This is a genomic window from Niallia sp. 01092, from assembly GCF_052318935.1.
Classification (GTDB): Bacteria; Bacillota; Bacilli; order Bacillales; family Cytobacillaceae; genus Niallia.
In genome coordinates this window covers 1-57671 of record NZ_JBQRKO010000017.1, presented here as the reverse complement: position 1 = coordinate 57671, position 57671 = coordinate 1, and the positions used below count along the sequence as shown (strand labels likewise).

The 57671-nt window shown below is 35.2% G+C and carries 53 protein-coding genes and 2 pseudogenes (1 of these 55 running past the window's edge); 44 read left to right on the top strand and 11 right to left on the bottom strand.

The window, feature by feature from the left end; genetic code table 11:
* The 4 genes from ACTXGU_RS15885 to cudC form a co-directional block, all read left to right on the top strand.
* Positions 1 to 158, top strand: partial view of an iron-sulfur cluster biosynthesis family protein gene (locus ACTXGU_RS15885; RefSeq protein WP_443482507.1) — the 3' portion only. Its footprint begins 148 nt before the window's first position; only the last 158 of its 306 coding nucleotides appear in the window; its start codon lies off the left edge, out of view; it ends in the stop codon at positions 156 to 158.
* Between the two features lie 414 nt (positions 159 to 572).
* Positions 573 to 1592, top strand: coding sequence for an NAD(P)/FAD-dependent oxidoreductase (locus ACTXGU_RS15880; RefSeq protein WP_443482506.1), 1020 nt, complete (start codon positions 573 to 575; stop codon positions 1590 to 1592).
* 45 nt (positions 1593 to 1637) lie between these two features.
* Positions 1638 to 2069 carry a hypothetical protein gene (locus ACTXGU_RS15875; protein WP_443482555.1) on the top strand — a complete coding sequence of 144 codons (432 nt, stop codon included), beginning with the start codon at positions 1638 to 1640 and terminating at the stop codon, positions 2067 to 2069.
* A 225-nt stretch (positions 2070 to 2294) separates the two neighbouring features.
* A complete protein-coding gene (cudC, locus tag ACTXGU_RS15870) occupies positions 2295 to 2855 on the top strand; it encodes a choline uptake/conversion transcriptional regulator CudC (protein WP_443482505.1) in 561 nt (186 codons plus the stop codon).
* A gap of 158 nt (positions 2856 to 3013) precedes the next feature.
* Here the strand turns inward: cudC and ACTXGU_RS15865 are convergent, their stop codons facing one another.
* Together ACTXGU_RS15865 and betB are read right to left on the bottom strand one after the other, a co-directional pair.
* On the bottom strand, positions 3014 to 4216 hold the full coding sequence (locus ACTXGU_RS15865) for an iron-containing alcohol dehydrogenase (RefSeq protein ID WP_443482504.1): 1203 nt from the start codon (positions 4214 to 4216) through the stop codon (positions 3014 to 3016).
* Between the two features lie 32 nt (positions 4217 to 4248).
* Positions 4249 to 5739, bottom strand: a complete 1491-nt coding sequence (betB, locus tag ACTXGU_RS15860; RefSeq protein WP_443482503.1) for a betaine-aldehyde dehydrogenase — start codon at positions 5737 to 5739, stop codon at positions 4249 to 4251.
* 418 nt (positions 5740 to 6157) lie between these two features.
* On the opposite strand from betB, the gene ACTXGU_RS15855 reads away from it, so the two are divergent.
* The 9 genes and pseudogenes from ACTXGU_RS15855 (at position 6158) to ACTXGU_RS15815 (ending at position 12844) form a co-directional block, all read left to right on the top strand.
* Complete coding sequence (locus tag ACTXGU_RS15855; RefSeq protein WP_443482502.1) at positions 6158 to 7045, top strand: glycine betaine ABC transporter substrate-binding protein; 888 nt, start codon at positions 6158 to 6160, stop codon at positions 7043 to 7045.
* Positions 7046 to 7261: 216 nt separating this feature from the next.
* Complete coding sequence (locus tag ACTXGU_RS15850; protein ID WP_443482501.1) at positions 7262 to 7630, top strand: winged helix-turn-helix transcriptional regulator; 369 nt, start codon at positions 7262 to 7264, stop codon at positions 7628 to 7630.
* Positions 7631 to 7749: 119 nt separating this feature from the next.
* A pseudogene (locus ACTXGU_RS15845) lies at positions 7750 to 8167 on the top strand (orotidine 5'-phosphate decarboxylase / HUMPS family protein); the annotation flags it as partial.
* Positions 8144 to 8275 (top strand): hypothetical protein, encoded by a 132-nt coding sequence (locus ACTXGU_RS15840; protein ID WP_443482559.1) that lies wholly within the window; start codon positions 8144 to 8146, stop codon positions 8273 to 8275. The pseudogene ACTXGU_RS15845 and the gene ACTXGU_RS15840, both read left to right, overlap by 24 nt.
* Positions 8276 to 8508: 233 nt before the next feature.
* Positions 8509 to 8703 carry a hypothetical protein gene (locus tag ACTXGU_RS15835; RefSeq protein ID WP_443482500.1) on the top strand — a complete coding sequence of 65 codons (195 nt, stop codon included), beginning with the start codon at positions 8509 to 8511 and terminating at the stop codon, positions 8701 to 8703.
* A 107-nt stretch (positions 8704 to 8810) separates the two neighbouring features.
* Positions 8811 to 9404, top strand: coding sequence for a TetR/AcrR family transcriptional regulator (locus ACTXGU_RS15830; RefSeq protein WP_443482499.1), 594 nt, complete (start codon positions 8811 to 8813; stop codon positions 9402 to 9404).
* 63 nt (positions 9405 to 9467) lie between these two features.
* Entirely contained in the window at positions 9468 to 11717 is a 2250-nt protein-coding gene (locus ACTXGU_RS15825; protein WP_443482498.1) for an MMPL family transporter, read from the top strand.
* A gap of 188 nt (positions 11718 to 11905) precedes the next feature.
* The gene (locus tag ACTXGU_RS15820; protein ID WP_443482497.1) at positions 11906 to 12109 is read left to right on the top strand and encodes a hypothetical protein; all 204 of its coding nucleotides are present in this window, start codon (positions 11906 to 11908) and stop codon (positions 12107 to 12109) included.
* Complete coding sequence (locus ACTXGU_RS15815; protein WP_443482496.1) at positions 12110 to 12844, top strand: hypothetical protein; 735 nt, start codon at positions 12110 to 12112, stop codon at positions 12842 to 12844.
* 151 nt (positions 12845 to 12995) lie between these two features.
* Here the strand turns inward: ACTXGU_RS15815 and ACTXGU_RS15810 are convergent, their stop codons facing one another.
* Together ACTXGU_RS15810 and ACTXGU_RS15805 are read right to left on the bottom strand one after the other, a co-directional pair.
* Entirely contained in the window at positions 12996 to 13208 is a 213-nt protein-coding gene (locus ACTXGU_RS15810; RefSeq protein ID WP_443482495.1) for a hypothetical protein, read from the bottom strand.
* 53 nt (positions 13209 to 13261) lie between these two features.
* The gene (locus ACTXGU_RS15805; RefSeq protein WP_443482494.1) at positions 13262 to 13912 is read right to left on the bottom strand and encodes a Pr6Pr family membrane protein; all 651 of its coding nucleotides are present in this window, start codon (positions 13910 to 13912) and stop codon (positions 13262 to 13264) included.
* Between the two features lie 279 nt (positions 13913 to 14191).
* Between ACTXGU_RS15805 and ACTXGU_RS15800 the strand changes: the two genes are divergently transcribed.
* Complete coding sequence (locus ACTXGU_RS15800; RefSeq protein WP_443482493.1) at positions 14192 to 14614, top strand: DUF1801 domain-containing protein; 423 nt, start codon at positions 14192 to 14194, stop codon at positions 14612 to 14614.
* 190 nt (positions 14615 to 14804) lie between these two features.
* On the opposite strand, the gene ACTXGU_RS15795 is transcribed toward ACTXGU_RS15800, so the two are convergent.
* From ACTXGU_RS15795 to ACTXGU_RS15785, 3 genes are all read right to left on the bottom strand, one after another.
* Positions 14805 to 15428 (bottom strand): GyrI-like domain-containing protein, encoded by a 624-nt coding sequence (locus ACTXGU_RS15795; RefSeq protein WP_443482492.1) that lies wholly within the window; start codon positions 15426 to 15428, stop codon positions 14805 to 14807.
* The gene (locus ACTXGU_RS15790; protein ID WP_443482491.1) at positions 15421 to 15900 is read right to left on the bottom strand and encodes a GyrI-like domain-containing protein; all 480 of its coding nucleotides are present in this window, start codon (positions 15898 to 15900) and stop codon (positions 15421 to 15423) included. The genes ACTXGU_RS15795 and ACTXGU_RS15790 overlap by 8 nt, the downstream gene beginning before the upstream one ends.
* Positions 15901 to 15964: 64 nt before the next feature.
* Positions 15965 to 16867, bottom strand: coding sequence for a helix-turn-helix transcriptional regulator (locus tag ACTXGU_RS15785; protein WP_443482490.1), 903 nt, complete (start codon positions 16865 to 16867; stop codon positions 15965 to 15967).
* A gap of 148 nt (positions 16868 to 17015) precedes the next feature.
* Between ACTXGU_RS15785 and ACTXGU_RS15780 the strand changes: the two genes are divergently transcribed.
* From ACTXGU_RS15780 to ACTXGU_RS15730, 11 genes and pseudogenes are all read left to right on the top strand, one after another.
* Positions 17016 to 17354: a PadR family transcriptional regulator gene (locus ACTXGU_RS15780; protein ID WP_443482489.1), complete on the top strand. Its 339-nt coding sequence runs from the start codon at positions 17016 to 17018 to the stop codon at positions 17352 to 17354.
* Positions 17351 to 18358: pseudogene (locus ACTXGU_RS15775) on the top strand (HAAS signaling domain-containing protein). The gene ACTXGU_RS15780 and the pseudogene ACTXGU_RS15775 overlap by 4 nt, the downstream one beginning before the upstream one ends.
* Before the next feature lie 262 nt (positions 18359 to 18620).
* Complete coding sequence (locus ACTXGU_RS15770) at positions 18621 to 19163, top strand: sigma-70 family RNA polymerase sigma factor (RefSeq protein WP_443482488.1); 543 nt, start codon at positions 18621 to 18623, stop codon at positions 19161 to 19163.
* A 14-nt stretch (positions 19164 to 19177) separates the two neighbouring features.
* Positions 19178 to 20566, top strand: coding sequence for a DUF4179 domain-containing protein (locus ACTXGU_RS15765; RefSeq protein ID WP_443482487.1), 1389 nt, complete (start codon positions 19178 to 19180; stop codon positions 20564 to 20566).
* A gap of 41 nt (positions 20567 to 20607) precedes the next feature.
* A complete protein-coding gene (locus ACTXGU_RS15760) occupies positions 20608 to 21528 on the top strand; it encodes an LCP family glycopolymer transferase (protein WP_443482554.1) in 921 nt (306 codons plus the stop codon).
* Positions 21529 to 22460: 932 nt separating this feature from the next.
* Positions 22461 to 22937: a MarR family winged helix-turn-helix transcriptional regulator gene (locus ACTXGU_RS15755; protein WP_443482486.1), complete on the top strand. Its 477-nt coding sequence runs from the start codon at positions 22461 to 22463 to the stop codon at positions 22935 to 22937.
* A 222-nt stretch (positions 22938 to 23159) separates the two neighbouring features.
* Entirely contained in the window at positions 23160 to 23651 is a 492-nt protein-coding gene (locus ACTXGU_RS15750) for a DoxX family protein (RefSeq protein ID WP_443482485.1), read from the top strand.
* A gap of 426 nt (positions 23652 to 24077) precedes the next feature.
* Positions 24078 to 25385 carry a DPP IV N-terminal domain-containing protein gene (locus ACTXGU_RS15745; protein ID WP_443482484.1) on the top strand — a complete coding sequence of 436 codons (1308 nt, stop codon included), beginning with the start codon at positions 24078 to 24080 and terminating at the stop codon, positions 25383 to 25385.
* A gap of 89 nt (positions 25386 to 25474) precedes the next feature.
* Complete coding sequence (locus ACTXGU_RS15740) at positions 25475 to 25777, top strand: DUF3219 family protein (RefSeq protein WP_443482483.1); 303 nt, start codon at positions 25475 to 25477, stop codon at positions 25775 to 25777.
* Positions 25777 to 26787, top strand: a complete 1011-nt coding sequence (locus tag ACTXGU_RS15735; RefSeq protein ID WP_443482553.1) for an LLM class flavin-dependent oxidoreductase — start codon at positions 25777 to 25779, stop codon at positions 26785 to 26787. The genes ACTXGU_RS15740 and ACTXGU_RS15735 overlap by 1 nt, the downstream gene beginning before the upstream one ends.
* 406 nt (positions 26788 to 27193) lie before the next feature.
* The gene (locus tag ACTXGU_RS15730; protein ID WP_443482482.1) at positions 27194 to 27829 is read left to right on the top strand and encodes an HAD hydrolase-like protein; all 636 of its coding nucleotides are present in this window, start codon (positions 27194 to 27196) and stop codon (positions 27827 to 27829) included.
* An 88-nt stretch (positions 27830 to 27917) separates the two neighbouring features.
* On the opposite strand, the gene ACTXGU_RS15725 is transcribed toward ACTXGU_RS15730, so the two are convergent.
* A complete protein-coding gene (locus ACTXGU_RS15725) occupies positions 27918 to 28637 on the bottom strand; it encodes a metallophosphoesterase family protein (protein ID WP_443482481.1) in 720 nt (239 codons plus the stop codon).
* A gap of 371 nt (positions 28638 to 29008) precedes the next feature.
* On the opposite strand from ACTXGU_RS15725, the gene ACTXGU_RS15720 reads away from it, so the two are divergent.
* The 4 genes from ACTXGU_RS15720 (at position 29009) to ACTXGU_RS15705 (ending at position 33303) form a co-directional block, all read left to right on the top strand.
* The gene (locus tag ACTXGU_RS15720) at positions 29009 to 29962 is read left to right on the top strand and encodes an aldolase catalytic domain-containing protein (RefSeq protein ID WP_443482480.1); all 954 of its coding nucleotides are present in this window, start codon (positions 29009 to 29011) and stop codon (positions 29960 to 29962) included.
* Positions 29963 to 30687: 725 nt separating this feature from the next.
* Positions 30688 to 31458 (top strand): metal ABC transporter ATP-binding protein, encoded by a 771-nt coding sequence (locus tag ACTXGU_RS15715; protein WP_443482479.1) that lies wholly within the window; start codon positions 30688 to 30690, stop codon positions 31456 to 31458.
* A 15-nt stretch (positions 31459 to 31473) separates the two neighbouring features.
* Entirely contained in the window at positions 31474 to 32337 is an 864-nt protein-coding gene (locus tag ACTXGU_RS15710) for an iron chelate uptake ABC transporter family permease subunit (RefSeq protein ID WP_443482478.1), read from the top strand.
* A gap of 30 nt (positions 32338 to 32367) precedes the next feature.
* The gene (locus ACTXGU_RS15705; RefSeq protein ID WP_443482477.1) at positions 32368 to 33303 is read left to right on the top strand and encodes a metal ABC transporter substrate-binding protein; all 936 of its coding nucleotides are present in this window, start codon (positions 32368 to 32370) and stop codon (positions 33301 to 33303) included.
* 517 nt (positions 33304 to 33820) lie between these two features.
* On the opposite strand, the gene ACTXGU_RS15700 is transcribed toward ACTXGU_RS15705, so the two are convergent.
* A complete protein-coding gene (locus tag ACTXGU_RS15700) occupies positions 33821 to 34267 on the bottom strand; it encodes an aminoacyl-tRNA deacylase (protein WP_443482476.1) in 447 nt (148 codons plus the stop codon).
* Between the two features lie 165 nt (positions 34268 to 34432).
* On the opposite strand from ACTXGU_RS15700, the gene ACTXGU_RS15695 reads away from it, so the two are divergent.
* Positions 34433 to 35335 (top strand): lysostaphin resistance A-like protein, encoded by a 903-nt coding sequence (locus ACTXGU_RS15695; protein ID WP_443482475.1) that lies wholly within the window; start codon positions 34433 to 34435, stop codon positions 35333 to 35335.
* Between the two features lie 287 nt (positions 35336 to 35622).
* Here the strand turns inward: ACTXGU_RS15695 and ACTXGU_RS15690 are convergent, their stop codons facing one another.
* A complete protein-coding gene (locus ACTXGU_RS15690) occupies positions 35623 to 36165 on the bottom strand; it encodes a biotin transporter BioY (RefSeq protein ID WP_443482474.1) in 543 nt (180 codons plus the stop codon).
* Positions 36166 to 36400: 235 nt separating this feature from the next.
* Between ACTXGU_RS15690 and ACTXGU_RS15685 the strand changes: the two genes are divergently transcribed.
* The 4 genes from ACTXGU_RS15685 to ACTXGU_RS15670 all read left to right on the top strand — a co-directional run bounded on the left by ACTXGU_RS15685 (position 36401) and on the right by ACTXGU_RS15670 (position 43930).
* Positions 36401 to 37351: a TRM11 family SAM-dependent methyltransferase gene (locus tag ACTXGU_RS15685; RefSeq protein WP_443482473.1), complete on the top strand. Its 951-nt coding sequence runs from the start codon at positions 36401 to 36403 to the stop codon at positions 37349 to 37351.
* Between the two features lie 548 nt (positions 37352 to 37899).
* Complete coding sequence (locus ACTXGU_RS15680; RefSeq protein ID WP_443482472.1) at positions 37900 to 41088, top strand: SNF2 helicase associated domain-containing protein; 3189 nt, start codon at positions 37900 to 37902, stop codon at positions 41086 to 41088.
* 190 nt (positions 41089 to 41278) lie between these two features.
* On the top strand, positions 41279 to 42481 hold the full coding sequence (locus ACTXGU_RS15675) for a beta-ketoacyl-[acyl-carrier-protein] synthase family protein (protein WP_443482471.1): 1203 nt from the start codon (positions 41279 to 41281) through the stop codon (positions 42479 to 42481).
* 12 nt (positions 42482 to 42493) lie between these two features.
* Complete coding sequence (locus ACTXGU_RS15670) at positions 42494 to 43930, top strand: sensor histidine kinase (protein WP_443482470.1); 1437 nt, start codon at positions 42494 to 42496, stop codon at positions 43928 to 43930.
* 591 nt (positions 43931 to 44521) lie between these two features.
* Here the strand turns inward: ACTXGU_RS15670 and ACTXGU_RS15665 are convergent.
* Positions 44522 to 46510: a methyl-accepting chemotaxis protein gene (locus ACTXGU_RS15665; protein ID WP_443482469.1), complete on the bottom strand. Its 1989-nt coding sequence runs from the start codon at positions 46508 to 46510 to the stop codon at positions 44522 to 44524.
* Positions 46511 to 46902: 392 nt separating this feature from the next.
* Between ACTXGU_RS15665 and ACTXGU_RS15660 the strand changes: the two genes are divergently transcribed.
* The 10 genes from ACTXGU_RS15660 to ACTXGU_RS15615 form a co-directional block, all read left to right on the top strand.
* Positions 46903 to 47598, top strand: coding sequence for an NAD(P)H-dependent oxidoreductase (locus tag ACTXGU_RS15660; RefSeq protein ID WP_443482468.1), 696 nt, complete (start codon positions 46903 to 46905; stop codon positions 47596 to 47598).
* Between the two features lie 118 nt (positions 47599 to 47716).
* Positions 47717 to 48115, top strand: a complete 399-nt coding sequence (locus ACTXGU_RS15655) for a winged helix-turn-helix transcriptional regulator (protein WP_443482552.1) — start codon at positions 47717 to 47719, stop codon at positions 48113 to 48115.
* Between the two features lie 316 nt (positions 48116 to 48431).
* The gene (locus tag ACTXGU_RS15650) at positions 48432 to 49880 is read left to right on the top strand and encodes an MDR family MFS transporter (RefSeq protein ID WP_443482467.1); all 1449 of its coding nucleotides are present in this window, start codon (positions 48432 to 48434) and stop codon (positions 49878 to 49880) included.
* A 543-nt stretch (positions 49881 to 50423) separates the two neighbouring features.
* Positions 50424 to 52019 (top strand): amidohydrolase, encoded by a 1596-nt coding sequence (locus tag ACTXGU_RS15645; protein ID WP_443482466.1) that lies wholly within the window; start codon positions 50424 to 50426, stop codon positions 52017 to 52019.
* 1 nt (position 52020) lies between these two features.
* Positions 52021 to 53337: an aminotransferase family protein gene (locus ACTXGU_RS15640; RefSeq protein WP_443482465.1), complete on the top strand. Its 1317-nt coding sequence runs from the start codon at positions 52021 to 52023 to the stop codon at positions 53335 to 53337.
* Positions 53338 to 53530: 193 nt separating this feature from the next.
* Positions 53531 to 55177, top strand: a complete 1647-nt coding sequence (locus ACTXGU_RS15635; RefSeq protein WP_443482464.1) for an ATP-binding protein — start codon at positions 53531 to 53533, stop codon at positions 55175 to 55177.
* A 133-nt stretch (positions 55178 to 55310) separates the two neighbouring features.
* Complete coding sequence (locus tag ACTXGU_RS15630; protein WP_443482463.1) at positions 55311 to 55757, top strand: Lrp/AsnC family transcriptional regulator; 447 nt, start codon at positions 55311 to 55313, stop codon at positions 55755 to 55757.
* Positions 55758 to 55999: 242 nt separating this feature from the next.
* A complete protein-coding gene (locus ACTXGU_RS15625) occupies positions 56000 to 56623 on the top strand; it encodes a YitT family protein (protein ID WP_443482462.1) in 624 nt (207 codons plus the stop codon).
* Positions 56624 to 57142: 519 nt separating this feature from the next.
* Entirely contained in the window at positions 57143 to 57391 is a 249-nt protein-coding gene (locus tag ACTXGU_RS15620; protein ID WP_443482461.1) for a ferredoxin, read from the top strand.
* Between the two features lie 73 nt (positions 57392 to 57464).
* On the top strand, positions 57465 to 57671 hold a 207-nt coding region (locus ACTXGU_RS15615; protein ID WP_443482460.1), incomplete at its 3' end, for a BMP family ABC transporter substrate-binding protein.

Sequence of the window (57671 nt, the reverse complement as noted above, 5' to 3'; positions counted from 1 at the left end):
ACGATACGGTAATTGAGTATGACAGTATTCAGATTCAAATAGATCATTTTACAAAACGTTATTTGGATGGAGAGACGCAAATTGATTATAAAGATGATGTTGGTTTTTTGATTGGAGAAAGCTATGCATCAAGTGCATGTTCAATTGAATTCGATTAAAACCTCGAAGCGTTAATTTTATGCATAATAGTTAGGTTATTTGGGCGGTGATGTTATTGACAGGAGATGAGCTTGTAATAGTTATCTCAAAAATTGGCTTAAGCATTCTTTGGATATTAATTTTCATTCAAAAAAAGAGAAATGGTACTTTAAATTTTGTTCATGTCTTTTTCTTCATATGTGCATTTGTTTTATTACCTTTTTCACTATATCAAGTATTTAATAGTTGAAAACATTTGATTAATTAATACTATTTCAGGTCGAGGAAAAAGCTCAAAGTAACGATAAAGGCAGAACTCGTCTTAACTTCATTCTAGGAAGTGAAATAAATGAAGAATACCACTCTTTTCTTATTGAATCACTAAAATGCCACTTTTAATGATAAGATTGAGCAACTTACAAGGAGGGAATCATATGTTCGAAAATGATCAAGTTTACGATATTACGATTATTGGAGGTGGTCCTATAGGGTTATTTACCGCTTTTTATGGGGGGATGCGACAATGTCGTGTGAAATTAATAGAGAGTCTTCCACAGCTAGGAGGGCAGCTTTCAGCTTTATATCCTGAAAAGTATATATACGATGTGGCTGGATTTCCCAAAATTCCAGCTCAGGAATTAGTTAACAATTTAAAGGAACAAATGTCAAAATTTGAACAAACAATTGTACTTGAACAGGCTGTAGAAGAAGTTGAAAAGCTAGTAGACGGTACATTTAAGTTAACAACAAATAATGGGGTTCATTATTCGAAAACAATTGTCATAACAGCCGGGAACGGAGCTTTCCAGCCTCGTAAACTAGAGTTAGAAGATGCTGTTAAATATGAGAATACTAATTTACATTACTTTGTAGATGATTTAAATAAATTTGCGGGTAAGCGGGTTGCTTTGCTTGGAGGAGGTGATTCAGCTGTCGATTGGGCCTTAATGCTTGAGCCTATTGCAGAAAAAGTAACACTTATTCATCGCCGCGATAAGTTCCGCGCACATGAACATAGTATTGAACTTTTAAAGAATTCAAGAGTTGAGATTTTGACTCCTTTTGTCCCTAGCAAGTTAGTTGGCAAAGAAAAAATTAATCAAATTGTATTAGAGGAAGTAAAGGGTGATCGTAAAGAAATTCTAGATATTGATGATTTAATTGTCAATTTCGGCTTTGTTTCTTCTCTTGGACCAATTAAGAACTGGGGCCTTGAAATAGAGAAAAACTCAATTGCTGTGAATTCGAAAATGGAAACAAATATTGAAGGTATTTATGCTGCTGGAGATATTTGTACATACGATGGCAAGGTAAAGCTTATTGCGAGTGGATTTGGTGAAGCACCGACTGCTGTCAATAATGCAAAAGCTTACATTGATCCTAAAGCTAAATTACAGCCAGGCCACAGTTCGTCAATGGATTTGGAGAAGAAGAGTTTAACTGCTACTAGATAAATAGATTAGGCTTTTTTCCATAAAAGGAAAAAGAGAACAAATAAAATAATTAGAGGTGCAAAAATGAGTGAAAAAACGATAACACAAAACGAATTAAAATTTTTAGATGAAAAGCCAGGTATTCAGTTAATAAAAGCGGGGTTATATCAATTAAATGAGCTGAGCGTGTTGAGAGGGACACCTGAACTAAAGGGACAAATTGTTGATGTACCTATCACTGAAAAAAAAGAAGTATTAACAATGGGATATTTTGCATTGCAACCGTCAGTTGACTATTCAGCAGAATTTAATTTTATCGAGATAAAAGTGGTTACAAAAGGGAAAATGATTGTGCGTGATATTCAAGGGAATAAATATGTTGCAGAAGTTGGTGATGTTTTAATCTTCTCTCCTAAGACAACTGTCATTTTCGATGGTGAGAGTGATGGAGAAGCTGTTTATTTTAAGAATACAGAAGCTAATCCTTCATATTTATAATATATTATAAACATACAAGCAATAGAACAGATTTTCCGAAAGAGCTGTAAAAATAAAAGATCCATGATTTAATATTAGAGGAAGCCAAGTACTTTTTTTCAATAAAAGACTTGGCTTCTTTTATTTTCTTATTGATTTTACAATATGATTGACATTGACTGATGCATTGGTATTATTAAATATATTAAGAAAAAATTTAATGTATTTAATAAAAGGGGAAGCGAAATGAGTGACATCAACCAAAATTATGAGGATTTACTTAAAGAAGCGGAAGAATTAGTGATTAGTGCAATTGCATCTACGATGGACTTATACGGGGTTACCCCTTCTATAGGAAGACTTTACGGTTATTTATATTTTATGAATGAACCCGTTACACTTGATCAAATGAGCCAAGAATTAGGAATGAGCAAACCGAGTATGAGCACGTCTATTCGGTCTCTGCAGCAAATAGATATGGTTCAAAAAGTTTGGAAAACAGGGGTTCGAAAGGATTTATATAATGCCGAAAAAGATTTCTTTAAATCATTCTTCTCATTTTTTTGTAAGAAATGGGAAAGAGAAATTTCAGTAAATTTAGAGGCGATTAAACTTGCTGAAGAAAAATTAACATTACTTGTAAATGATGAAAATGTTCCTGTCGGGATTTATGAAAAAACAAAAATGAATCTAAAACAGTTAGAAGAGTCTAAAAATTATTATTATTTTTTGAAAAAACTTGTAAAAGTATTTGAAAATAAGGAAATACTTAAAATGATTAATGATGAAATTCATAACGAGGACTAAAAAAGTACAAACGTCTTAATCTAATTAAATAGAAATAAAAAATAAGTACTTTAATAAGATATTCCGTAAAAAAGGGTGTTCTAAAGTTAAATACATTAGAACACCCTATAAACATGGTTGCTATAGTGTTTATTGATCAGAAAGGGATTTTCATTATTTTATACTGTACAAGGCTCTAAATCATAGCAGCGGCGGTAAATCCATTCATATGCTGCAACATTAAGATCACGAGGATTTCCGACTGTTTGTGGATCACCGAATGCTTCTAGCGCTAATTTAGGAATTTCTTCAGCTGGCACTCCTTGTTCTGCTAATGTTGGAATTTTCACATCCTGAACTAATTGGTATACTTCACGAACTGCTGCTTTAGCAGCTTCCTCTAAGCTTAAACCGTGAACATTTACGCCTAAAGCTTGCGCGATACGAGCAAATTTCTCAGGCTCACCCATCCAGTTATATTCCATAACAGGTCCCATCATAGCTGCCACACAAGGACCATGTGCAACTGGGTAAATTCCTCCTAATGTTTGTGCCATTGCGTGTGCTGCCCCTGCAGACTCGCTTCCATAAGAAAGTCCAGCCAGCATTGCAGCTTTAGCCATCCCATAGCGCGCTTCAATATCTTGGCCATTTGCTACTGCACGGCGTAAATATTTTCCTACATATTCAATAGCTAAAAGTGCGACAGCATCTGTCATTGGTTGAGCAAAGTGGCAAGTATAGCATTCGATTGCATGGGAGAGTGCGTCAATTCCAGTTCCAGCTGTTATATGAGCTGGCATCGATACATGCAAAGTTGGATCAATAATAGTTAAATGAGCAGCAATTAAAGGACCTCCAGTATTAAACTTAAATTGACGGACCGGATCTGTTATAACAGCCCATTGAGTTACTTCACTTCCAGTACCTGCTGTTGTAGGTATAGTCGTTAATGGAGGGATTCGCTTCGTTAAAGGTTTTTTTCCTTCAGCTGCTTCATATTCTAATACAGGCTCCCCGTGAACTACCTCCACTCCAATCGCTTTTGCTGTATCCATAGAACTTCCGCCGCCAACAGCTACTAATCCATTACAGTCATTTTCAAGGTAAAGAGATGTTCCTTGTGCGACAACATGAATAGATGGGTTCGGTTCAACTTTGTTAAATACAACTACTTCTATGTCTGCTTCTTTTAAACTAGCTATAACAGGGTCTGCTAAGCCAGCATTTTGAATTCCAGGATCTGTTACTAGAAGTACTTTTGAAACTCCTAAATTTTTTACTTCTTCTCCTGTATATTTCACTACACCAATTCCATGTTTTAATACAGTAGGCATTTCAAAGCTTTTTAATCTTTCCATTCTTTCAAAACGCATAAACATATTGTATTTCCTCCTCACAAATTATTATAATTTTATTTAAACCAACCCATAGGCTGTGGGTTTGTATTCATATAAATGTGTTTGATTTCTGTATATTCTTCTAATCCTACCTGGCTTAATTCTCTTCCAATTCCAGATTGCTTATAGCCTCCCCATGGAGCTTGAGGAAAGTAGGGATGGTAGTCATTAATCCAAGTTGTGCCCATGCGAAGCTTTTGTACGACACGCTCTGCACGATTCATATCCTGAGTCCAAACAGCTCCAGCTAAGCCATACACTGTATCATTAGCGAGACGAATAGCTTCCTCTTCGGTGTTAAAGGATTCTATCGTCATCACAGGACCAAAAGATTCTTCCTTAACAATCTTCATGCCTGAATGACAATTCGTAAAGATGGTTGGTTCAATAAAGAAACCTTTTTGCAATTCGGGATGATCGGGACGCTTTCCTCCTAAGGCTAACGTCGCTCCTTCTTCTAATCCCATTTTGATATATTTCTCGATTTTTGAAAGATGCTGAGCAGAAATAACCGGCCCCATTTGTGTTTCTTCCATCATGCCATTTCCCATGCGTATTTTTTTTGCTTGTTCAGCAACAGCTTTGACGAATTCATCATGAACCTCTTCTTGAACTAATAACCTGGCTCCTGCTGAACAAACTTGTCCTGCGTGAAAAAATACTGCATTTAAGGCATAATCAACAGCAGTTTCAAAATCCGCGTCTGCAAATACGATGTTTGGATTTTTTCCACCTAATTCAAGAGAGATTTTTTTAAAGTTTCCTGCTGCAGCCTGCATAACTTTTCGTCCGGATACACCTCCGCCAGTAAAGGAGACGAGATCAACAAGGTGGCTTTCTGACATCGTTTGCCCAACAGTTGCGCCAGTGCCAAGGACAACATTAACAACACCTGCAGGGAAGCCAACTTCTTCAAAAATTTTGGCCATTCGAATCGTTGTTAATGGAGTAATCTCACTAGGTTTGATTACGACAGTATTCCCAGCAGCTAAAGCAGGGGCTAGTTTCCATGATGCTTGCAGCAAAGGATAGTTCCAAGGTGTAATTTGAGCACATACACCGACAGGTTCACGAACGAGACGGCTGACAGAGTCTGGGTTGGGGGATTCAATCATTTGTCCACCATCTTTATCAGCCAACCCTGCATAATATTGGAACACGTCAGCGATTCCATCCATATCGGCTAAGCTTTCTACAAGGGTTTTTCCTGTATTTAAGGTTTCAAGCTCAGCGAGCACTTCTTTATGCTCACGAATTTTTTCGGCTGTTTTAAACAATAAGGTCCCTCTTTCAAAGGCGGTTAACTTGTTCCAATCCCCTTGGTCAAAGGCATGTCGAGCTGCTTTTATAGCTTTAATCGTATCTGAACGATCTCCCTCTGCTACAACAGCAATCACTTCTTGATTAAAAGGATTAATTATTTCTCTTTTTTGTCCAGAATGAGATTCTACCCATTCACCATTGATATACATTTTTTCTAAAAGCATTACCTTTTCCAAGAGCATCCTCCTCCAAATGTATTTTTTGTTAAGTTTGTTAAGAATATTTTTAACAATTTGAATTATAGCACTGCAAATAAAAAAAGGTCAACTAAAATTTCTGATTTTTTTAAATATTTAGAACGGTATTCATCTCAATATATACACGGATTTAAACAAGTTTATGGCAAAAAAATTAAGAATAGAGATAGAAAATAATTAGATTGCTATTTTCTTTAAAATAAAAAAGTTTGTTAAAAATTCTTATAATATATTGAACATTCAAAATATTTATGGATATAATAAGTTCACACTGTTGGATTTTCACTGTCTGGATAGTGAAAAGTTAAATAAAGATATAAATTGGAAGGAGGGAAACAGTCTTTCTGTAATATTACATAATACATTTTGCAGCAGAAAAAATTTATATAAGGAGATGAATAGATTGAAACGAACGAAATGTTTTTTATTTATTGTTATCGCATTAACCTTAGGATTAACGGCATGTGGAAGTAACAGCTCAACAAGTGGAAACCTTAGTGAAAAATCAAATGATAAAGAAATAACGATTGGATATATCCCATGGGATGAAGATGTTGCTGTAACGAATTTGTGGAAAAAAATGCTAGAAGATAAGGGGTATAAAGTAAAAATTGTTCAAGCAGATGTAGCACCTATTTTTTCAGGTGTTGCTCAAGGAAATATTGATCTATTTTTAGATGTATGGATGCCAACTACCCATAAATCGTATATGAAAAGGTTTGGGGATAAATTAGAAGTGCTTAGTACTTGGTATAATCAAGCAGATAGTGGACTTGCTGTTCCAGACTATGTAGATGCTAAAACAATTGAAGATTTAAAGAACTACAAAAAAGATTATGGTGGAAAAATTATTAGCATCGAGCCTGGATCTGGCATTAATGATCTTACAAAACAAGGAGCAATGCCTGGCTATGGTTTAAAAGATTGGCAGCTAGTAGAAAGCAGTACTCCTGCTATGTTATCAGAGTTAGGGAAAGCTGTTTCAAATAAGCAGCCGATCGTTGTGACATTATGGCGGCCTCATTGGGCATTTGAAAAGTACAATCTTCGCTATTTAGAAGATCCAAAAAGTTTCATGAATCCAACTGGTCCAGAAAAAATTCAAATTATCAGCAGCAAAAAATTTAAAGCAGATTACCCTGAAGTGGCAAGCTGGCTTCAAGATTTTAAAATGACGGAAGAACAATTAGCGAAGTTGGAATCGTACATTAATGAACTGAAAGATGAAACAAAAGCTGTGGAGAAATGGATGTCTGAGAATAAAAGCGTCGTAGAAGCTTGGACAAAATAATCATGTCTGTGTTTTAATCATGTGAACCCCCATATTCCTGTTAGTTTCAGCTTTTTTATGGTATAGTAGTATCTAAAAGATACTACTATTCTAAAAATTAAGAAAAGTATACTTCAACGTACAGGATCTAAGAGTGCCGATGCAACTGAAGGACCTATGCCCTTTAGCGGATAGTGCCAAGCCGCTTACGCATTTCTTAATATGGAGGGGAACATAATGGGACATGTTTGCAACAAGCTGTATAACTGCGAAAAAGAATTAACACTTGCTATCATAGGCGGTAAATGGAAAATGCTTATTTTATGGCATTTAGGCAAAGAAGGAACTAAACGTTTTAATGAATTAAGGTCTCTTATGCCGGGAATTACTCAAAAAACGCTTGTGAATCAATTGAGAGAATTAGAGCAAGATCATATTATTCACCGTGAAGTGTATCCCATTGTTCCACCTAAAGTGGAATACTCATTGACAGAACAAGGAACAAGCTTGATGCCGATTCTTGAGTCTATGTACGAATGGGGAAAAAATTACATGAACACGGTGATGAAGGATCAAGTCATTATCAATGATTCGACGATATCATAACATTTCTCTTTGTTGGATAAAAACGATAGCAATCTATTAAAAACCATGTGTTAAACTTTGAAAAAGTTATGAGCATTTTTTAGATAGGAAGGTTTGTACAGTCGTAACCCTTTTTTACGAAAGCATCAGAAGATGGTGCTGATATTATTACCGTATTAGGAGTAACAGATGATGCTACGATTAAGGGTGCAGTCGAAGAAGCTAAAAAACAAGTAACAAAAATTCTTGTTGATATGATCAATGTAAAGGATCTAGAGCAGCGTGTGAAGGAAGTGGATGCACTTGGTGCAGACTATATTTGCGTACATACAGGCTATGACCTGCAAGCAGAAGGGGAAACACCTTTTGAACAGCTTCAAACGATTAAGCGTGTCGTAAAAAATGCGAAGACAGCCGTAGCAGGAGGCATAAAATTAGACACTCTGCCAGATGTTGTTCAGTCCCAGCCTGATCTTGTTATTCTTTGGCGGTGGAATTACTGGTCAAGAAGATAAAAAATCAGTCGCAGCGCAAATGGAAAAATTAATTAAACAAGGAACGTATTTCATAAGAAAAGGAACAGCAGCCATGCAAACAACTCAATATGTAACAGAAATTATTAAAGAGTTAAGCCGTACCGCCGATTTATTGGCAAATGAAGAATAAGACTCTTGGAGAAAAATTAGACTCAGAAACGATGTTTATGAGACATGCTAATCCTGAGTGAAGCGAGCATCCAACCAAGATTACAATAAAATAATAGAAAATATTAAGATCGAGGGAAGCGTAGTTGAGACTTTTCCTCGGTTCTTTTTGTTTTCACTATCCTATTTAATAAAGCACATTTTCCGCCATTATGTATTTGATTCATTCAATCCTCAATTAATACATAAAAAAAGATGGGATTTTTCACTCGAAATCTACTTTATACAGAACTAGGCGACATAATTAAAGGAATGAAAGCTGGCCGTGAAAATGATCAAGAATTAACAATATTTATATCAGTGGGAATAGCAGCGATGGATGTTATAGTTGCAAAGAAGATTTACAATAGAGCCATTGAGCTTGGAGTGGGACAAAAGGTTTCTATTTAAATGAGTAAAAATAAAAAATATGAAAATGATAAAATAGGTTGGAGTTGTATATCCCATTTTATCATGATACAATTTGTTTGAACGTTCATTCAAGATTGGAGGCCTTCATGACGGAAAAGGATAAAAAGGAAAAAATAATTCAAGCAGCTTATGAGGTCTTAGCTGAAAAAGGGTATGATAAAGCATCTACAAAAGAAATTGCTCGTGTTGCCGGTGTTGCGCAAGGGTTAATTAATTATTATTTTTCCAGCAAGGATTTATTATTTGCCGAAGTATTTCAAAATGAATCTGAAAAATATTGCAAGTCGTTGTCTTATATTAAAAGCTATGGCGAAAAAGAGTTATCCATTCAGTCGTTAAAAGAAGTACTGGACGTACCGAAAAAAAGAGTGCTAAACGATCCTGCATGGATCAAACTAAGATATGAGCTATATGCAATTGGGCTTCGAAACCCAACCGTTTCAGAAAGTATGAAAAAAACGCTTGCAGGGAAAAGAGAACATCTTTTTAAACTTATTGAAGAAGTTACTCATTTGCCAGAGGAGCAAGCGAGGCCATTAGGTTCTATTCTCCTTGCCGTTTTTGATGGGCTCGGTTTACAGAGGCTGTCTGATCCAGAGTTCGACTACGATGCTGCTTATGATACATTAGCGATGCTGCTATGTTCTTATTTAAAAAATGTTTCAAAAAAAACAGAGTAATGAATCTGTTTTTTTTTTTGAAAAGTATTGAATGAACGTTCAAACAAAAAATGGAGGGTTGTCATGAATAAAATCATTCGTACACAAAAAAATCAAAAAATAAAAGATTCAAAAATAAGTAAAGACACTAAAATGAGTCGTCTCGGACACTTTGTAGTAAATAAAAGAAGAATGCTCCTAATTTTAAGTATATTTGCAACGTTAGTATTTGGAGTCATTGGGTCAGGAACCTTAAACGCTTTGTCCCTTTCTCGGTTTGATGCGCCTGGATCAGAGTCAGATCTTACAGCTAAATACTTACAAGAACAATTTAATACGGCAACTCCTAGCTTAATTTTGCTCGTTACGGCAAAGCAAGGGGATGTCGATAGTCAAGAAGTCACCATGGCAGCTAAAGCATTAGAGAAAGAGCTAGCTGCTAAAGAAGGGATAAGCGAGGTTCAATCGTATTGGACTCATGGAAACAGCCCGGCACTTCGCAGCAACGACCATCAGCAGGCGATTATTTTTGCCAGCATGAAAGGAAGTGTGACAGAAATCCGTAATAAGCTGGCTGACTGGTCGCCTCAATTTTTCCGTGAAAATGAAACAATAAAGATGGAAGCAGGGGGACCTGATGAATTGTTTAGACAAGTTGGAGAGCAGGCTCGTCAAGATTTCCTTAGAGCAGAGATAGTGATCCTGCCAGCCGTTCTTTTACTGTTGATTTTCGTTTATCGTCGAATACTGCCAGCATTATTAACGATAGGCATCGGTTTATTTTCCATACTTGGCACATTTGCTGTTCTTCGAGGTCTAACCGAATTTATTATGGTATCTACATTTGCAACGAATCTTACCTTGGTGATGGGATTGGCTCTCGGCATTGACTATAGTCTCTTTATGATTATTCGATATAGGGAGGAGCGTCAGCGCGGCAAATCGGTTCACGAAGCTGTTGTGAAGTCGGTTGCGACAGCTGGGCGAACGATTTGGTTTAGCGGTATTACCGTTGCAGTATCTTTGTCAGCATTACTGATGTTTTCGTTTCCTTTTCTCCGTTCCTTTGCTTATGCTGGTCTATTAGTGGTCATAACTGCAGCAATTGGAGCTACCGTAATTTTACCAGCGGCGCTCGCCGTTTTTGGCAAATGGATTGATCGGAAGCACAAATCTGGAAATGCAGTTAAAGAGTTGCAAGAGTATAGATTTTGGTATCGATTAACGATGAGGGTAATGAAAAGACCTGTTTTCTCCATATTGGGCATCTTAGTCATTCTTATGATTATCGGATCACCGTTTCTTGATATTCGTTTCGGTCTTCCTGATGAACGCGTGCTCCCAGATACGGCATCCAGTCGGATTGTGGAGGAGAAGATTCGCAGCAATTTCCCAGCTGAAGAGGACGATGCCGTTCGAATTGTTGCTCCTTCCATTGAAAATACTAGCGATCGATTCGAAGATATTGAACAATACAGCGTTGCTCTTTCAAAAATACCTGGCATTTTTCAAGTAGATTCTTTAGCAGGATCGTTTGCTGACGGCCAGAAAATAATGGAGCCAGGTTATTATTCGAAAAGATATGGCAGCGAAACGGGAACATGGTTAAGTGTAATCCCGGATGAATCTAGCTTAAATGGTGAGGTGGCGCATCTTGTTGGTGAAATAAAAGCGGAGCAAGCTCCTTTTGATGTCGTCTATGGAGGAAGTCCAGTAGAAATTACCGATTTTAGAGACTCGCTTCTTAATAGGCTGCCGTTAGTGATAGCATTTATTATTGTTGTTACGTTTGTGATCTTATTTTTGATGAATGGAAGCTTGCTTATTCCTTTAAAGGCAACCATTCTAAATATTCTTAGTTTGTCCGTCATGTTTGGAGCACTTGTATGGATTTTTCAGGAAGGGAATTTGTCCAATATACTCGGATTTACACCATTAGACAGTATTGAACCAAGCATTCCGATTCTTATGTTCTGTATCGCATATGGGTTATCGATGGATTATGAAGTATTTATCATGTCTAGGATCAAGGAAGAATATGATCGAACAGGCGACAATACAAAGGCAGTAGCAGCCGGCATTCAACGCAGCGCCCCGCTTGCATCAGCAGCAGCAGCCATCATGGCATTGTCCTTTGCTGCATACGCAACCGGCGAGGTCGTCTTTTTAAAAATGCTTGGAATCGGAATGGCACTTGCCGTTATTGTCGATGCAACATTGATAAGAGCAATATTAGCACCTGCATTAATGAAGTTGGCCGGAAATGCAAACTGGTGGGTTCCAAAACCATTAAAACGATTGTATGAAATTTTTAATTTAAGTGAGACGGAGTAGGAGATTGCAGAATTCTTTTTGAAAAGTATAGCCTACTTTTGTTTTTTACAAACAGAAGTAGGCATACTTGTTTATCGGTTGAGTACCGTGAAGATATTGTTTTTTTTAAAATAAAAAGGGTTCTTTTTTGAATAGTTGGAAATAATGATAGAAAATACGCCTGTTTTATGGGAAAAGGTAGTTGGATTATGGACAATATTGGTAGTAATAGATATAATAATCTTAAAAGTATAAGAGGAGTGATTAGATTGGTACCAGTTGCGAAACCTTTAAAGCATGAGGTAAAACAAAGTCACTCAACACGTAAAACAGCAATGGAAATTCGGAAAAATTATGGAGTTCGTACATCTTCAGGAAAACGTTTAGTTGAACTGTGTAAGGAAGGTAAGTAAATGTCTGACTACATAATTGACTATACTGAAGTACAGTACGTTAACTTTAATCAAGCATCGATTGCTGTGGATGCTTGTTTTCTTTTGGCTTATTTAGATGTTGATGATCAAAGAGGAGACAAAGTTTCTGAACTGCTAGCTAAATGGGCAGAAGAAGAAATTTCTGAGTTAGTGATTACTAATAAAGTTGCAGCTGAAGTAGTACATAATTTATTTAAAAATATTATAAGGGAAATATTATTTTTAGTTCATAAGATGAACAAAAATAGGTATAAACCTTCAGATGAAGAGCTGGAATTATTAGGAGACTTGAAAACAGCCAGAAACCTTGCAGGATACGTACCAGAACAGAAATTGGACAAGTTAGTTAGAAGTGGGGAACTTTATCATAGTATTGAGAGTATTCTTAAAGATTTTAAAACAAATAATTCTCGTAATAGAGAAGGATTACATACCTATTATAATCATGCAGTGTCTACATTCCAGGGTTCCATAAGGGACTTATCAAATGAGTTAGGGCTCAAAATAAGCACGCCATCATTTGAAGAACACGATATTCAAGAATTAGCCTTAAATATTATGAGAATACAGCAGCTAGATGTATACGATGCATTTCATATTGCTTATTCTAGTTCTCATGGATGTCATTACTTTGCAACTCTTGATAGCGATTTTATACATACATACTACACAGAAGATACAATTGGTTTACTCAAGATATTAAAAATTGCATAATACTTTTTAAAAAAGGTAGTGCTACACAATCCTCAGGCTGTCGAAAAAACCTTCGACAGCCTTTATAACCGGTTAATTCTTCATTTATTCACTTTATTATTTAATATAAAAACTATAGAATTAATCGTTTATGATTCGGTATTTTTAAAATTCACTTATTTTCCGAACCGAAAATATTGAAGATAAACAATATAAACGCTGCAGCAATTAAACTTATTATCACATCAGGTAAATCAAGATGAAAGTCATATAAGCTTTTTACACCTGCAATAAAAAATGACCATATCACATAAATAGTAATCGCACTTAAAGTGAAAATTCTGAACCATCTTGGAATAGAGAGCCAATATTTTATTATTTTCATCGAAAATTTCCCCATCTTGTTTCACCTCAAGTATTACTAAATCACCTATAATATTAAAAATTTGTACTCCTAGTTTCATTTGCTTTTCGCATTCTCCGATTTGTGTTGCCAAGTATTCTTACAAAGGTGCAAATTAATCCGATAGCTACTGCAATACCTAGACTATATACGGCAACTTTTCCGTAGCCGCCAACTCTTGGGTCGAGGAAAGGGTATGGATACCAATCAACAAATGGTCCGCGCACTAAACTGTACAAAACATATACTAGTGGGAAAAGAAGCCAGCTTAAAGTATTTGCCCATGTTATACGCTTTATTGGCGGGTTCATTATCCAATCCAAAAGTGCTCCAATAGGCATGATGTAATGCAGCACAACATTAACCCACGGTATAGGTGTTTGCAGTGATTCTTCAAGCCCCCTTAACAATAAAAAATAGATGAAGCCAGTTGTCACAATATAGACGGTTGCTGCTCCGCGAAGAACCCCTAGCTGCTCAAATCGACCGTATTTTGTATGAAAGAAACAGCTTAAGCCGAGGATCGTGGCAACTAAGATGTTGCTTTCAATCGTAAAATAGCTAAAAAAGTTAACGGGGTTAAAAGGCTTTGTTTGCGCCCGTGTAATAAATTGCGTAATGACAGCACTGAATGTCAACGCACATAAAATAAGTCTGTAAATAACAATTGCAGTTCGTTTATTCATAAACTCTCCTTTCGTTATCATCAGTTTACTAACCGTTTAATCAAAATTATATAGTACTATTCTTTTCATCGTAAACTTTTTTAGCGATTCTATGTATATATATTTTGATAGCTAGTAAACTAGCGGCACCGATTAACTAGATAAAAAGTCTTGGTATAAAAAGAATCCATACAACTGCATTTAAATAACCGAAATAATAGAAGGAAAATAATTTGCAGCGTAGAAGTTGTAATAGAGGTATGATAGCCTATAACTTCAATTATTTAAAGGAGTGAAGATGTGTACGAGCTGAAAACTAAAGAAAACGATAACAGTGTCATTGAATTTATTGAAAATGTCGACAGTCCTAAAAAGCGGGAGGATGCCTATCGATTATTAGATATTTTTACAGAAACATCCGGGTATCCAGCAAAGTTGTGGGGCCCAAGCATTATTGGCTTTGGTTCTTATCATTATAAATATAAAACTGGTCATGAAGGCGATGCACCGCTCGTTGGTTTTTCCCCTCGCAAAGCAAAAATCAGTTTGTATTTTGCGACAGGTGATACAGCACGGGAGGAATTGTTGAAGGACTTTGGAAAACATACGACAGGCAAAGCCTGCGTGTATATTAATAAGGTTGCAGACATTGATGTCGATGTGTTAAAAGCGCTTATTAAGCAGTCGATACGTTTTTTGCAGGAAACCTATCCAGATCAATAAAATCGAAGAGGCAGTCAGGAACATGGAAATTAAGTTTTAGACTGCCTTAATCATTTTTTTACAAAACGGAGAACCAATCCCGCGAAATTATTGATATTTTCGCGAAAAAAAATGGAATCCCGCGAAATTATTGATATTTCCGCGAAAAAAATGGAATTCCACGAAACTGGTGACTCCTTCCAACTTCTTTTCATGCATTCGCTTTCACTTGAAACCGTAAAACGGTTTTAAGCTTATGAGGCTCTGTTTTGCGAGGGTCTGAAAGGTATATTTCCCTATGTGTATAAGAAGTTCTCTTATATCCGTTCTCCTCACAAAAAGTATGCATCATTGCAAAGCTTTCAGGCTCGTTATCGTAGCTTCCGATGTGAAGCATTTGACAACATAGTCCCTCTGTTATTAATCCAAATTCCACTTTTTCTAAAAAAGGATTTGGCTTCTTCTTTTTCGTTTTAAATAAAAACTGCTCGAATAAATCATCCGTTAAAAAATCAGGCTGCCGAATCATTAATTTGTATTTAAAATTACTTTTAATGGTAGGGGGCAATGTTTTATCGATGAGATCCCAGACACCCTCAAGCGGGAAAACGGTGTAGGGATAATAATTATCAGGAACGTGATTGCTTTTATAAGACATTTTCACTGCATAACTAAGACTGTAAAGTGCAGCAGTTGCAAGAGCAAATTCCTCGCCATTTGGGTCGCCTGAACCATTAATCATTATAAAAGGTATAGCAGGGACTGTGACAATGATTGGTTTTACTTTTGGTACATATAATTCTTTATAGTCTTTTTTGTAATCTATCTTATTCATTATTACCCTCTGATTCATTTAAGGAAATATATATATGTATTTCCGAATCTTTCTCGTCGCTGCCACTTTGATATTCTTCAAAATCAGCACTATATTTACGATCTAAATCCATCGTCCAAAGTTTTTGCCAAAACGCTCCTACTGCTGTCTGTACATCACCGTGTACAATAAATTTTGCATATTTTCCAGCAGGAATTGTCTGTTTATGAATACTTAAAGGTAAATCCGAAGTCTGCTGAATTTCACAACAAACTACCATATCATAATTGCCACTCGCATCACTCTCATAATTGGTATATAAACCAATCGTTTTATCATTTTGTTTGTAGGGTATTGACTGATAAACACCCTTTTCAAAGAATTCTCTCCATAGTTCACCAATTTCCATTCCCATAGTAGGACGATTGTTGTTCGTGCGAATTTTTATGCCTGCTACTGATTTCTCTTCAATATATACGATTTCATAATCCATAGTTAAAACTCCTTTCATTTATAAAAGGAGTATAACAACGATAACTTGACAACTATATGTCATATTATAAATATTTTTTTAAGCCTTTTTCATATTTGCTTTTTATTATTTCCTTTACATGTTTTGGCTCTAAAACCTCCGCATTTTGACCGTACGATAATATATAGCCGTACAGCCACTCGTTCTCGGGGAAAGTAATGGTTGCCGTAAAGCTTCCGTCTTCCTTTTTATGAATACACGCGGGATCCATCTCGTCATAAAGACGATAGGCAACACATTCATCAAATTTTAAAACGATGGTTACTATATTAGTACTATTAGATTCTTGTTCTTCTCTAATATTTTCAGGAAGTTCTCTGTCAAAAGTTTCGTTAAGTCGACTTAGATTTTTCATTCGGGTTATTTTAAAAAGCCTAAAATCATTTTTCACTCGGCAAAAACCATAAAAATACCAACCACGGCCTTTAAAAAGCAGCTTTAATGGTTCGACGATTCTTTCTGTTTTTTCCCCATAAGAGCTAAAATAATCAAACGAAATAATCGTCTTTTCCAAAATTACTGTTTTAAGCGTGTTAAACTTTACTCGATCTGTGTTGTCACTGCCCCAATCAGAAAAATCAACTTCAATCCAATTCATTGCTTGCTTGTTGAAAAGAGTTTTTAGTTTGTTAAGTACAGAAGCAGCTTCAGGAATTTTTACAGCATTAAGGCTTTGAAGGCCCATTAATATTTCATTTTGCTCCTGATCAGAAACCAATGATTTATTCAGCACAAAATCATCGATAAGACGGATGCCGCCGCCCTTTCCTCTATTGGTGTAAATCGGTATTCCAGCAGCTGAAAGGGTATCAATATCACGATAAATCGTCCGCACAGACACTTCAAAATGCTCTGCTAGTTGTTTTGCTGTTATTGTTTTTTTATTTAGCAGCAAATAAACGATTTCAAATAATCTATTAATTTGCATATGACATCACCTAAAAATAGTATATAGCATACTTTCCTATATTTTCGATTTATTTAAAAATTTTAATTGTTATAGAAACAATAATAGTGTATGATGCATAGTATATATAAATAGTGTATGATACACAGTATACAACAGGAGGTGAATGATGAGTAGCTTGCTGCAATCTTTAACAACAGAGTTAAGAAGAGGAACCTTAACATTGGCAGTATTAAGTCAGTTGAGAACACCACAATATGGTTATTCGCTTGTCCAATTATTAGAGAAGAGTGGAATAACGATCGAACAGAGTACTTTATATCCATTGCTTCGGCGTTTGGAGAAACAAGAGTTGGTAACTAGTAGTTGGGATACTTCGGAAAACAGACCACGGAGGTATTATGTGTTGAGTGAATATGGATTGGAAATATTGGAGCAGTTAAGGCAGGAATGGGAAAAGATGACGAAAGAGTTATCCATTTTATTAAAAGGTGAGGATGAATCATGAGTTTAATAGAGCTATATATTCAGGAAGTAATACGTAGGCTTCCTGAAAAGCAGCGCGAGGATATTGCGATGGAACTTCATTCAACAATTGAAGATATGCTGCCAGATGACTATTCAGAAGAAGAGGTGAAGGCCGTTCTTTCTGAGTTGGGAAATCCTGCTGTTCTTGCAAGTGGCTATTTAGACCGACCAATGCATTTAATTGGACTACGTTATTTTGATGTGTATATGAATTTATTAAAAATGATTTTGCCAATTGCTTTAGCGATTTCTTTCATTACGCTGCTTGTAGAAAATCTTGTTTCTTATAGCTGGGAGAAAGGTGTAATTAATCTTATTCACCTAATCATTGCAGACGGGATTGAAAATATTATTGGAACGGGAATGCAAGTGTTCTTTTGGCTGACAATCGTGTTTGCCATTTTAGAACGAACGGATAGAACAAAAAATCAACATCCGTTATCTGCTCATTTAAAAGAATAGACTCCAGAGTACTTAAAAAGCCTTCATCATCTACCAAAGGGAAAAGGAATTTCCAAAATAGAAGTGTTTGGCGGATTATTATGGACGGCCATTTGGGCGACTGCCTATTTTAATGCGGGGAATTTAGTCGGTGTTTATGAAAAGAAATACGGAGTGCTTAAGTCTATAACACCTACTTTTAATCAAGATGTTTTGCATTCCTACTGGATAAACGTAGGAATCGTAATCGTCTTAGAGGTTGTCATGGCTATTTATAAAATGATAGCACGTCAATGGACGAAAAAATTAGCTCTTTTTAATGCTTTTTATCAAATTATTGCAGCAAGTGTTTTTCTTATCATGATCAGTAATGCAGATTTATTTAATCAATCGTTTATTACTTATATGAATGATTTGTTTGCTTTTCACGATAATTGGTCAAAAATATTTTTAATAATAACTGGAATTATCGTAGTAGTTATTGCAATAAATGACTCTTATCAAGGCTTTCGAAAAGCAAGGATTAAGCATTTTACAAAATGAGGAACTCCAGCTATCTTCTTAAAAGAAGGTGGTTGTTTTTATATGAAAACTATTTGAACCTATTAAATGAGAAATGAAAGGGTATCTGAAACTTTTCATTTATTCAATATCGAAAGTTTAGTCTAATTATGAATTTTGTAGTTTAATTGAAACATTTGAGGGTCAACGTTTAAATGAGAATTCTGGTGAATTATTTATAAAAAAAATGAACAAATTATGCTTTTAAACTATCTAATATTATACCAGGAAGGAGGAAATTTTTTTGAGATTAATGGTTTTAAAGGATATGAAAATAAAAAAACAGGATGATTTGGTTTCTATAGCAAAGAAAGGAGACAAAGAAGCATTTATATCTTTGATTCAACAAAATAAAATCAATGTGTATCGAGTAGCAAAAGCAATGTTACATAATGAATCTGATATAGAGGATGTTATTCAAATTACTATTTTAAAAGCTTTTGAAAATATTAAAAAATTGAAGAAAAATAGATATTTTAAAACTTGGCTAATTAGAATACTCATAAATGAATGTAACTCGATACTAAAAGCTAGAAAGAAAATAATATCGATTGATACCTTATATGAAAATAACGCCATATGTGAAGATACATATTTAAATATTGATTTACATAGTGCAGTGTATTCAATGAAAGAAGAATTCCGAGTAGTAACGGTTCTTTTTTATTATGAAGATTTATCAACAAAAGAAATAGCTAAACTATTAAAAATACCAGAAGGAACAGTAAGATCACGTCTTTCAAAAGCAAGAAGATTATTACAAAAATTATTAAAGCTTGATGAGTAATAGGGGGATTGTAAATGAATCATGATCTGGATAATAAAATAAAAGAAAAATTTAAAAAAGAACGAGTGATAATGCCTGAAAGAATTGACAATAAAATTCAAGATATATTACAGAGCCTTCCGGTGAGAAGAAATTGGAAAAAAATAAATGTGATGATCGTTTCATCATTAGCTGCTATCTGTCTACCAATCTTTCTTCTAAGTAGTAATCCTACTTCGTTTGCTCAAAATATACCGATGATTTCTTCTATTCAACAGTATTTGTCATTAGGGAATAATTACGAAAAGGTGGCAGATGAAGAAGTAGTTTCACAAATTAGCAACGGTATAAAGATCACAATTACTCGAACTATATTTGATGGATATCAATTATTAGTATCATACAAAGTGGAAAGTGATAAAACCTTTAAAGGTGCACCTGCTATGTTGCCGGATAACGTATATATCAAAAGCAAAGGTTTTCGAACAAATGGATCATTCGATACAGAGTATGGAGAGTTTCTGGATAAAAATAAGAAGAAATATACTGGGGTAGTTGTATTTTCTATTAATAAAGGAAGCTTTAACCACAATAATTCTATAACAACCAATGAGAACCAAAATCCATTTGAAGAAAATCAACTTCAGGGACAAAGAGTGGAAATAGAGAATCTACCGGATAAGTTTGAATTGAATTTTAAGATTGACAAATTAGGTGAGGAGGAAGGAGAGAACATATTCGGAAGATGGAATTTTATGCTACCAATTGAAAGTAAAAAAGCAAAAGAGAATGTGAAAGAAGAAGTAGTAAATGCTAATCTTAATGACATTGGTCCGAATATAGTAATAGAAAAAGTAGTTATTACACCAATTAGAATGTATGTTCAAGGTACGATGAGCGATAAAGATGCATTCTTAGATTATATCATTGTAGATAATAAAGGAAATACAAAAAAATGGCTTGGTGCATCTGTGGCAGGACATTATAGAGGGAAAGAACGGATTATAAGTTACTTTGAAAATAATGATCCAGCACTACATTCTATTTCTATTATTCCTTACTCTTTAAACAAAACAGATCAGGGCTGGAGAAATAATAGTGGAGTCACTTTAAATAAAGCTGGAGAAACGAATGTTCCTATAGATGATCATAAATTTTTGACAATAACAAAAGTAGTTGAGAAGGACGGAAAAACCTATTTTTATTATCATTCGAAGTTTCCAGTAGATGAGTATCTTCCGTTTATTTTAAAAGACAAAGAAGGAAGAGAATATATTAGAAACCTAAGTGAAAGTATAGGTTCACAACAAAATAAAGAGGCTGTATTAGTTTTTGACGATGGAAATCTTCTTGAGAAAGATCTTACAATAATAAGTCCTAATCGTTATTATTATGATCATGAAATAAATGTGAATATAGAGTAATAGAGATTTATTAAAAGATTAGAGGAGAAAGTGAGATGGCTATGAAGAAAAAAATTATACTTACTTTATCAAGTATGATTGGAGTTATCGTAATTGGGCTAGTTGCATATATTGCATATTTATATACAAGTGTTGAAAAAACGGCTGATAAAATTTATGAACCTATTGATGGAGAAGGGAAAACAGTAGGAAAACAAAGAGAAGAAAATATTAAAGGAAAAAAGCCAATAAGCATTTTATTGATGGGAGTAGATGAGCGGAAAAATGACGTTGGCAGGACGGATGCCTTAATTGTCATGACGTTGAATCCTTCAATAGAAAAATTGCAAATGGTTAGTATTCCAAGAGACACGAGAACTGAAATAGTTGGAAACGGTACTCTAGACAGAATCAACTCTGCCTATGCGTTAGGGGGAGTAAAAATGGCGATTGATACAGTGGAAGAATTTGCTGGAATAAAAATGGACTACTATATAAAAGTAAATATGGAAGCGTTAAGTGGAATGGTGGATGCTTTAGGTGGAATAATCGTTAACAATGAAATGGAATGGTATGATGAAGGATATTATAAAAAGGGGTATCATTATCAACTTGGAAACATTGAATTAGATGGTCCCCAAGCGTTAGGATATGTCCGCATGAGAAAATTAGATCCAGATAATGATTTTGGAAGAAATGAGCGGCAAAGAAAAGTAATAACAGCCATTATTGATAAAGGAATGAGTATATCATCTGTTTCTAAATTTGACGATATTCTAGATTCTTTGGGGGAAAATGTGAAAACAAATATTTCTTTGGAAGAAATGATAAATATCGAAAAAAATTATAAAAATACACGCAATAATGTTGAACAATATGAAGTAATTGGGGAAGATTCAAAAGGTGGAAAATATTTTTTCATTGTGTCTGATGAAGAAAAGGAGAAAGTACACAAAATGATTGGTGACAGTCTTATCAATTAATGAAACAAACTATATTAAATGCTCGTTAACTAAGAAGGTTCCCTGTTCCCAGGTGTTTAAAACAATTGAAGATAGGAATCTTAATGAAATCGCTAGAATATTGTGAAGAAACTAAAACTTGGATATATCCTGTTCAACATATCTAAAAGCATACTATAAATTAACAGCAAAAGACATTACATCGGCAGTGCAGGAATTAGTTTGATTTTTTCCATATATAATAAGAGAGCAGCATTTTATTTGTGCTGCTCTCTTTAATGCCATTATCTGTACTGTTTTGCTGAAAAAAATTGAACGATAGGAAAAATAATTAAGGAGAGGCATAAAGCTGCAAATAAAGACACATTTCCAAATTCATTTTTTCTAACAAAAATTATTTTATCTACTATCCAAAGTAGGAATAAGCTGCTCGTTAATATATAGTAGCTTGTTTTAGCGCTTGCAGTAGTAATCTTTTTTCCCATTTTATCTTTCTGTACCTTTTTATCTGATCCCCATGTGAAAATTTGAAGCCTTTTGGTGTCAAGGATGTTTTACAAAAATTAATTATTTAATTAGGTGCCTGTATAATCCGAAGGTTGTAGTTTCTTGTGATAAAAGTTCGACAAGTGCAAGATGGCGAAAGTGGTACTTTAAACTTATAACACTTAACGCTGTATCAGAGTAATAGAGATTAAATTACATAAAACATAGTTACATAAAGAATCGAATAATTAGTGTTCTGACATTATTCATGAATTCTTGTATTGCAGAAGCGTTCTATTTGGTGAATTATTGGCTTTGCACTTGTTACAATTATCATTTTTATTATCCTGAATTTTTGGTTTATGAATAAAATAGAGTTTTTCATAGACTTCTTCTTGTGTATAAGGAATTTGCAAAACTTGCCATGATTTCTGATGGGATAGGAATTGATTGACAAAAGTGTATAGATGCTTTACACTTTTTATATGATGAATAAAGATGAAATTTCTAAAGAGAAGATTAGTGATGTCCTTTTGGATTTGATTAATACGTTCTCTAAAGTAGATCGGAAAAATAAGGACTATGGAGTGGGTGAACCTTTATATCATTCGGAGATTTATACACTTAAAGAAATAAAGGAACATGAAGGTGTCCATATTACAGCACTAGCTGAGTATTGTGGGGTGACCAAGGGAGCGGTATCCCAAGTACTTAAAAAACTTGAGCAGAAGGGGCTGATCATAAAAGAGAGGGATATTCGCAATCAGTCGAGGATTATTCTGAAATTAACGACTAAAGGTGAAGTTGCCTATGCTCATCATTTGGAGCATCATAAAAAATTTAAGAAAATGGTCGTCGAAATTTTACAGGATGTTCCTGCTGAAAAGGTAGCCTTTGCAAAAGACTTTTTAGTGAAAATAGAAGAAAAATTGAGTCAAATATAACCGAAGCCCCACAGGGAATTTTTTTTGAAAAAAGTGTATAGTATCTATACGCTTTGATGGACATTGATTGAATAAGAATCAGAATACAGAAGTCTAGCTGAAAGAGTAGAGTATCTAAACAATTTAGGTCCAGTGAACTGCGGGTTTAAAGAATTTACAACTCGTGATACTTCTGGATTTAACTTTGAAATGTAAAAATTACGAATTATAGGAGGAAATACAATGGAACCACTTATTGTACTTGTCGTTGTCACACTGGCGATTCTCGGAGCAGGAGCCGCAGGGGTAAGCCGTCTACGGTCATGGCCGGTCGCACTTCGGGGCGGACTAGCAGCAATGTTCGTGCTGACCGGGGTGGTTCATTTCGTCTGGATGCGGGAAGATCTTATCAGCATGGTCCCACCAGCACTGCCATACCCTGGCTTAATTGTGACCATCACTGGTATACTGGAACTGGCCGGCGCTGTTGGATTGCTGTGGCGGCCGACAGTCCTTTGGGCAGCAGGCGGGCTCACTGTCCTGCTTATTGTGATGTTCCCAGCCAATATCTATATAGCACTCGAAGGTCTCACAACCAATCCTGCAGATGCTCTGGTCCCTCGCACCATAATGCAGCTTGTATTCCTGACAGCGACCATTGCAGTCCTTGCATCCGACATTCGTCGTCGGTCTAGTCAGCAACCACCGACAGCACAGGACAGGAAAATCAAATAACTTTTTTAACACCGTTCCATTTTCGAACGGTGTTTGATGTGTTAAAGAATTAAAATTAAAAGACTTTATTGCCATTGCTGCAGCTTTTGAAGAAACAAGAGTTGGAAACAAGTAGCTAGAATATTTTGGGAAAAATCTTACTTCAATCGTTTCTCTTGAGGCAGTAAAAGAATTAGAACCTACTGTATTGGCACTAGTTAAGTTTAAATTTCAACCAGCGATATAAAAGAGGTTTGAGAGAAAAAAACAATTCTTTTTTTTGTGAAAAATTGACGATTAAAGGAAGAAGTTATATTATATCGATAAGAGTAAATTTTCCCTAATGGTGAAAATTTATTTCGAAATAAGAATTGGGTTACCGTGTATAAAAGGAAATGATGTAGTAAGTACATAAAAAGAACCAACTGTGAAAGGGGGACTGGAAATTTGAAAAAAAAGAAATTTCTACTTTGGACAATAGCAATCATCTCCATTTTTCTTATCACATCCATTGTGTATAGTTTTTTGCGTGACGATGATCCATATCAGTATTTTACTGGATTAGGAGATAGTTTTGATATTTCTGCAGATGATGCAACATATGTGTTTTCTTATTATAAGGATGGGAAAGAAGCAATTTATTTAGCAAATGCAGATGGTACAAACGTAAAGCAATTAACAGAAGGGGAAACAGAAAGGCATCATAACCCAAGATTTTCCCATGATAGCACAAAAATAGTATTTTTATCAAAAGATGCAGACGGAATTAATTCCCTTTATACGATAAATAGTGATGGAAGCAATCCTACGAAACTAGTATCGAACAAAATGCATGTTTCCGAAGCGACTTATTCTCCTGCTGATGACACGATTTATTATATAGCAATGCCTGCTGATGAATTTAAAAAATCAGAAGAAGAAACGAAAGAGGGCTATGAGTTATATTCTATTGACACAAATGGAGAAGACGAAAAACAATTAACAAATGCAGATTACTTCAGCATGAATTCTCTTTCGGTATCATTAGATGGCAAAGAAATATATTTTAGCTCTTTTGACGGAAAAGAAAAATTCTATTCCTATTCATTAGAAGAAGGAAAAGCGAAGGAATCTATACTAACGAAACATTTGCCAAAGGACAGCTACTCTCCTCAATTATCTACGAATGGCGAAAATATGCTTTATACAGCAGTTTCGAAAGAATCAGAAAACAAATCTCTCTTTGAGTATGAACTGTTTTTAATGGATACGAGAAATGGGGAAACACAAAGGCTGACAAACTTGAAAGCATCAGTCGCATCCCCTCGATTTTTTCATAAAACGAATAAAGCAGCTATTTTGAAAAATACGAATTGGCCAAACGAACCGTCTAAATTTGATTTCATTACGGTGGATTTAGGAACGAAAAAATTACAAACCATTTCCTTCGATATAGCAAAGCCTAATGATAGCCACCGATTGATTCAAATGGTAAATCAACTTGTTAATGGCATAACGATAGCTATTTTGTATACTGTTTTAGTAGGATTATGGTCCACTTATCAATATATACAGAGCAAAAAAAGCTATTTACCTGTTATCATCAGCTTTTGTCTAAGCGTTACAGCCTTTATCGCTAGTTTCGTTGTGACCGTACTCATCGATCCTTGGTACGGAATTGCGGTTGCCATGATCTCAGCATCATTATTAGGCTGTACACTGATTGTGTTTATTTATGCTTTTGCTTTGAGATTTTTTGGGAAAAGAAAAAAGTAGTTTAATATTTTTGTAATATAAGAGAGGTGCTTTCTATATAGGAAGCGCCTTTTTTAATTGTATAATTAATAAAAAAGGAGGAACTGAATATGGTAAAAGCAATCGTTTTAGATCATACATCAATTGATGTAAACAGTTATCAGGAAGAAAAAATAAATGGATTACATCAAATTTCTGTTGTTTTTTCTGTAACAAGTGAGGACTATCATGATATAACGACACTGCTGTATAAAGGAATGTTTCATGTTTCTGTTCCTGAAAAAGACCTCGTATTTCGGGGGGCGATTCATCAATATTCTACGTCTATAACTAATTTGTATAAAAAAGGAAAAGTTGGTGAATTTTCATTAAGTATTCGTGAAATGAAACATGAAGAAGGAAGACAATCGTGATGAAGCTAAGCATATTGGATCAATCACCTATTTCCTCCAATCAAACAGCAGAAGAGGCTCTTCAGCAATCGATGAGATTAGCACAAGCTGGAGAATCATTTGGTTATACTCGCTATTGGATTGCCGAGCATCATAATTTACCTGGACTTGCATGTTCAGCTCCAGAAGTGATGTTGAGTTATATTGGAGCAAATACGGAAAAGATTCGTATCGGCGCAGGGGCGGTTTTGCTGCCATATTATCGCCCATATAAAGTAGCTGAAACATATAATATTTTGTCTACCTTGTTTCCTGGCCGCATAGACATTGGGATTGGAAGAGCTCCTGGTGGATCAGCAGAAGCAACCAATGCGTTAACAGACAATTTTTTGCAGCAAGTATGGGCACTGCCAAATTTAGTAGAAGATTTGCTGCGTTTTTTAGAAAATGATTTTCCATCTGACCATATGTTTGCAAAGGTGACAGCTTCCCCTTTACCGAAAGCCCCGCCAATGCCATGGCTTCTAGGCACAAGCAAAAAAAGTGCGCTGCTTGCCGGACAAAAAGGGATTGCCTACGCATTCGGGCAATTTATGAGTGATAAAGATGGTGCTGAAATTATTCAACAGTATAGAGATGCATTTATACCAAAAAAACATGGGGATATGCCACAAGTTATCTTAACAGTTTCCGCTGTTTGTGCAGAAACAATGGAAAAAGCAGAAGAAATTGCTTTCAGTTCCCTTGTCTGGTCCTTACAAAGAGGAGAGGGAAAAGGAGAAAAAGGTGTTCCTTCCAGAGAAGAAGCAATCGAATATATGCGAAACAATCAAGAAAAAGAAAGAATCGAAAAAATGAAACAAAAAATGATCATAGGCAATCCAAAAGAAGTAAACGAGAAACTGCGTCACTTAAAAGCAATATATCATGCAGATGAGATTATGATTGTAACCATTACTCATGATCCAGAAGACCGAATTCAGTCCTATCAATTGATTGCAAAAGAAAGGTTAATGAAAGATGATACATAAGAGGTCCTATCTGCAGGGGCCTAACAAATAGTCAGAAATACTTTACTTTCTTTCGTTTCCCTAAAAACAGAAGCACTGTTCCTTACTAGAGTTCTTTTATTTACAAATGGAGGAAACTCTTATATTATTTTCTAATAGATAAAGGCTGTTTTCTCAAAGTTTGTTGTTTTTTACATATATATATCATATGGAAAAGCGTTTCTTAGCAGCCTGCATACACGTAGACATCTGTGGGAATGCGAGAAAGACGAGACCCCGCAGGAGCGTATGCGACGAGGAGGCTCGACGCTCGCTAAACGGACGAAGTGTATGCAGGCTGCGCGTTTAAAAGCAACAATCTATACGAAAACAGCCTAGTTAAAAACGGGAATTATTTTTAAAATGCAGAGTGAAAAAGGAGATAAACGTGATAAAATATATTATTTTTGATTTTGATGGAACAATTGCCGATTCTAAATTGGCTTTTTTACATGCATGGAATCAACTTTCAGAGAAATATAAATACAAGAAGCTAAAAATCGAAGACTATGAGATGATAAGAAGGCTTTCGATAAAAGAAAGAAGCAAATTAGTTCAGTTTCCTATGTATAAACTGCCTGTATTTATGCCTGAGCTTTTAAAATTGTATAGAGAATCAATCACAGAGATTAAGTTGTTTGATGGAATGAAAGAATTGCTGATAAATTTAGAAGAGTCGGGCTATCAAGCAGCAATTATTTCTTCAAATGCAGAAAAAAATATTCGTGAATTTTTAGTGAACAATAAATTGAACAGTATTAAAGAAGTATTATGTTCAAGCCGTATTTTCGGAAAGGATAAAATAATCAGCAAGTTTTTAAAATCTCATGGGCTTCAACCATCGGAAGTGATTTATGTTGGGGATGAATGCCGTGATATTGTCGCCTGCAAAAAGGTAGGGGTGAAAGTTATTTGGGTAGGTTGGGGCTATGATGCTGCTGAAATTGCTCATGTAGAGAATCCTGATTATTCCGTTAATAAGCCTGATGAAATAGCGGAGATTATTGGGTATACTCCTTCATAATGCATAAAAAGGATGAGATCAAGATCTTTTTTGGATTTTAACTCATCCTCTTTATCTATCGTTTGTGATTCCAAACATATTCAATGGCCTATATTCGAGCATTTTTTATAACATTTATCATCATTTCTGCATTCGGATAGTTCGCTTCTGTATATTGGTGAATCACTTTTTCTTGATCAAAATCAACACGTTCAATCGAGGTGCTGATACTTCCTTCTTTGATTTCAACTAAGCCATATGAAGCTTTTGTTAATCCATCAAAAGGCAGCCCAACACTGCCAATATTCATGATTATTTTACCGTTAATATATCTAATATACGGTTTATGTATATGCGCATATATGTAGACTTCAGAATCTGTCCTCGACATTAATGTTTCTTGGATAACTGTATCATCCGTATTTGGAAGAACGACATCAAATAGACTAGTTGGTGTTGCATGAAAAGCATGAATAGATGCGCCTTCTGCTTCAAAATGGAGTTCAGTAGGCAAGCTTTCCAAGTAGTCAATATCACTTTGCTGTAATTTGGAGACTATCCATTCTCGTTCAAGATTCATTAATTCCAATACTTTATCAGGAACCTCCCCTTTTTGAACGCCTCGTATAACCCATTCATCGGCATTTCCCTTAATAATACTTGTATTTAAGCTGCGAACTAAATCAAGGGAACGTCTAGGCTCTGGTCCTCGATAACAAAGATCGCCAAGGACATAAATATTATCAACATTTTTCTTATTTATATCTTCTAGTACGGATTCAAGTGCAACTGCATTTCCATGTATGTCTGAAATGAACGCAATTTTCATGGCAACCAAAGCTCCTTTTAAATAAACTTTTGACATCATTGAGGATGTTCAAAAAGTCATCAAACTAAAGCCTTTAATTTCTCAGTTGGCTTACTTCTAATTTGTTCCCTTTTTGAACATATAAACATACTCTAATATTATCATTTCTTTTGGAAGAAGTTAACTAAGATATTCTCTAGTAATGCAACCTATCATTGCAGTCGTGTACCACATAGTTGATAACTAGAAGTGGGAATCTTCTCTCCTTAATTTATTTTAAACACATTAATCAAAGAAATTATTGAATAAATTCCAATGTTTCTTTAAATTTTAGTTTAAATAAAAAATGAAATAGGGTAGAATAAATCTATCTTGCTTTTCTGGAGGTTTATATGTTTAATTCAAAAAAAAGTCAAGTAATTGACTGCACGATTCGTGATGGTGGACTTGTTAATAATTGGGACTTTAGCGTTGATTTTGTCCGTGATTTATATAAATATTTAAACGCTGCTGGTGTGGATTTTATGGAAATTGGCTATAAAAATTCACCAAACCTTGTATCAACAGAAGGGGTTGGCCCATGGCGTTTTCTCGATGAAAACTTTTTAAAAGAAGTCATTCCAAATAAACAGCATACAAAGCTTTCTGCTCTTGTTGATATTGGTAGAGTGGATGAAAATGATATATTGCCTTGTGAAGAAAGTCATCTTGATATGATTCGTATAGCTTGTTATTTAAAAGATGTTGATAAAGCGATTGACTTAAATAATATCTTTAAAGGCCGAGGCTATGAAACAGCTGTCAATATTATGGCTGTTTCAAATGCGATGGAGCATGATTTATCAGAAGCACTTATTAAACTAAATGAGAGCAGCGTCGATGTTGCTTATATCGTTGATTCATATGGTAGCTTATATCCAAGAGATATCGCTTATTTAGCGGATAAATTCAGCCGACAATGCCCAAATAAAAAATTCGGCATTCATGCACACAATAACATGCAGCTTGCTTTTTCGAATACATTGACTGCCATCGAAAACGGTGTTCAATATCTTGATAGTTCTGTTTTTGGAATGGGACGAGCAGCAGGAAATTGTCCAACTGAGCTACTATTAGGTTATTTAAAGGATCCTCAGTATAATGTTAAACCGATATATGAAGCTATTGAAAACTTAATGATTCCACTGCGAAAAGAAGTGGAATGGGGCTATATTATCCCGTATACGATCACTGGTCAATTAAACGAACATCCACGTTCGGCTATGGCGTTAAGAAATGGTGAAAATAAAGATCGTTACAAGGCATTTTATGACCAATTAACAACAGTAGAAACGACTGTAAAATAAGAAGATAAAAATAAGTGAGGAGTACTCTTTGTAGTATTCCTCATTTTTTGTATGATGAAAAATAATATGAATACTGAATCAAGGAGAATAGTAACAAAAATTGGGATGCAAATGACCGAACTCTACCTAAAAGAAACTCCCGCTTAGTGTAAATAGGAAGTGATAAATAAAAAAACTGCTGAAATCAATTTGGTTTCAGCAGTTTTTTTATTAAAGGCTCTGTTAAATTCTATTGTTGATTTATGAATAGTCAGGGAATCCACTTGCCTTCCGCGGAAATCGAGCGATAAGCTTCAGAAAACCCCTTTTAACAGAGCTTATTTTCAGGGTAGACACCCATGCAAGAAAATTTGCACCATGGCGCATGGAAAGAAGCAGTCTCCACATTTATAGCGCAGAGCAGCGTGAATACACGAAGACTCCTGCGGGAAAGCGAGACAGACGAGACCCTGCAGGAGCGTAGCGACGAAGCGGCTCGGCGCTCGCCCGCGGAAAGCGTAGTGTATTCACGCTGCGGAACTACTTTTCAGGGTAGCTTTAATAAAAGAAGCTATATATCAACAGCTAATTTATAATAATATTATTTTCCTATAAAAAACATTTTAAAAATACACAAAAATTCTGTACATGAGAATAACTATCTGTTAGAATTTTATTAAAAGTTGCATTAGGTAAACATATTTTTATCGGTTTAAATAATTTGTCCTAACGCAAGGGAGGATATTATGAAAATTATTTCAGTGAAAGATTTAGCCGTTTCATATAATGGGAATCCTGCTTTATATCAAGTGAATGTTGATTTAGAAAGTGGAAGATTAATTGGTGTGGTAGGTCCAAATGGTGCAGGAAAATCAACTTTTATCAAAGCATTACTGGAATTAACACCGAAAGATGGAGGAAAGGTTGAAATTTTCAATGAACCAGTAAAGAAAAATAAAAAAAGAATTGCTTATGTACCGCAACGAAGCAATATTGATTGGACATTTCCAATTACTGTATTAGATACAGTAGTGTTAGGAACATATCCGACACTCGGTCTTTTTCGTCGCCCAGGTAAACGAGAAATAGCATGGGCATATAAATGTTTGCAAAGAGTGGGGATGGAAGGTTTCGCAAAAAGGCAAATCGGAGAGTTATCTGGAGGACAGCAGCAGCGTGTTTTCATGGCGAGAGCACTTGCTCAAAAATCTGAACTTTTTCTTTTAGATGAACCTTTTGTCGGAATTGATATGGCTAGTGAGGAAGTTATTGTCCAAATATTAAAGGAATTAAAAGCAGAAGGCAAAACGGTAGTGGTAGTTCATCATGACTTAAGTAAAGTAGAGAAATATTTTGATGACCTTATTTTGTTAAATAAAACCGTTATTAAAGTAGGCCCTGTTCGTGAAGTGTTTACAAGACAACATATTATTCGAGCATATGAAGCAGATTTTCAATTTCAATCATTTTTGCAAGATCATTCTGTTCAACATTCTGCAAATGCTGAACATGTATAGAAAGGAGGAGGAAAAATGGATTTTATTCAGGCGGTAATGAATTATGGATTTTTACAGAAAGCATTGTTGACTTCTGTAATGGTTGGTGTTATTTGCGGTGTAATTGGAAGCTTTATTATTTTAAGAGGGATGTCATTAATGGGGGATGCGATTTCTCACGCTGTTTTGCCGGGAGTTGCAATTTCTTATATTTTTGGTTTTAATTTCTTTTTTGGTGCCGCAGTCAGTGGGTTAATAGCGGCGCTTGGCATTGGATATGTAAGTCAGAATAGCCGCATTAAAAATGATGCAGCGATTGGTATTATGTTTAGTACATTTTTTGCACTAGGAATTATATTAATTACGATGTTAAAAAGTTCAAGTGACCTTTACCATATTTTATTTGGAAATGTGCTAGCTGTTCGTACATCCGATATGTGGATTACTTTTTTTATCGGATTATTTATTTTAATAGTCGTATTTGTATTTTTTAAAGAATTATTAGTTAGTTCATTTGATCCTACTATGTCAGCTGCGTATGGTCTTCCAAATAAAGTAATTCATTATTTGCTAATGACATTGCTAACACTTGTGACTGTTGCATCCTTACAAACAGTTGGGATTGTACTTGTAGTTGCTATGTTAATTACACCTGCATCAACGGCGTATTTATTAACGAATAGACTTTCAGTGATGATTTGGTTGGCTGTGACTTTTGGAACACTGGCTTCGGTAATTGGCCTTTATTATAGTTATATCTATAATTTAGCATCAGGAGCATCTATTGTTGTTGTTTCAACGATATTCTTTTTAATCGCTTTTATATTTTCACCAAAGCAAGGCATTTTATGGAATAAAATTAGATCATATAAACAACGTGTTCGTTCACGTGAAATATAAGATAAGAATAAATAAGAGGGAGCTACTTTAATGAAGAAAATTTTTATAATTGGGTTAATGTCCATATTAATTATATTCGGCGTTGCTGGCTGTGGTAAATCTAGTGATAATGGTGAATCAGATGGTAAAGTGAAGATAGTGGCTACTTATTCTATACTTGCTGACATCATAAAAAATGTCGGTGGGGAGCATGTATCTATTCACTCCATTGTACCAGTAGGTAAAGACCCACATGAATATGATCCACTGCCAGGAGATATTCGTGCAAGTACAGATGCAGATATGATTTTTTATAATGGTTTGAATTTAGAGACAGCAAATGGCTGGTTTAACAAAATGTTAGAGACTGCAGGTAAAAAAGATAAAGAAGATGAGGAAGTTTTTTGTATTAGCAAAGGGGTTGCTCCAAAATATTTAACGTCAAAAGGGAAAGAATCAGAACAGGATCCGCATGCATGGCTTGATTTAAATAATGGTATTAAATATGCGGAAAATGTACGCGATGCTTTAATTAAAAAAGATCCAAAACATAAAGAAGATTATGAAAAAAATGCTGCTGAATATATTAAAACATTAAGTGACTTGCACAATGAAGCGAAAGCAAAGTTTGCTGATATTCCAGAGGAACGACGTGTATTGGTAACGAGTGAAGGTGCATTTAAATATTTCTCTGCTGCTTACGGATTAAAAGCAGAATACATTTGGGAAATCAATACAGAAAGTCAAGGAACAAGTGCACAAGTAAAACGAATTGTCGACATTATAAGAGAAGGTCATATACCTGCATTATTTGTTGAATCAAGTGTTGATCCAAGAAGTATGGAAATGGTTTCTCAAGATTCAGGTGTTGAGATTAAAGGAAAAGTTTTCACTGATTCTATCGGAAAACCAGGTTCTGAAGGAGATAGTTATCTTAAGATGGTGAAATGGAACCTAGATACTATTCATAAGGGCTTAGCAGAATAATAGAACAAAACGAGTATCTCAAAAAATAAGAGTGCTCGTTTTTTGTATTGGCTCTTTTTGTATAGATTATTGTTATTTAACCCTCAGCCTGCATACACTTCGCTTTCCGCGGGGCGAGCGCCGAGCCGCTTCGTCGCTACGCTCCTGCAGGGTCTCGCCTGTCTCGCTAATCCCACAGGAGTCGTGCGGACGCCTCTCCTAACCAAAATGATGGTCGTTTTCAAACTCTCTATACCATTTTTACCCTAATAAATTTAAGTGTTTCACCTACAAATTATCTAATAAAACACTTTTTCAGTGCCGTCGCTATGCTCCTGTGGGGTCTCGTCTTTCTCGCTTTTCTAAGCAGGAGTCTACGTGTATTCAGGCTGCTCAGTGTTTAACCATGTTTATTGTTTTATTCAAAAACAACAAACTTTTAGAAAACAGCCTTTGTATTTTAAGGTCTATCATCATCTGTTAATTAATGGTGAAAAAAGTTAAAGCAATATATTTCAAACGATTAGAAGGAACCATATCATTCATATAAGGCTACAACATCATTCAATTCGTGTAATGCATGTGGTTCTATTTTTAATGTCGTCGTTGGTTCACCAGTGCCTCCGTAAATAAAATCATATTGGAAAAGCTGTTTGTCAACGATGCAAGGCAAGTCAATGCCAATCATTGCCACACTTCCTACATGGAATCCGGTCATTTTTTCAACTTCATCAGGTGAAGCTAAGTTTACTTTGTAGCAGTTTATTAATTCCGCTATTTTTTCGAAACAAACCTTTTTTCGTTCACCAGAAACAACGAGATAAAAATATCCTCTATCGGTTTTAAGTATTAATGATGGAGCTGTTTGGCCGATGCGAATACCGAAATAGCTGGAGCCATCCTTTGCTGAACGGATCGGTTTTTCATGGTGGATCAATTCATACTTATAATTGCTTTTCGATAATATCATCTGTAATTTTTCCATTAGAAACACCTCCTTATTCATTTTACTAAATTCGTTGTTTTCATTGCGCTTTTTCATTTACTTGTTGCAAAATTGCCTTATTTAAAGCTGATTAGAAATATATAGATTTCCTTATTATGCCAAGGTATACTATTAAAGAAAAAGTCTGAAGGACAAAAGGAGAGGATGACGATAAAAAGTTATTTGAATGTTACAGAGGGGAAAAACAGTTGGAAGCGTTATTTAAGTTCCGTTCTTATAGCCATTGCATTTATGTTTGTTGGTTCGATAATATACGGTGTAATTGAAGCAATAATGGTTTACTTCGATGGTGATGAAAGTACGTATATTGATTTTGATACAGCAATGCCTGTTGGTATTAACCCCAATCTTAATTTATTGTTAACACATATAGTCAATATTTTATGGGTGATTGGCATTTGGATAGGGGTTCGTTTTATACATAAAAGACGTTTCATAACACTTATTACGCCCAATAAAACAATCCATTGGGGTAGAGTATTGTGGGGATTTGCTGTATTTGGCGGATTGCTGATACTCACGACACTTATTGATTTTCTATTTAATTCATCTGAGTATAGCTGGAATAATGTACATGTGAAAGAATATATCATTTTATTTTTAATTGTTTTAATTTTGGTGCCAATCCAAACAACGTCAGAAGAATTGTTCTTTAGAGGAATGCTTCTGCAGTGGATAGGAAAAAGATTAAAACAGCCGATTCTACTTTCTCTTATTATTGGACTTATTTTTGGATCCATGCATTTTGCTAATCCAGAAATGGGTAAATCATTTGTTTTCGTAGGTTTGGATTATATTGTAACAGGATTTGCATTAACCTATATTTCTGTTAAAACAGGCAGCTTGGAACTATCCATTGGGGCACATGCTGCCAATAATATGTTCCTTTTTTGGTTTTTAACTACTGATGATTCGGTAGCAGGAGATATTCCAAGCTTATTTAAAACTGTTAATGACTCTCCGGGCATTTCTCTAATCTGGTCCATTGTTATTTTTATTGTTTTTTATTTATTAAGCAGGAAAAAAGTAAATAAAGAACGCAGTTAAGCGATATAAAACTCCTATGAAGTCTCGTCCTTCGTCTCCGCCATCTAACAAGGGAAAGGCAGATGCAAACCTAATAAAGGTGGCGTGAGCGGAGCTACTTCATCCATCATAAGGATAAAAAACAAACTATGGAGCACCATCACTCGTATTGTTCTATTAAAATTGGCGTAGCTCCGGCCCCTTTTCCATAAAAAAGAATGAAGACCCATAGTGGCAGCAGCCTTCTATGGGTCTTCATTCTCTGACTATACTCTTTTTCTACTCACGAATAATTCACTCTTACCCTATTAAGATATTTTTTGTAAAAGGTTTGCATGAACTAGTCGATTTCGTACGATAATGCCGATCCAGCTCGCTAAAAATGCTTTAATTAAGCCAACCACAATAAAAGGATAAGCTCCAGCATCTAGTGCAGCACTCCAGCTCATATCAAGTACAAACTTTAATTGAATGGTTCCTAGAATTAATGTAATGATCATGCCAATTGTATTAGCAGCAAAGGCCATTGGAATCGAATACGTTGTTTTTTCTAAAATATAACCTGTAACAAATGCAGAAATAATAAAGGCAAAGATATATCCGCCAGTGGGCCCAATTAATACGCCAAACCCAGCGCTTGCTCCTGCGAATACAGGTAATCCAATGGCTCCTAGCAATAAGTAGCAAATCATGGAGATTGCTCCGTATCTGCTTCCAAGGATAGTAGCTGTTAATCCAACTGCTAATGTTTGACCGCTAATCGGAACATACGGCAATGGAATTTCCATTTGAGCTAAAATGGCTGTTATCGCAGCAAAAAAGCTGCATAATATTAAATTTTTTAATTTCATTATTTTTTACCTCACTTTTAAAATGTAAACTATTACATATGAAAGGTTAACATATAATTAGTATTATGTTAAGTAAAAATTTTTTTGGTATAAAAAATAATTTTAACGAAATAAGTTGTATTAAATTCTTTCTTTAAATCCACAGATAGAAGGTAGTAAAAAATCAATAAACTAAACAATTCTTGATTTTTTCCATTATAATAAGAAAATAAACAGCATGTTAGGCGGGAAAAGATTGATCGATCATAATGAACGACCATTAAATTATTTATATACATATGCGTGTCATGAGGATGAAATATCATTATGCAGATTGGAAATGCGGTCATTGTTCCATGTTGATAGTGAAACCTTGTTAATAGAAAGTCCGTTGCGGATAGATCCAAGTCGCAGTCCATTTATAAAAGACAGAATAGATCTTTTATATAAAGGAAAAAGTGTGGAGGAAATAATATGTCAGGTCAGGGACTTGCACATTAAAGATACTACCTTTAAAGTTATTTTTATCGAAAATCCTGATTTTCGAGGGGAATTTCCGTTTGAAAAAAGACGAGAAATGGCAAGAATGATAGGAATGGAGATAAAAGGAACGGTCAATTTAGTAGACCCTGAACATTTGTTTGCAGTGATGCCTGTAAAGGATGGCTTGGTATTTGGAAATTATCATAAAAGCGAGTCGATTTGGCTGAAGCATCAATCAAAACCACAACAATATTCAACTGCTCTTAGCACACGTGTGGCAAGAGCGGTAGTGAATATTGCTGTCCCGAATCCAAAAGGAAAAAAAGTGATTGACCCTTGCTGCGGAATTGGAACTGTTTTAATAGAAGCATTATCGATGGGGATAGACATTGTCGGCAGTGACAGAAACCCTCTTGTAACGGGAGGAGCACGGGAAAATATCGCTTTTTTTGGACTAGAAGGCGAAGTAAGGTTAATGGATATACGGGATATAGAAACTCATTATGATGTTGCTATAATCGATATGCCATATAATCTTTGTTCTGTTTTGCCTTCTGAAACGAAATTGGAAATGCTGCAATACGCCCGCCGTTTTGCAGACAAAGCCGTTATTATTACGGTAGAAGAGATCGATTTTTTTATAAAAGAAGCAGGATTTATAATTAAGGATCGTGCAGTTGCAAAAAAAGGAAATTTTATCAGACAAGTGTTGGTTTGTGAGTAAACATTGTTTTTTTCAAATGGCTGTGTTAAAGCTAATTGTTGATTTTAAAACTTTGTTGATTGGAGCGGAAGGCGTGAGACTCCTGCGGGAAAAGCGAGTCAAAGGGAGACCCCACAGGCGCACAGCGACGGCACTGAAAAAGTGTTTTATTAGATATAATTATAGGTGAAACACTTAAATTTATTAGGATAAAAATGGAATAGATAGTTTGGAAACGACCATCATGTTGGTTAGGAGAGGCGTCCGCACGACTCCTGCGGGATTAGCGAGACAGGCGAGACCCCACAGGAGCAAGGCGACGAGGAGGCTCGGCGCTCGCCCCGTGGAAAGCGTGTGGTAAGCCTCGGAAAACCGAACGAAAACCTCTGCGTTGCTTGGATTGTCACTACCTATATATTATAGCATTCACTTTTTCAGTGGCCTCCGCACAGCGCCGAGGAGGCTCCCGGACCGCCCGCGGAAAGCGAATGCCTGCAGTGGAAATCAACAGGCAAGTTTAACAGAGCTTTTCAAATAGAAATAGAATTTCTACAGGAGGAGAACCGTTTTTGAACATAAAGCTAAATCAAAAAATCATTAAAGAATTATGTGGCACCGTCTCCTTCAAAAGAGGGGATTCTTTTTATCAAAATAATAAAGTCGAATTTACGGAATATCAAGCAAACGGTTGTAAAGCAATCGTAAAAGGAGGCGATGATTTTTATATCACAATTAAAACGGATGGTGATGGAGGGATGCAATCGGAATGCAGCTGTCCAAAATTAGCTTCTTTTGATCGGGAATGTCAGCATATTGCCGCAGTACTGCTTGCTGTGCTGGAACATGAACGAAATGGCACCGTTCCAATTATACATCAGCATCCATTAACAGAAGGATTATTGCAATTATTTGATGAAAAACCTATACGTTCAAGCGGTCATCAAAGCCATTTTGAAAACAGAGAAGTACTTGAGGTGGATTTTACTTGCCGATTGATTGGTAAAGAAAAGGAGCCGCAGCTGCTTGGAATAGACATAAAGATTGGATCAACGAAAGTGATGAATATTTCTTCTTTTTTAAGCCATATAAAAGAAGGAAAGCCGTACAAACTTTCCCCAGGTTTTACATTTGATCAGCAGCTTCATTGCTTTCCAGCAGAAATAGATGCCGTTATTGGACAGCTTGTTTCTATGAGAGAGGATGAAAAGTTGTTTATAGATAAAATGAAAGAGATTGAAGGGATAAGCAGTGAAATCTTTCTTTTGCCGCCATCCTCTTTTGATCGACTTGTTCCTTCCCTTAAAAATCTCCCAAATGTAACGGTAGAGTATGGCGGATGCCGCTATGCTGGTTTCCATGTATCAATTGAGCGGCTTCCATTGACATTTGAGTTTGTTGAAACAGCAGGGAAAAACTATCGGCTAAACATATCTGGGTTTCATAAAATAATCATTTTGCCTGCTTACCAATCTGTCTTTACAGAGGGAAAATTAACGCAGCTCGAAAATCAAGATTGTCAGAGGCTTGTACATTTACAAGAAATGCTCTACAAAGCTGGAACAAATAGTATACCATTTGAAAAAAAACAGGTTGATTTTTTTCTAGAAAAAGTAGCTCCAGGTTTAAAAAAGTTGGGAGCTGTGGAGGTAGGCAGTGCAGCAGCGAAGCAGTTTCAAACAGATCAGCTGATTGCTAAATTATATTTGGACCGGGTAAACAACCGTTTGCTTGCTGCATTAGAATTTCACTATGGCCATATTGTATTGAATCCATTGGAAAAGAAAGAGGTTTTGGAAAATGGATTTTTATTGCGGGATGTTGAAAAAGAAATGGAAATCCTCAAATTAATGGAGAACAGCTCTTTTTCCAAAACAGACAGCGGCTATATCTTGCAAAATGAAGGTTTAGAATATGCTTTTTTATATCACACTCTTCCCACACTAAAAAAAATAGTTCAAGTGTATGCTACAACTGCAGTCAGAAACAGAATTTTTCGGGAAAATGCCAAACCGATGATTAAGGTAAGCATAAAAAAAGAGCGGACCAATTGGCTCGAGTTTAAATTTAATATGGATTTCCCAGAAAAAGAGATACGGGATATTTTAACTGCACTGGAAGAAAAACGAAAATACTACCGTTTAAGAAATGGATCACTTCTCTCCTTGGAAACAAGAGAAATGGAAGAGATACAGCGATTTTTGCAATCGCCGCAAATTCAGCAAGAGGATCTTATCAATGGTGTAGATTTATCCATCCATCAAAGTTTTCCACTTGCTGCGTTTTTGGAAGAGAATCATTTGTTGGAGAAAACGGAGTCTTTCCGCGAATTTGCAGCAATTTTGCAGAAGCCAGGCAGTATGAACTTTGATGTGCAAAAAAATATAGAACCTATCCTTAAGGACTATCAAAAAATAGGATTTAACTGGATGAAGACATTGGCTTATTACGGATTTGGCGGCATTCTTGCGGATGATATGGGACTTGGGAAAACATTGCAGAGCATTGCATTTATTTTATCAGAGCTTAAGACGATTAGGAGAGAAAATCTTCCAGCATTAATTGTTTGCCCATCATCATTGACATATAACTGGTTGAATGAATGGATGAAATTTGCTCCTGAAACACAAGTAGTTGTGATGGACGGCAATAAAACCGAACGGATGAAGCTACAGAAGGATTTAAGGGAAATAGATGTAGTGATTACTTCCTATCCATTATTACGAAAAGACAGCACTTGGTTTGAAAAACAAAACTTTCATTCGGTTATTTTTGATGAAGCGCAATATTTTAAAAATCCGTTCACTCAGACAGCAAAAACAGTAAAAAAAATCAAGGCAGATTACCGATTTGCTTTAACGGGGACACCTGTGGAGAATGCTTCAGAAGAGCTTTGGTCTATTTTTCACGTTGTTTTTCCTTCCCTTTTTTCAGGGTTAAAAGAGTACAGCCATTTAACAAGAAAAAATATTGCAAAACGAATTCGTCCATTTATGCTCCGTCGTCTAAAGGAAGATGTCCTCACGGAGCTTCCAGAAAAAATCGAATGGCAGGAATCAACGGATATGCTTCTTGAACAGAAAAAATTATATGGAGCGTATTTGGCAAAACTGCGTCATGATACATTAAAGCATCTTGACAAGGATACATTACGGAAAAATAAGATTAGAATTTTGGCAGGATTAACAAGATTGCGGCAAATATGTTGTCATCCGCGACTGTTTGTGGACGGTTATCAAGGCAGCTCTGCAAAATTTGAACAGTTAATGACCATGGTAGAAGAAGCGAAACAATCGAAAAGAAGGGTATTGATTTTTTCCCAATTTACGAAAATGCTTGAGTTGATTGGAAGAGAGCTAGCAATAAGGGAAGTGCGATTCTTTTATTTAGATGGGCGGACTCCTTCAGAAGAACGGGTGGAATTATGCCGTCGCTTTAATATAGGGGAATGTGATTTTTTCCTTATTTCCTTAAAAGCTGGAGGTACTGGTTTAAACTTAATGACTGCAGATACGGTTATTTTGTATGATTCATGGTGGAATCCAGCAGTGGAAGAACAAGCTGCCGATCGTGCCCACCGGATCGGACAAAAAAATACTGTACAAGTAATTAAATTAGTTGCTAGAGGCACAATCGAAGAAAAAATAAATGAACTGCAAGAGAAAAAAAGGCATCTTATTAACGAAATCATCGATTCAGAAGAGCAGCTGCTATCTACCTTAACAGAAGCGGATGTAAAAGATTTATTAGGGATCGATTAACTTCCCGTTTTTTGATTAGTTGGATACATGAAGAAACAGAGAATTTTGTTGCATTCTTGGGAGCATAAAATAAATGGTTAGTAAATGAAAATATTTAGTGTTTTCTAGATATATATATCTATGACAATCATACTGCCTTTTGTATAATTATTTAAAGGAACTTTAAATTAAATATAAAAGGGTGAAAATATTGAAAGATAAAATAGTTGTAACCGGTTATGGAGTAAAAGCCCCGCGTACAAATAACGCTGCAGAATTTATATCTAATTTAAAAAATGGAGTCTGTTGTTTAGAATCTGTATCAACTCTTTTACCCAATAGAGAAACTACTATTATTGGGCAGATAAAAGAAGGATTAGAGGAATTTGAGTCTAATAAAAAATTCAAAAGATTACCAAGGGTTACTCTTCTTGGTATGATGGCTGGAATGGAAGCAATAAAACATGCTAAACTATCTAATTTATCCGATAAAAAGGTTGGAATTTTTTTAGGTGTATCAGTGGGAGCAATTGGTGAAAAGGTATACCAGGAATCTTTAATGAATATTAATCAAGATAATCTTAGAAAAGTACCTATTATTTTTTCTCACTTTGCTAATTATCATAGTATTACTTCTGCTATCGCTCACTACTTAGGCATAAAAGGAATAACCAAAACAATAACCACTGGATGCACCTCTAGTTTAGAGGCTATACAGGATGCGATGATGTATCTAAAAAGCGGCAGTATTGATATAGCTGTAGTTGGGGGTTCGGATAGCCTTATTAGTAAAATTGGTACCTATGGATTTGCTAAGACCAAGTCCATATCGATAAATCAGGATTTAGATGTAGGGGCTGTCCCATTTAGTCAACAAAGCAGTGGATTTGCAATAGCTGAGGGCTCTGGAATTATTATTCTAGAAAGAGAAGCAGATGCATTAAAAAGAAATGTTGATATACTAGGTGAAATAGAGAATGTTGTATCGTATAATGATGGAGCTTATATTTATTCCATAGATGAAACTGGTGAACAAATGGTTCGGGCTCTTAAAGAAGTTAGCAAAGACAGAAACCCCGATTATATAAACAGTCAGGCGTTGGGAATAAATATAAACGATAGAATTGAAGAGTATGCTTCCAAGGTTTTATATAATCACAAGGTCCCTTATACGTCCATTAAGAGCATGATTGGAAATCCTTATGGTGCTTGCGGGGTATTGCAAGTCATATCCTCCCTGATAAGTATTAACTGTGGGTTTATACCTCCAACCATTCGCACGAAAAAAGATGGTTTTGAAGAGATGAATATTATTACGAAAACTATTTATCAAGAGGTTAATGAAGTAGCAGTAACGAATCATGGTCTTGGGGGCAATAATGCATGCTGTTATGTAAAAAGTTATCAATACTAGTAGGTGGAAATTTTGATCATTTCGTTTTTAACCGCTATTATAGGAATTATTCCAACAGTATTAGCGGTTTCTGTATTAAAATTGTATAAAGGTTCAAAATTGGCAATTCCTTTATTATTTTATATGCTTGCCATTAGTTTATGGCAGTTGGATATTGCCGTTTTATATTTAAAAGGTATTTTTTCAGAATCGCTTATATTATGGGTTTTTAGGATTTTTAGAGCTGGACCAACATTTTTGGTGCCTTTGGTTTTTTATGTCGCATATATTTCTTTAACGAAGCATGCAGTTAATCTTAAAAATACTTTTTTTAATCGGTTTCTATTATTTATGTTTAATAAGAAAGTGTTAGTGTTGTTGTTTATTTGGAGCACAATCATTTATATTCTAAATATGACCGAACTCGGGGTAAGGGGATTAAAAGATTTAGAGATTCTACAAACTAATACGTATTATTATTTCCCGCAATACGGACCACTTCACTTTTTGTATTTTATTCATATCGTTGGTTTTGTTATGTTGTTAGCTTTTTCCTATATCATTGCTAAAAATCTTCAAAATAATTACTATAAGGATTTTTTAAGTACTTTTTTCTTATGCTCTTTTTTATTAATTGTATTCGGGTCGCTTAATTTTACTCCCGGAACAGGGGCGCTATATAGTAGTTTAGGAGTAATTATATTTTCTGTTATCATTATTTTTTCTTTTCTGAGAATAAATACGATGATGACAGTAAATTATAATCGTTTGATTGAGCGTCAAAAAAAATTAGATTATACAGGGAATTTAACAGCTAGTTTAGTTCATGAAGTGAAAAATTCACTAGTCGTTATAAATGGTTATTCAAAATTGTTGAGTGAATTAGAGGCATTACCTAAACAGGGTTATAGAATGAATTCAATGATTCATACTGCAACACAACAAATTGATGAATTAATACAAAATTATATGAAGTATATAAAAAATAATTCAATTGACTACAAAATGGTTGATTTAAATGAAATAATAGATGATGCCATTAAACTAACGAAAGAATTAACAAAAGAAAATTCAGTAGAAGTATCTTTTGTTAGAAAATATAAAACTTTAAAAGCTTATGTAAATCAGACTTATTTAAAGCAAGTGTTGATTAATCTAATCAAAAATAGTGTGGAAGCAATTCCGAAAGATAGAGGTTTAAGAAAAATAACGATTTCTACAAATGTTGAAGCTGACATGATTCTTTTAAACATTATCGATACGGGAAAAGGGATACCTATAGAAAACTGGGAAACTATTTTTGATCCATTTATTACCGATAAAAAAGAAGGATTTGGTTTAGGCTTACCATTTGTAAAAAAAATTATGTTTGAACATCGTGGAGATATAAAGGTAGTAGATAGTAGTTCAAATGGAACAAACCTCCTAATTATTTTACCACAATTTATATTTAGTGACTTCAAAATATAAGATATAATAGTTTGCCATACCTAACAAAATTAAATTGTTTATAACCCAAAATATGTATGTAAAGGCTATTGTAGTGCATGTATGAAAATTTCTTTGGTTTAGTTTTTGTTCCTAAACGTCAGAGCCATTCTATATTTCTATTATAGAATGGCTCATTCAAATTTATTAGGGTAAAAATGGTATAGAGAGTTTGAAAACGACCATCATTTTGGTTAGGAGAGGCGTCCGCACGACTCCTGCGGGATTAGCGAGACAGGCGAGACCCTGCAGGAGCGTAGCGACGAAGCGGCTCGGCGCTCGCCCCGCGGAAAGCGTGTGGTAAGCCTCGGCAAACCGAACGAAAACCTCTGCTCTGCGTTGCTTGGATTGTCACTACCTATATTTTATAGCATTCACTTTTTCAGTGGCCTCGAGGTACGAGTGAGGAGGCTCGACGCTCGCTAAACGGACGAATTGTATTCGGGCTGCGAGTTTAAAAGCAACAATCTATACGAAAACAGCCTTAAAAAAACTACACCGCTAATTGTTAGTTGTGTCTAACAATTAGGGTGCAGTTCAAAATTTCCGTAGATTTTTAAATAGAATGGCAGATTATTTAAATCTAAATTTTGCTAATAAGTCATTTAATTCCTCAGCCATAGAAGAAAGAGTGCTTGCTGAAGAGGATATTTCTTCCATTGTTGCAAGCTGCTCTTCTGTTGATGCTGCCACTTCTTCTGATGCTGCTGCATTGTTTTTGGCAATATCCGATATTGTAAATGAAGTTGCTTCTACTTCTTGAATGCCGCCAGCCATTTGCTGAATGGTGCTTGATACAGTTTCTATTTTAGGCGTGATTTCTTGCATGCTAGATAATATTTCCGTGAATTTTTTTATCGCATCTTCTGAAACTATTAAGCCATCTTTTACGTTATCTACTACTGTAGACATTTTTTGTACAGTGTTTTCTGTATCTTTTTGAATGGCTTGAATTAATTCTGCTATTTTTTTAGCGGACAGTTGGGACTGCTCTGCTAATTTTCTCACTTCATCAGCTACAATAGCAAATCCTTTGCCTGCTTCTCCAGCTCTAGCCGCTTCAATGGCTGCATTAAGAGCCAATAGATTCGTTTGTTCGGAGATGCTAGTGATAACACCCAATATGGAACCAATTTCTTTCGAACGGTCTGATAAAGAACGGATCATATCATTCGACTCTATTACAGAATTGTGAATCAAACTCATCTGATCAACTGTTTCTAAGACAGCTTTTTCGCCCTCTTCCGCCATTTTTGTTGTATCTTTTGTTAATTCAGCAACTTCTAAAGTACTGTCTGAAATATATGAGCTTCCCTTTGAAATTTTTTCTATGGAAGCATTATTTTTATCAATTTCCATTGTTTGTTTTTCCGCACTGCTTGCAACGTCTTGTATGGCAGCTGCCACTTGTTCTGTTGCTTCACTTGTCTGTGAAGAGCTTGCATTTAGTTCTTCAGCAGAAGAGCTTACTTGCAGGGCATGGTCTTCGATTGTTTGTAATGTATGTCTCAAGCTTTCTTGCATCTCTTGAAAGGCTTGTGCCAAGTTGCCGATTTCATCATGTCGTTTGATTTCAATCGTTTCTGTTAAATCACCCTTACTAACCGTTTGTGCTTTTTGTTGTAAAGCTTTTAATCTTGATACGATAGAGTGTACAATCCACATAATAATACATGCACTAATAATAATAGCAACAGCAATAACGATTAATGTAGTCTTCAAAATAGGTTTTGAGTCATCAGCAATTTCAGAAATTAACAATGTACCTGCAATCTTCCAACCAGTTTGTTCATTGGTGGAAAAGTACATGATTTTTTCTGATCCTTTGTAATCGTAATAAAGTTCACCAGATTTTTCTGCATAAAGCTTTTGAAAGAAATCTTCTTTTGCTTTAGTGCCAGCTTTTTCACTTGGACTTACAATATAGTTTTGCTGCGAATCGAGTAAAACAGCATAGCCGCTTTTTCCGATGTTTACTTCTTCTGCTGTCTTTTTAAGATTTTTAATATTAATATCGACTGCAATTACTCCGGCCCCATCATTTAATACTTTTGTAATCGTAACCACCATTTCTTCCGTTCCTGCATCCACGTAAGGGCTTGTTACGACAACTTCTCCTTTTTTTTGCATGGCATCTTGATACCAAGGGCGTTGTCTTGGATCGTAGCCATCAGGCATATCCGAAATCGGATACATAATTGTTTCTCCCTTTGGTGTGCCAATATAAATCGATTGAATTTCGGGATGAAGATTAATATACTGTTTGAAACTTGTCACAACTTGGGAAGAAGATTTGCCATCCTTTAAAGATTCTGCCGTAATTTGTTCGGCGAAATATTGAATATCATGAATTTTAGGTGAAATCGTAGTATTAATATTGGAATTTAATAAGTTTACGTTCTCTTCTGCCGTTTTTAGTAAATTATCACCCAATTCTTTTTTTGCGCTATCATAGGATAGAAGCCCAACCGTAATGGTTGGAATAAGAAGGATGAGAGCAAACGTAATATACAGTTTAGTGCTTAAGTTGAAAGTGAACTTCTTTTTTTTTGATTTTTCCATTAACATATCCCCTTTTTTATTGCTGTAAAATTTATGGTTATTCTAAAATAGCAATAATAAATTGTATTTATTATTATTTTCGACAAATTTTTTAAAAAGTGAAGTTCTTTTATGAAATAAAGTTAAATCCTTTTATATTTATTTATTTATTTATTTATTTATTATCTTTATATAGTTGCTAATGATTGAAGTGTGTAATGAATGCTTGATAAACAATGCACAAATAATAAAAAAGATGAGAATAGCAGTTTAGTATGTAGTTAATATAAGTTCATAGTATAAAAAACGATACTACCTATAAAGAATGTGCGTACTTACAAGTTTGTTGTCCATGAATTATACTTTGATTAAGTTGTTTTTCAACTAACCTAAATAAAAGGAGTTGTATTTTAATGACTACAAAAAATGAAAGTGTACTAACGACTACTAAAAAAGAAGAGGTATTGCAAGCATACGAATACAGACACGCTACAAAAGAATTTGATCCAGAAAAAAAGATTAGCAAAGAGGATTTTGACTTTATTTTAGAAACTGGCAGATTGTCGCCAAGCTCTTTTGGATTTGAGCCATGGAAGTTTGTTGTCGTGCAAAATGAGCAATTAAGAGAAAAGTTATTACCGGTAACTTGGGGAGGGCAAAAGCAATTGCCAACATCTAGCCATTTTGTCATTATTTTATCAAGAACACCGAAAGAAATGGTAGCTGACTCAGAGCATATCATGAATATGATGAGATCTATTCAACAGCTGCCAGAAGAGGTCGTAAAAGGAAAAGGCAGTTTGTATCATAAGTTTTTAGAAGAAGATTTTGATCTGCTAAGCAATGAACGAGCAATGTTTGAATGGGGATGCAGACAAACTTATATTGCACTAGGCAATATGATGACTGCCGCAGCACAAATCGGCATAGACTCTTGTCCAATTGAAGGGTTTGATAAAGATAAAGTTGAACAGATTTTAGCTGAAGAAGGAGTAATAAATACGGAACAGTTTGGCATATCCTGTATGGTTGCATTTGGTTTCCGAGTAAAAGAACCTCGAGATAAAACAAGACAATCAAAAGAACAAGTGATTCAGTGGATAGAGTAGAAAATAACGTTTAATAAAATATACTTTCATTTTGTTGAAAAGCCTCTAGAAAATTTCTATTCTTAACATAATAATATAAAGTAAAAAGAAAAGGATAGATAGGAGGCCGCTTGCTTTGATGAAAGACGGTAAAGAAATTCATGGCACTTGTACGACGATTGAAGGATGTCCTGTGGAATTGACATTAAGCGTTATTGGCGGTAAATGGAAAGGGGTCATTCTTTATCATCTCATTAATGGGGAGAAAAGATTTAATGAGCTTCGACGTATATGCCCCAATATTACACAGCGTATGTTAACATTGCAGCTTAGAGAATTAGAAAAGGATGGAATTATTCATAGGGAAGTATATCATCAAGTACCACCTAAAGTTGAATATTCATTAACCGATTTTGGTAAAAGTATTGTACCCATCATTTTGCTAATGAAAGATTGGGGAGAAGAATATCGGAATCTCCTCCTTCAACAGCAAAATATAGTTGAGGAGAAACAAATTTCTGATTCATCGGGTAACTAAAGCAGGAAAAAACATATGTGAAAGATCGTTTCTGAAGAAAAGCTCGGGTTTTTGAGAAGGTAAATCTTTTCAAAAATTGGAGTTTTTTTTTCGAGAAAAAGAATAAGCAATAGTTATGTTTTTATCTTTTTTCTAATAATACATACTTTTTCCCTTATGTTTGTAAAAATTATGTTCTTTTTTCGTTAGTTGAATTGAAATGAGAACTCTTGTTTGGTAAAATAGCAAATATTCGAATGAACTTTCATGTAAATAAATGGAGAGCAGTTTATTTAGCGAAAGGGATAGAAAATAAATTACCTTTTGGAGGATAAGAATGGAATCCAAGATTAATTCGAAAGCAATTTTAATCACGTTTATGATTGGTGCGTTTTTTGCTATTTTGAATGAAACACTACTTAATATCGCCCTTACGGAGTTAATGAATGTATTTAAAGTAGATGCTCCAACCATTCAGTGGTTGGCAACTGGTTTTATGCTGGTGATGGGTGTTTTAATGCCGATCTCTGCGTTATTGATTCAGTCGTTTACAACTAGACGCATGTTTATTGGTATTATGACGATTTTTTTAATTGGAACCATTATAGCTGGCTGTGCGGTGAATTTCCCAATGCTTTTAACTGGCAGAATGATTCAAGCAGTTGGAACAGGCCTTTTAATACCAGTTATTATGAATGCTTTGTTATTGTTGTACCCACCTGAAGTTCGCGGAAAAATTATGGGGATGTTTGGTTTAGTTATTATGTTTGCACCTGCGATTGGTCCGACATTATCAGGAGTAATTGTAGATAGTTTAGGTTGGCGCTGGCTGTTCCTTGCTGTTATTCCTTTTGTGTTATTTTCTATTTTATTTGCGTTAAAATATTTGCAAAATGTTGGGGAAATTACGAAACCAAAAGTGGATATTTTATCTATATTCCTTTCTACAATTGGAATAGGTGGTTTAGTGTATGGATTCAGCAGTGCCGGTGAAACGGCTAATGGGTTGCTGTCTGCAGAAATTTTAACTTATATTTTTGTTGGTGCAATAAGCCTTGTTTTCTTTGTACTGCGCCAATTAAAGCTGGACGAGCCTTTATTAGATGTCCGCGTATTTAAATATAAAAATTATGCATTTGGTGTTATCGTGTTTGTCATTGTTATTATGGCAATGTTTGCTTCTGAAATTGTGATGCCAATGTATCTCCAAGGGCCTCTTGGATATACGGCAAGGCTTGCTGGTTTGATTCTTTTGCCTGGTGCATTGCTGAATGGGCTTTTGTCACCGGTGATGGGGATGCTGTTTGATAAATTTGGACCAAGAAAATTAATTATTCCTGGTGCATTTGTATTAGTCGGTGTCATGATTTTTTATAGTAATATTAATGAGTCCGTTCCTATCTGGGCATTTATCATTGTCTATATATTGCTGATGTTCTCTATTTCAGCGATAATGATGCCGTCACAAACAAATGCTTTAAATGAGCTGCCGCCACATTTATATCCACATGGAACAGCGATTGCGAATACGTTGCAGCCTATTTCTGGTGCACTTGGTGTTTCTATCTTTGTAAGTATTTTAACAGGAAAAAGCAAGCAATATGTACAAGAATATAACGGTCAGCCGACGGAAAACGTTCTACATGATGCGATGACATACGGTGTGCATCATGCGTATTGGTTTGCGTTAAGCATAAGCATTATTGCTTTTATTCTTGCACTCTTTATTAAAAAAGCGATAGCAGCTGAAGTTAATGAACAGAAAAGTGAAGTTCAGTCTAATTAAACAGATAAAAGCAGAACTTTCTTCTATTAAGGAGAAGGTTCTGCTTTTTTTAAATGATAAGAAAATATAAAATTTCGAACCTAGTTTAGTGTCTAGCTCCGGCGCCTGCGCATTTCTTAATAGGCTACTCTGAAAAGAAGTTCCGCAGCGTGAATACACTACGCTTTCCACGGGCGAGCGCCGAGCCGCTTCGTCGCTACGCTCCTGCAGGGTCTCGTCTGTCTCGCTTTCCCGCAGGAGTCTTCGTGTATTCACGCTGCTCTGCGCTATAAATGTGGAGGCTGCTTCTTTCCATGCGCCATGATGCAAATTTTATTGCATGGGTGTTTACTCTGAAAATAAGCTCTGTTAAAAGGGTTTTTCCGAAGCTTATCGCACGTTCGCGGAAAGCGAGTGAATTTCCTGACCATTATAAATCAACACTGAAATTTAACAGTGCCTTTTTTAAAATGTAGAGTGCTGAAAATTTAGAAAATAATGATAATTGTGTATAATAGACAGTATATTGATATCGATAAGTCTCTGATGAAAAAGGAGAAAAATATGATTGCAGATACTATCTTTTATAATGGTCAAATAATGTCAATGGATGAACACAACAATCAATATGAAGCTATCGCAGTAAAAAAGGAGCGAATTATTGCTTTAAGTTCCAATGAAGAAATAACAAAATGGGCAGGTTCATATACAGAAGTTGTTAATTTAGGTGGGAAAGTCGTTGTCCCAGGGTTTATTGATGCGCATCAGCATTTGTTTATTAGTGGATTTAATTTACTGTATGTTCATTGTAATCAATCTTCTATTAAAGAGATGGTTAAAGTAATTAGCCAAAGAGCAAGGGAGGCAGGATCAGACGAATGGATTATCGGATGGGGTTATGATGAAGCAAACTTAAAAGAGGGAAGAGAGCCGAATGCTTTCGACTTTCAGGGCATTAACAATCCAGTTTTTATTACAAGATATTGTGCCCACACGGCCGTTGTGAATAAAAAAGTATTACAGCTTGCGAAGATTACAGCAGCTACAATAGTGAAAAATGGAGAGATTGTACGAAATCAAAATGGCGACGCAACAGGCGTATTAAAAGAAGAAGCGATTAATCTTGCTAAAAAAGTAATGCCTCCCTATACAAAAAAACAAATGAAGAAAGCAATTGAGCTTGTAATGGAACATAATCTTTCTTATGGTATTACAAGTGTACATGAAGCGGGTCTTGGCTTTTTTTCCGATTCATTGGAAGAATATCATGTGCTGCAGGAAATGATGGAAGAAAATAATCTTCCTGTTCGCGTATATGCGATGATACTGGAAAAGTTTTTTCAGGAAGCAGTGGACATGAGGTTGTCTCCTTTATCAGGCAATAGTTATTTGAAAATTGGTCCAGTTAAAATGTTTGCTGATGGAACCATCAGTGGAAAAACAGCAGCCGTTTCTATTCCATATAATCATTCATCCGATCAAGAAGGAATGCTGATGTATACGGATAAAGAATTAGAAGATAAAGTGATGCTAGCCCATCAAAAAGGATATCAGATTGCCATACACGCCATTGGCGATCGAGCTGTACAACAAGTTATAAATGCATATGAAAAAACATTAAAAAAATTCTTTCGCAAAGACCATCGCCATCGGATTGAGCATGCAATGGTGACAAATAAAGGATTGCGAATGAAAATGAAGGAACTAGAGGTTATTCCAGTTCCACAACCTGCGTTGGTTTATCAAGCAGGAGATGTTTACAAAGAAAATTTACATCCTTCTTTGGTGAAAAATGTATTTGCAACGAGGGAAATGATGGACGATGGACTACTTCCAGCTGGAAGCTCCGATTTTCCGATTACTCCTTGTTCACCAATGCTTGGAATATACGCTGCTATTTGTCGCAAAACGGCTAATGGAAATGATTTTATTCAAGAAAACAGCGTTAGTTTAAAAGAAGCGTTAAAAATGTATACTATTTATGCTGCCAGAGCTTCCTTCGATGAAGAAAACAAAGGGTCGCTAGAAATCGGAAAATTAGCAGATATGACGGTATTACCTTCTGATTTTATGGCATATAATCCTAATGAAATAAAAAATACTTGTATCGAGATGACGATTATTGGCGGGAAAATTCGTTATAGTGCGAGGAGGGAATAGAATGACAAGATTTAATAAGGAACAGCTAGTAGCACTCGATAAAAAACATTTTCTTCATCCAACCTCTTCTGTGAAGCAGCAACAAGACCAAGGACCTGCGATTATTTTTGAAGAAGGAAAAGGAATCTATGTAAAAGATACAGATGGGAAGGAATATATAGAAGGAATGTCCTCCCTTTGGAATGTGGCGATTGGATATGGCAGAACAGAACTGGGAATGGCTGCAATGGAGCAAATCAATAAATTAAGTTTTAGTTCCGCCTTTTCGACCTTTAGCCATGAGCCTGCCATTCTTCTAGCCGAAAAGCTTGCTAATCTAGCACCAGGGGATCTAAATACCGTTTTTTTTACGTCAGGTGGTTCAGAAGCAAATGACTCTGCATTTAAATTAGTTCGCTATTATTGGATATTGCAAGGAAAACCTCAGCGCAAGAAAATTATATCAAGACAAAAAGCGTATCATGGGGTTGCTACAGGAGCGACTAGTGCAACAGGAATCCCTGAATTTCATCATGTTACAAATTCTCTTGCACCAGATTTTCTTCATGTAGATTCCGATTCAGTGGAGGCATTAAAAAAGGTAATAGAGGAAGAAGGGCCGGAAAATATCGCAGCGTTTATTGCAGAACCTGTAATGGGAGCTGGCGGTATGTTTATTCCAACGGATGACTATTTAAGAGGAGTCCGTTCTGTTTGTGATGAATATGATATTTTATTTATTGCAGATGAAGTGATAACAGGGTTTGGGAGAACTGGGAAAATGTTTGGGATGGAAAATTGGGATGTTGTTCCAGATGTATTAACGTTTGCAAAAGGGATAACGAGCGGATATTTTCCACTTGGCGGTGTATTGATCTCAGAAGCGATTTTTCAAGTATATAAGGAAAAATCGACGGGAACATTATTTCATGGATTTACTTACAGTGGCCATCCTGTTGCTTGCCATATTGCAAATACAAATTTACATATAATAGAAACGGAAAAATTGGTGGAAAATAGTTACTTTATGGGGTTAGAGTTAATGAAAGGGTTTAAACAACTAGAAGAAGAACTTGAGTATGTTGGCGACAGCCGGGCAATTGGATTATTAGGTGGATTTGAACTATATGCCGATGCAAAAGAAAAGCGGCGTTTCTCCGAAAAAATAGCACCTAAAGTGGTTGCTGAAGCAGCAAAAAATGGCCTGATATGTCGAAGTGTTACTTATAATGATAGTGACACGATTGTTTTAGCACCGCCTTTAATTATTAGTAAGGCAGAAATAGAAAAAATCATAAAAATTCTAAAAGAATCAATTAAAACGGTAATCGCTGATTAATAAGCAGATTACCGTTTTTTTCTATTGTATAGAGGGGATCTACGCTATCTAACATAGATATGCCTCCTATTAGTCTATGTTCTGATGTTTGGACCTTGACGGGCAGCAAGTCTGAGATTAATTGTTCTTTCATAATTAATACTGATTTTTCTATGTTATAATATATCAATATTATAGAAAAATCAGGGGAATAATGTTTTTTGTTAATCAATTAAAGGATAAAAATATTGTGGAGTATATGGATATGAACGGTGTTGGAATAAATTTTGAAGAATTAAAAAAAGCATGCCATCAAAGTGGATTAATACCAACAGATTTTACACTGTTTTTGGAAAAATTAAGTAAAGATGCATTACATCAAAAACATGTACAATACGCAGATATATTAGAGGTTGTTATTTATTTTTTAGATAAATTTTTATTATCGTTAAAAGATATTTCTATTGTTGCAAGTGTTTGTGATGCAGAAGGATATTTATTAAAAATGCAAGGGGATGAACGAAGCAAAGCTGCGGCTGCCCATCTCGGCGTTGTAGAAGGCGTTCGTTTTACAGAAAAAGATTGTGGAATAGATGCGATATCGTTAACGTTAAAATATAAAAAAGAAATCGAAATAATTGGGGAACAGCATTTTCATCAGCATCTCCATTCTACCGCCTGTTATAGTGTTCCGATTATGGATCGAAACGCGGATAAGGTACTTGGAACCATTGCGATTATGACGGACAAAAAAAACGCAAATCCATTAATGCTTACCCTTCTTTCTACGGTTAATCAAACAATAGAAAGAGAGATTGCATTAATTAGGCAGAACCACCAATTAAATCGATTAAATCAAATGATCATGGATACAACGAGAAATGGAATATTGATATCTGACCAGGATGGCAAGCTAATCGGCTTTAACCCATATGCAGAGCTAGTGACAAAGATAAAAAAGGAACATGTTATCGGAGCGAATATTAATCGTTTAGACTATTTTGGAGAATACCTTCAAGCTGTTTTATCGAATAAACGCCCCTTTACGGATATTGAAATTTCCTACATTCGTAAAGAAGATGGACAAAAGCTTATTTTTCTGTTAGATTGTTTTCCTATATTTGAGGAGAATGGCACATTGGTCGGAGCATTTGCTCAATTTAGAGATTTTACCGAGCGTAAGCGGACGGAGCAGCTTTTATTAAATTCAGAGAAGCTGTCAGCCGTTGGTCAAATGGCGGCAAGTGTTGCCCATGAAATACGCAATCCACTTACGACAATCCGTGGATTTATTCAATACTTGGAAAAAGAATTTAAGGACAAATCCCACTTCCATTTAATTATGTCGGAATTAGACCGTATTAATTTTATTGTGGGGGAATTTCTTATTTTGTCTAAGCCGCATGTTTTAAATTATGAGTATAAGGATTTACAGCAAATTTTAGACGAGACTATCTCGTTGTTTCAGGCAAGTGCCAATATGAATAATATTGTCATCGAAAAAGATTTTGGACAAGAAGCAATCATCATCTATTGTGATGGAAATCAATTAAAGCAAGTGTTTATGAATTTGTTTAAAAACAGTATGGAAGCTATCCCTTTTGGTGGGATAATTTCTGTTCGTACGTGTATACAAGAAAATACTGCGATTATTCAAATTCAGGATAATGGATGGGGAATGGAGCAATCCCAGATTGAAAAACTAGGTTCCCCTTTTTATACAACAAAGGATACTGGCACTGGTCTTGGTTATATGGTCATAAAAAAAATAATAGAACATCATAAAGGAAAGCTGCAAATTCAAAGTGAACTAAACAAAGGGACAACGGTAGAAATCATTATCCCGAAAAAAGCATTGTAAAAGGAGGGAAATGAGAGAGGAAAAGGTTGAGGCGTGGAAGTCTTGAAGAAAATCGACAGCTAGGATTCCTTAACTTTTTGGACAAACTCTATATGAATATAGAAAAATAAATGCAATTGGAAAGGAGCTGTTTATGGATACGATAGATCAGCAGCTAATAAAATTGCTTCAAGAAGATGGACGTATGACTATTAGCGACTTATCGAAGCACCTGTCTTTAAGTCGCCCAAGTATTTATGAAAGACTGTCTCGTCTGCAAGAAAAGGGCGTTATTGAACGATTTAGTGCAATTATTGCTCCGAAAGAAGTAGGCAGAGATACGTTGTTGTTTATTCAAATAAGTGAACTAAAAACGTCGCCACAAAAATTTGAACAGTTTATAAAGGACGATGAAGATATTTTAGAATGCCATCGAATGACAGGCTATGTTTCGCATTTTTTAAAAGCTGCAGTAGGTGGAATGGAAGGAATTCAATTACTTGTTGACAGACTGATTCCATTCGGAAATGTTAATACTTCCATTGTACTGCACTCAGCTGTCAAATATAGAAATATCAAGCCATTAGATAAGAAATCTTAATGAGAAGCATGTAAATCGTTAAAAAAGCGAGTCTATGATTAGGCTCGCTTTTTCTGTGGAGAAGGGGGCAACCTGAAGAGAAACTGTAAAATTCATAACGTATATTGTTTGTTCTATTTTTGTACATAACGTATATAATATGAAGAAAATATGTACATTATATTATGCATTATGAGCGGAATATATTCTATTCTATTATTAGTGATCAGAAATGACGAAATAATAGATAAGGGGCATTCATGATGAAAAAGATAATAAATATACTGCTAGGTTGTTTGATTTTAAGTATAGGTGTGCTTATCTTAAGGCATTCCCATCTAGTTACCGGTGGAACAGTAGGACTTTCATTAAGTTTTTCTTATATTTTCAATCTTCCGTTTACATTGTTGTTTTTTATAATAAATATTCCATTTTATATTTTTTCTTTTATTCAAATGGGGTGGAAATTTACTGTATCAACCATTTTGGCAGTTACTATTGTTTCGATACTGACAAGCGTTGATCAATTTATTCCTGCTTTTAACATGAATCCATTAGCAGGTGCTATTATTGGTGGAATAATAAACGGATTTGGATTGTCCATTCTCTTTTTAAATAAAGCATCTCTTGGAGGTTTAAATATTCTTGCGTTATTTTTACAAAAGAAATGTAATTGGAATCCCGGAAAAGTAAATTTTGTGTTTGATTGTCTAGTTGTCCTTTCCGGCATTTATTTCATTGGAGCTTTGAAAGGAATGTTATCCATTCTTTCTATTTTCTTTACATCAAGCATCATCAGTTTTTATAAAAAGAAAATTGCAAACAGTATTCAATCTGAACAAGATAAAGAGATGTATAAGGTAAAATCAAAAGTGATCGCAAATTAAATAAAAAGCAATTTTTTAGATTATAAAATAGGCAGGCTAGAAAACATTATAAAGGGAATTTTTGCGAAGTACATGATCCAGTAAGTGTACTTCTTTTCTTTTTTCAGTTATTAGTTTTCATAGCTTCTAGGTTATAAAAAAACAAATGCATCGAGGGTGAAATAAGTTTAATATTCTAATAATTCTAAAAAGTGTGTTAGGAAATCTAACATAATAGTAGACTAGTTTCTCCTATCCAAGTAGTATAAAAGTAACGATATAAGGTGAGTTAATTATGAATCTGAAATAAGGAACCACTTGTACTGTAATTTGTTTTGAAAATCTAATAACGGATTAATAATGATTGTAGAAAACTCGTTAATCGTTTTTATCTGCAACTAATTATAAATAAACGATGGATGCTTAATTTCTGTTTACAGAAAGGAAGAGCCGTGGAAATAGGAGTTTGAATTTCAACTCTTCTATTTTCATGGCTCTTTTTTATTAGGAAAGGACTATTAAATAAGGGGGTGAATGAAAATGAGTACATACACGATAGTTGATAAAGATACTTGCATCGCTTGTGGTGCATGCGGAGCAGCTGCTCCAGATTTATTCGACTATGATGACGAAGGATTAGCCGAAGCATTTAATGATAACAATACTGGTACTGTGGAAATTTCAGAAGATTTTTATGATGACTTAATCGATGCTCAAGAAGGATGCCCGACAGATTCCATTAAAGTTGCGGAGGAATCCTTTGATGGGGATGCATCAAAATATGAATAATTTCATTTGGTAAAAAGTCAAAATCAAAACTTGTAATGAATTGCTATAACAATAATATTAGGGGGTACAAATCTTGAAAAAGCGTAAATTAGGTTTAGTGTTGTCTCTAGTACTAGCTGCTGGGACTGTTTTAGGGGCTTGTGGTAAAAAAGATAATAATGAAGGTTCATCTAATAAAGATGCATTTAAAGCTGCTATGGTTACAGATCTTGGTGGCATAGATGATAAATCTTTTAACCAATCTGCATGGGAAGGGCTGCAGGCATTTGGTAAAGAAAAC

Bases quoted from the DNA above. Each gene is read 5' to 3' on its own strand.
- ACTXGU_RS15810 (WP_443482495.1), bottom strand. From the start codon at position 13,208: ATGAAAATAATAAAATATTGGCTCTCTATTCCAAGATGGTTCAGAATT.
- ACTXGU_RS15880 (WP_443482506.1), top strand. From the start codon at position 573: ATGTTCGAAAATGATCAAGTTTACGATATTACGATTATTGGAGGTGGT.
- ACTXGU_RS15755 (WP_443482486.1), top strand. From the start codon at position 22,461: ATGCTTTACACTTTTTATATGATGAATAAAGATGAAATTTCTAAAGAG.
- ACTXGU_RS15715 (WP_443482479.1), top strand. From the start codon at position 30,688: ATGAAAATTATTTCAGTGAAAGATTTAGCCGTTTCATATAATGGGAAT.
- ACTXGU_RS15635 (WP_443482464.1), top strand. From the start codon at position 53,531: ATGTTTTTTGTTAATCAATTAAAGGATAAAAATATTGTGGAGTATATG.
- ACTXGU_RS15850 (WP_443482501.1), top strand. From the start codon at position 7,262: ATGGGACATGTTTGCAACAAGCTGTATAACTGCGAAAAAGAATTAACA.
- ACTXGU_RS15805 (WP_443482494.1), bottom strand. From the start codon at position 13,912: ATGAATAAACGAACTGCAATTGTTATTTACAGACTTATTTTATGTGCG.
- ACTXGU_RS15735 (WP_443482553.1), top strand. From the start codon at position 25,777: ATGAAGCTAAGCATATTGGATCAATCACCTATTTCCTCCAATCAAACA.
- ACTXGU_RS15660 (WP_443482468.1), top strand. From the start codon at position 46,903: ATGACTACAAAAAATGAAAGTGTACTAACGACTACTAAAAAAGAAGAG.
- ACTXGU_RS15720 (WP_443482480.1), top strand. From the start codon at position 29,009: ATGTTTAATTCAAAAAAAAGTCAAGTAATTGACTGCACGATTCGTGAT.
- ACTXGU_RS15795 (WP_443482492.1), bottom strand. From the start codon at position 15,428: ATGAATAAGATAGATTACAAAAAAGACTATAAAGAATTATATGTACCA.
- ACTXGU_RS15760 (WP_443482554.1), top strand. From the start codon at position 20,608: ATGAAGAAAAAAATTATACTTACTTTATCAAGTATGATTGGAGTTATC.
- ACTXGU_RS15815 (WP_443482496.1), top strand. From the start codon at position 12,110: ATGTCTGACTACATAATTGACTATACTGAAGTACAGTACGTTAACTTT.
- ACTXGU_RS15785 (WP_443482490.1), bottom strand. From the start codon at position 16,867: ATGCAAATTAATAGATTATTTGAAATCGTTTATTTGCTGCTAAATAAA.
- ACTXGU_RS15625 (WP_443482462.1), top strand. From the start codon at position 56,000: ATGAAAAAGATAATAAATATACTGCTAGGTTGTTTGATTTTAAGTATA.
- ACTXGU_RS15620 (WP_443482461.1), top strand. From the start codon at position 57,143: ATGAGTACATACACGATAGTTGATAAAGATACTTGCATCGCTTGTGGT.
- ACTXGU_RS15705 (WP_443482477.1), top strand. From the start codon at position 32,368: ATGAAGAAAATTTTTATAATTGGGTTAATGTCCATATTAATTATATTC.
- ACTXGU_RS15830 (WP_443482499.1), top strand. From the start codon at position 8,811: ATGACGGAAAAGGATAAAAAGGAAAAAATAATTCAAGCAGCTTATGAG.
- ACTXGU_RS15710 (WP_443482478.1), top strand. From the start codon at position 31,474: ATGGATTTTATTCAGGCGGTAATGAATTATGGATTTTTACAGAAAGCA.
- ACTXGU_RS15640 (WP_443482465.1), top strand. From the start codon at position 52,021: ATGACAAGATTTAATAAGGAACAGCTAGTAGCACTCGATAAAAAACAT.
- ACTXGU_RS15665 (WP_443482469.1), bottom strand. From the start codon at position 46,510: ATGGAAAAATCAAAAAAAAAGAAGTTCACTTTCAACTTAAGCACTAAA.
- ACTXGU_RS15750 (WP_443482485.1), top strand. From the start codon at position 23,160: ATGGAACCACTTATTGTACTTGTCGTTGTCACACTGGCGATTCTCGGA.
- ACTXGU_RS15725 (WP_443482481.1), bottom strand. From the start codon at position 28,637: ATGAAAATTGCGTTCATTTCAGACATACATGGAAATGCAGTTGCACTT.
- ACTXGU_RS15655 (WP_443482552.1), top strand. From the start codon at position 47,717: ATGAAAGACGGTAAAGAAATTCATGGCACTTGTACGACGATTGAAGGA.
- ACTXGU_RS15695 (WP_443482475.1), top strand. From the start codon at position 34,433: ATGACGATAAAAAGTTATTTGAATGTTACAGAGGGGAAAAACAGTTGG.
- ACTXGU_RS15780 (WP_443482489.1), top strand. From the start codon at position 17,016: ATGAGTAGCTTGCTGCAATCTTTAACAACAGAGTTAAGAAGAGGAACC.
- ACTXGU_RS15740 (WP_443482483.1), top strand. From the start codon at position 25,475: ATGGTAAAAGCAATCGTTTTAGATCATACATCAATTGATGTAAACAGT.
- ACTXGU_RS15630 (WP_443482463.1), top strand. From the start codon at position 55,311: ATGGATACGATAGATCAGCAGCTAATAAAATTGCTTCAAGAAGATGGA.
- ACTXGU_RS15700 (WP_443482476.1), bottom strand. From the start codon at position 34,267: ATGGAAAAATTACAGATGATATTATCGAAAAGCAATTATAAGTATGAA.
- ACTXGU_RS15865 (WP_443482504.1), bottom strand. From the start codon at position 4,216: ATGTTTATGCGTTTTGAAAGAATGGAAAGATTAAAAAGCTTTGAAATG.
- betB (WP_443482503.1), bottom strand. From the start codon at position 5,739: ATGCTCTTGGAAAAGGTAATGCTTTTAGAAAAAATGTATATCAATGGT.
- ACTXGU_RS15790 (WP_443482491.1), bottom strand. From the start codon at position 15,900: ATGGATTATGAAATCGTATATATTGAAGAGAAATCAGTAGCAGGCATA.
- ACTXGU_RS15645 (WP_443482466.1), top strand. From the start codon at position 50,424: ATGATTGCAGATACTATCTTTTATAATGGTCAAATAATGTCAATGGAT.
- cudC (WP_443482505.1), top strand. From the start codon at position 2,295: ATGAGTGACATCAACCAAAATTATGAGGATTTACTTAAAGAAGCGGAA.
- ACTXGU_RS15690 (WP_443482474.1), bottom strand. From the start codon at position 36,165: ATGAAATTAAAAAATTTAATATTATGCAGCTTTTTTGCTGCGATAACA.
- ACTXGU_RS15840 (WP_443482559.1), top strand. From the start codon at position 8,144: ATGGAAAAATTAATTAAACAAGGAACGTATTTCATAAGAAAAGGAACA.
- ACTXGU_RS15650 (WP_443482467.1), top strand. From the start codon at position 48,432: ATGGAATCCAAGATTAATTCGAAAGCAATTTTAATCACGTTTATGATT.
- ACTXGU_RS15825 (WP_443482498.1), top strand. From the start codon at position 9,468: ATGAATAAAATCATTCGTACACAAAAAAATCAAAAAATAAAAGATTCA.
- ACTXGU_RS15835 (WP_443482500.1), top strand. From the start codon at position 8,509: ATGGGATTTTTCACTCGAAATCTACTTTATACAGAACTAGGCGACATA.
- ACTXGU_RS15765 (WP_443482487.1), top strand. From the start codon at position 19,178: ATGAATCATGATCTGGATAATAAAATAAAAGAAAAATTTAAAAAAGAA.
- ACTXGU_RS15820 (WP_443482497.1), top strand. From the start codon at position 11,906: ATGGACAATATTGGTAGTAATAGATATAATAATCTTAAAAGTATAAGA.